General features: G+C 65.2%; 53 protein-coding genes and 1 pseudogene (2 of these 54 cut by a window edge). 25 read left to right on the top strand and 29 right to left on the bottom strand.

From position 1 onward, the window contains the following. The 5 genes in view from treS to treY are tightly spaced (at most 3 nt apart) and all read left to right on the top strand, a layout consistent with a single transcriptional unit that may run on beyond the window. Positions 1 to 2,492 carry the 3' portion of a maltose alpha-D-glucosyltransferase gene (treS, locus tag VGR99_RS32035; protein WP_326903934.1) on the top strand. The gene continues 799 nt to the left of window position 1, outside the view, so 2,492 of the gene's 3,291 nt are visible here — the last part of the coding sequence; its start codon lies beyond the left edge, outside the window; the stop codon is at positions 2,490 to 2,492. After that, positions 2,485 to 4,632: a 1,4-alpha-glucan branching protein GlgB gene (gene glgB, locus VGR99_RS32040; RefSeq protein WP_326903935.1), complete on the top strand. Its 2,148-nt coding sequence runs from the start codon at positions 2,485 to 2,487 to the stop codon at positions 4,630 to 4,632. Before treS ends, glgB begins: the two co-directional genes overlap by 8 nt. Positions 4,633 to 4,635: 3 nt before the next feature. Continuing rightward, entirely contained in the window at positions 4,636 to 6,714 is a 2,079-nt protein-coding gene (glgX, locus tag VGR99_RS32045; protein WP_326903936.1) for a glycogen debranching protein GlgX, read from the top strand. Continuing rightward, positions 6,711 to 8,465 (top strand): malto-oligosyltrehalose trehalohydrolase, encoded by a 1,755-nt coding sequence (gene treZ / locus VGR99_RS32050; RefSeq protein ID WP_326903937.1) that lies wholly within the window; start codon positions 6,711 to 6,713, stop codon positions 8,463 to 8,465. The genes glgX and treZ overlap by 4 nt, the downstream gene beginning before the upstream one ends. A gap of 1 nt (position 8,466) precedes the next feature. Then, the gene (treY, locus tag VGR99_RS32055) at positions 8,467 to 11,250 is read left to right on the top strand and encodes a malto-oligosyltrehalose synthase (RefSeq protein WP_326903938.1); all 2,784 of its coding nucleotides are present in this window, start codon (positions 8,467 to 8,469) and stop codon (positions 11,248 to 11,250) included. Positions 11,251 to 11,253: 3 nt separating this feature from the next. Here the strand turns inward: treY and VGR99_RS32060 are convergent, their stop codons facing one another. Beyond that, positions 11,254 to 11,571 carry a polyhydroxyalkanoic acid system family protein gene (locus VGR99_RS32060; protein WP_326903939.1) on the bottom strand — a complete coding sequence of 106 codons (318 nt, stop codon included), beginning with the start codon at positions 11,569 to 11,571 and terminating at the stop codon, positions 11,254 to 11,256. 183 nt (positions 11,572 to 11,754) lie between these two features. On the opposite strand from VGR99_RS32060, the gene VGR99_RS32065 reads away from it, so the two are divergent. Next, positions 11,755 to 11,919, top strand: a complete 165-nt coding sequence (locus VGR99_RS32065) for a DUF3309 family protein (protein ID WP_007595743.1) — start codon at positions 11,755 to 11,757, stop codon at positions 11,917 to 11,919. Positions 11,920 to 12,047: 128 nt separating this feature from the next. On the opposite strand, the gene ligD is transcribed toward VGR99_RS32065, so the two are convergent. Then, positions 12,048 to 14,720 carry a DNA ligase D gene (ligD, locus tag VGR99_RS32070; RefSeq protein ID WP_326903940.1) on the bottom strand — a complete coding sequence of 891 codons (2,673 nt, stop codon included), beginning with the start codon at positions 14,718 to 14,720 and terminating at the stop codon, positions 12,048 to 12,050. A gap of 118 nt (positions 14,721 to 14,838) precedes the next feature. On the opposite strand from ligD, the gene VGR99_RS32075 reads away from it, so the two are divergent. Beyond that, positions 14,839 to 15,723, top strand: coding sequence for a Ku protein (locus VGR99_RS32075; protein WP_326903941.1), 885 nt, complete (start codon positions 14,839 to 14,841; stop codon positions 15,721 to 15,723). 125 nt (positions 15,724 to 15,848) lie between these two features. Here the strand turns inward: VGR99_RS32075 and VGR99_RS32080 are convergent, their stop codons facing one another. The 7 genes from VGR99_RS32080 to VGR99_RS32110 form a co-directional block, all read right to left on the bottom strand. Then, on the bottom strand, positions 15,849 to 16,538 hold the full coding sequence (locus VGR99_RS32080; RefSeq protein ID WP_326903942.1) for a response regulator transcription factor: 690 nt from the start codon (positions 16,536 to 16,538) through the stop codon (positions 15,849 to 15,851). Further along, positions 16,535 to 19,258 carry a sensor histidine kinase KdpD gene (locus tag VGR99_RS32085; protein WP_326903943.1) on the bottom strand — a complete coding sequence of 908 codons (2,724 nt, stop codon included), beginning with the start codon at positions 19,256 to 19,258 and terminating at the stop codon, positions 16,535 to 16,537. The genes VGR99_RS32080 and VGR99_RS32085 overlap by 4 nt, the downstream gene beginning before the upstream one ends. A gap of 40 nt (positions 19,259 to 19,298) precedes the next feature. Continuing rightward, positions 19,299 to 19,904 (bottom strand): K(+)-transporting ATPase subunit C, encoded by a 606-nt coding sequence (locus VGR99_RS32090; protein WP_326903944.1) that lies wholly within the window; start codon positions 19,902 to 19,904, stop codon positions 19,299 to 19,301. Positions 19,905 to 20,015: 111 nt separating this feature from the next. Next, complete coding sequence (gene kdpB / locus VGR99_RS32095) at positions 20,016 to 22,130, bottom strand: potassium-transporting ATPase subunit KdpB (RefSeq protein ID WP_326903945.1); 2,115 nt, start codon at positions 22,128 to 22,130, stop codon at positions 20,016 to 20,018. A 46-nt stretch (positions 22,131 to 22,176) separates the two neighbouring features. Then, positions 22,177 to 23,880 (bottom strand): potassium-transporting ATPase subunit KdpA, encoded by a 1,704-nt coding sequence (gene kdpA / locus VGR99_RS32100; protein WP_326903946.1) that lies wholly within the window; start codon positions 23,878 to 23,880, stop codon positions 22,177 to 22,179. 112 nt (positions 23,881 to 23,992) lie between these two features. Further along, positions 23,993 to 24,082 carry a K(+)-transporting ATPase subunit F gene (locus VGR99_RS32105; RefSeq protein ID WP_326903947.1) on the bottom strand — a complete coding sequence of 30 codons (90 nt, stop codon included), beginning with the start codon at positions 24,080 to 24,082 and terminating at the stop codon, positions 23,993 to 23,995. 11 nt (positions 24,083 to 24,093) lie between these two features. Further along, positions 24,094 to 24,246, bottom strand: a complete 153-nt coding sequence (locus VGR99_RS32110; protein WP_326903948.1) for a hypothetical protein — start codon at positions 24,244 to 24,246, stop codon at positions 24,094 to 24,096. Between the two features lie 445 nt (positions 24,247 to 24,691). On the opposite strand from VGR99_RS32110, the gene VGR99_RS32115 reads away from it, so the two are divergent. The 10 genes from VGR99_RS32115 (at position 24,692) to VGR99_RS32160 (ending at position 30,590) form a co-directional block, all read left to right on the top strand. Next, complete coding sequence (locus tag VGR99_RS32115; RefSeq protein ID WP_326903949.1) at positions 24,692 to 25,159, top strand: hypothetical protein; 468 nt, start codon at positions 24,692 to 24,694, stop codon at positions 25,157 to 25,159. 22 nt (positions 25,160 to 25,181) lie between these two features. After that, positions 25,182 to 25,460: a hypothetical protein gene (locus VGR99_RS32120; protein WP_326903950.1), complete on the top strand. Its 279-nt coding sequence runs from the start codon at positions 25,182 to 25,184 to the stop codon at positions 25,458 to 25,460. A gap of 132 nt (positions 25,461 to 25,592) precedes the next feature. Beyond that, positions 25,593 to 25,847 (top strand): hypothetical protein, encoded by a 255-nt coding sequence (locus VGR99_RS32125; RefSeq protein WP_326903951.1) that lies wholly within the window; start codon positions 25,593 to 25,595, stop codon positions 25,845 to 25,847. Between the two features lie 24 nt (positions 25,848 to 25,871). Beyond that, entirely contained in the window at positions 25,872 to 26,789 is a 918-nt protein-coding gene (gene dapA, locus VGR99_RS32130; RefSeq protein ID WP_326903952.1) for a 4-hydroxy-tetrahydrodipicolinate synthase, read from the top strand. Between the two features lie 27 nt (positions 26,790 to 26,816). Next, entirely contained in the window at positions 26,817 to 27,212 is a 396-nt protein-coding gene (locus VGR99_RS32135; protein ID WP_326903953.1) for a hypothetical protein, read from the top strand. Positions 27,213 to 27,323: 111 nt separating this feature from the next. Then, positions 27,324 to 27,512, top strand: coding sequence for a hypothetical protein (locus tag VGR99_RS32140; RefSeq protein ID WP_326903954.1), 189 nt, complete (start codon positions 27,324 to 27,326; stop codon positions 27,510 to 27,512). Positions 27,513 to 27,529: 17 nt separating this feature from the next. Next, complete coding sequence (locus VGR99_RS32145; RefSeq protein WP_326903955.1) at positions 27,530 to 27,931, top strand: hypothetical protein; 402 nt, start codon at positions 27,530 to 27,532, stop codon at positions 27,929 to 27,931. Between the two features lie 90 nt (positions 27,932 to 28,021). Then, complete coding sequence (locus VGR99_RS32150) at positions 28,022 to 28,150, top strand: hypothetical protein (RefSeq protein ID WP_326903956.1); 129 nt, start codon at positions 28,022 to 28,024, stop codon at positions 28,148 to 28,150. A 202-nt stretch (positions 28,151 to 28,352) separates the two neighbouring features. Beyond that, positions 28,353 to 28,988 (top strand): uracil phosphoribosyltransferase, encoded by a 636-nt coding sequence (upp, locus tag VGR99_RS32155; protein ID WP_326903957.1) that lies wholly within the window; start codon positions 28,353 to 28,355, stop codon positions 28,986 to 28,988. A gap of 33 nt (positions 28,989 to 29,021) precedes the next feature. Further along, positions 29,022 to 30,590, top strand: coding sequence for an AMP-binding protein (locus VGR99_RS32160; RefSeq protein WP_326903958.1), 1,569 nt, complete (start codon positions 29,022 to 29,024; stop codon positions 30,588 to 30,590). Positions 30,591 to 30,597: 7 nt separating this feature from the next. Here the strand turns inward: VGR99_RS32160 and VGR99_RS32165 are convergent, their stop codons facing one another. The 9 genes from VGR99_RS32165 to fliD all read right to left on the bottom strand — a co-directional run bounded on the left by VGR99_RS32165 (position 30,598) and on the right by fliD (position 38,769). Beyond that, positions 30,598 to 31,509 (bottom strand): flagellin, encoded by a 912-nt coding sequence (locus tag VGR99_RS32165; RefSeq protein ID WP_326903959.1) that lies wholly within the window; start codon positions 31,507 to 31,509, stop codon positions 30,598 to 30,600. A 13-nt stretch (positions 31,510 to 31,522) separates the two neighbouring features. Continuing rightward, complete coding sequence (gene flgK / locus VGR99_RS32170) at positions 31,523 to 33,298, bottom strand: flagellar hook-associated protein FlgK (RefSeq protein ID WP_326903960.1); 1,776 nt, start codon at positions 33,296 to 33,298, stop codon at positions 31,523 to 31,525. 19 nt (positions 33,299 to 33,317) lie between these two features. Beyond that, complete coding sequence (locus VGR99_RS32175; protein WP_326903961.1) at positions 33,318 to 33,773, bottom strand: flagellar protein FlgN; 456 nt, start codon at positions 33,771 to 33,773, stop codon at positions 33,318 to 33,320. 15 nt (positions 33,774 to 33,788) lie between these two features. Next, positions 33,789 to 34,049, bottom strand: a complete 261-nt coding sequence (locus VGR99_RS32180) for a hypothetical protein (protein WP_326903962.1) — start codon at positions 34,047 to 34,049, stop codon at positions 33,789 to 33,791. 3 nt (positions 34,050 to 34,052) lie between these two features. Further along, a complete protein-coding gene (gene flgE / locus VGR99_RS32185) occupies positions 34,053 to 35,318 on the bottom strand; it encodes a flagellar hook protein FlgE (RefSeq protein WP_326903963.1) in 1,266 nt (421 codons plus the stop codon). 31 nt (positions 35,319 to 35,349) lie between these two features. Beyond that, on the bottom strand, positions 35,350 to 36,018 hold the full coding sequence (locus tag VGR99_RS32190; protein WP_326903964.1) for a flagellar hook assembly protein FlgD: 669 nt from the start codon (positions 36,016 to 36,018) through the stop codon (positions 35,350 to 35,352). A 256-nt stretch (positions 36,019 to 36,274) separates the two neighbouring features. Then, positions 36,275 to 36,547 carry a hypothetical protein gene (locus tag VGR99_RS32195; protein ID WP_326903965.1) on the bottom strand — a complete coding sequence of 91 codons (273 nt, stop codon included), beginning with the start codon at positions 36,545 to 36,547 and terminating at the stop codon, positions 36,275 to 36,277. Between the two features lie 159 nt (positions 36,548 to 36,706). Then, the gene (locus VGR99_RS32200; protein ID WP_326903966.1) at positions 36,707 to 37,135 is read right to left on the bottom strand and encodes a flagellar export chaperone FliS; all 429 of its coding nucleotides are present in this window, start codon (positions 37,133 to 37,135) and stop codon (positions 36,707 to 36,709) included. Further along, a complete protein-coding gene (gene fliD / locus VGR99_RS32205) occupies positions 37,135 to 38,769 on the bottom strand; it encodes a flagellar filament capping protein FliD (protein WP_326903967.1) in 1,635 nt (544 codons plus the stop codon). Before fliD ends, VGR99_RS32200 begins: the two co-directional genes overlap by 1 nt. Here fliD and VGR99_RS32210 point away from each other — a divergent pair. Next, positions 38,762 to 38,890 carry a hypothetical protein gene (locus VGR99_RS32210; protein ID WP_326903968.1) on the top strand — a complete coding sequence of 43 codons (129 nt, stop codon included), beginning with the start codon at positions 38,762 to 38,764 and terminating at the stop codon, positions 38,888 to 38,890. The two genes, fliD and VGR99_RS32210, sit on opposite strands and share 8 nt — an antisense overlap. Positions 38,891 to 38,911: 21 nt before the next feature. On the opposite strand, the gene VGR99_RS32215 is transcribed toward VGR99_RS32210, so the two are convergent. Then, positions 38,912 to 39,736 (bottom strand): flagellin, encoded by an 825-nt coding sequence (locus VGR99_RS32215; protein WP_326903969.1) that lies wholly within the window; start codon positions 39,734 to 39,736, stop codon positions 38,912 to 38,914. A 141-nt stretch (positions 39,737 to 39,877) separates the two neighbouring features. Then, complete coding sequence (locus VGR99_RS32220) at positions 39,878 to 40,576, bottom strand: RNA polymerase sigma factor (protein ID WP_326903970.1); 699 nt, start codon at positions 40,574 to 40,576, stop codon at positions 39,878 to 39,880. A gap of 513 nt (positions 40,577 to 41,089) precedes the next feature. Between VGR99_RS32220 and VGR99_RS32225 the strand changes: the two genes are divergently transcribed. From VGR99_RS32225 to VGR99_RS32235, 3 genes are all read left to right on the top strand, one after another. Continuing rightward, the gene (locus VGR99_RS32225) at positions 41,090 to 43,501 is read left to right on the top strand and encodes a hypothetical protein (RefSeq protein ID WP_326903971.1); all 2,412 of its coding nucleotides are present in this window, start codon (positions 41,090 to 41,092) and stop codon (positions 43,499 to 43,501) included. A gap of 61 nt (positions 43,502 to 43,562) precedes the next feature. Further along, positions 43,563 to 44,876: a hypothetical protein gene (locus tag VGR99_RS32230; protein WP_326903972.1), complete on the top strand. Its 1,314-nt coding sequence runs from the start codon at positions 43,563 to 43,565 to the stop codon at positions 44,874 to 44,876. Positions 44,877 to 44,889: 13 nt separating this feature from the next. Then, on the top strand, positions 44,890 to 45,426 hold the full coding sequence (locus VGR99_RS32235; protein ID WP_326903973.1) for a hypothetical protein: 537 nt from the start codon (positions 44,890 to 44,892) through the stop codon (positions 45,424 to 45,426). A gap of 9 nt (positions 45,427 to 45,435) precedes the next feature. On the opposite strand, the gene VGR99_RS32240 is transcribed toward VGR99_RS32235, so the two are convergent. Genes VGR99_RS32240 through dctP form a run of 6 tightly spaced genes read right to left on the bottom strand, consistent with a single transcriptional unit; the run spans position 45,436 to position 52,379 of the window. Further along, positions 45,436 to 46,677, bottom strand: coding sequence for an acetyl-CoA hydrolase/transferase family protein (locus VGR99_RS32240; protein WP_326903974.1), 1,242 nt, complete (start codon positions 46,675 to 46,677; stop codon positions 45,436 to 45,438). A gap of 7 nt (positions 46,678 to 46,684) precedes the next feature. Beyond that, positions 46,685 to 48,238, bottom strand: a complete 1,554-nt coding sequence (locus tag VGR99_RS32245; RefSeq protein ID WP_326903975.1) for an AMP-binding protein — start codon at positions 48,236 to 48,238, stop codon at positions 46,685 to 46,687. Positions 48,239 to 48,262: 24 nt separating this feature from the next. Next, positions 48,263 to 49,429 (bottom strand): acyl-CoA dehydrogenase family protein, encoded by a 1,167-nt coding sequence (locus tag VGR99_RS32250; protein WP_212026728.1) that lies wholly within the window; start codon positions 49,427 to 49,429, stop codon positions 48,263 to 48,265. A 38-nt stretch (positions 49,430 to 49,467) separates the two neighbouring features. Further along, positions 49,468 to 50,757, bottom strand: coding sequence for a TRAP transporter large permease (locus tag VGR99_RS32255; protein ID WP_326903976.1), 1,290 nt, complete (start codon positions 50,755 to 50,757; stop codon positions 49,468 to 49,470). 12 nt (positions 50,758 to 50,769) lie between these two features. Further along, complete coding sequence (locus tag VGR99_RS32260; protein ID WP_326903977.1) at positions 50,770 to 51,318, bottom strand: TRAP transporter small permease; 549 nt, start codon at positions 51,316 to 51,318, stop codon at positions 50,770 to 50,772. A 32-nt stretch (positions 51,319 to 51,350) separates the two neighbouring features. Next, complete coding sequence (gene dctP / locus VGR99_RS32265; protein ID WP_326903978.1) at positions 51,351 to 52,379, bottom strand: TRAP transporter substrate-binding protein DctP; 1,029 nt, start codon at positions 52,377 to 52,379, stop codon at positions 51,351 to 51,353. Between the two features lie 228 nt (positions 52,380 to 52,607). On the opposite strand from dctP, the gene VGR99_RS32270 reads away from it, so the two are divergent. The 4 genes and pseudogenes from VGR99_RS32270 to VGR99_RS32285 all read left to right on the top strand — a co-directional run bounded on the left by VGR99_RS32270 (position 52,608) and on the right by VGR99_RS32285 (position 55,920). Then, positions 52,608 to 53,810, top strand: a complete 1,203-nt coding sequence (locus VGR99_RS32270; RefSeq protein ID WP_326903979.1) for a CoA transferase — start codon at positions 52,608 to 52,610, stop codon at positions 53,808 to 53,810. A 29-nt stretch (positions 53,811 to 53,839) separates the two neighbouring features. Continuing rightward, positions 53,840 to 54,307: pseudogene (locus VGR99_RS32275) on the top strand (MaoC family dehydratase); the annotation flags it as partial. Beyond that, the gene (locus VGR99_RS32280; protein WP_326903980.1) at positions 54,307 to 55,158 is read left to right on the top strand and encodes a CoA ester lyase; all 852 of its coding nucleotides are present in this window, start codon (positions 54,307 to 54,309) and stop codon (positions 55,156 to 55,158) included. The pseudogene VGR99_RS32275 and the gene VGR99_RS32280, both read left to right, overlap by 1 nt. A 21-nt stretch (positions 55,159 to 55,179) precedes the next feature. Continuing rightward, positions 55,180 to 55,920 (top strand): IclR family transcriptional regulator, encoded by a 741-nt coding sequence (locus VGR99_RS32285; protein WP_326903981.1) that lies wholly within the window; start codon positions 55,180 to 55,182, stop codon positions 55,918 to 55,920. A gap of 2 nt (positions 55,921 to 55,922) precedes the next feature. Here VGR99_RS32285 and VGR99_RS32290 read toward each other — a convergent pair whose 3' ends face one another. The 3 genes from VGR99_RS32290 to VGR99_RS32300 all read right to left on the bottom strand — a co-directional run. Next, positions 55,923 to 56,339, bottom strand: a complete 417-nt coding sequence (locus VGR99_RS32290) for a hypothetical protein (protein WP_326903982.1) — start codon at positions 56,337 to 56,339, stop codon at positions 55,923 to 55,925. 125 nt (positions 56,340 to 56,464) lie between these two features. Beyond that, on the bottom strand, positions 56,465 to 57,256 hold the full coding sequence (locus VGR99_RS32295) for a transporter substrate-binding domain-containing protein (RefSeq protein WP_326903983.1): 792 nt from the start codon (positions 57,254 to 57,256) through the stop codon (positions 56,465 to 56,467). Positions 57,257 to 57,327: 71 nt separating this feature from the next. Continuing rightward, on the bottom strand, positions 57,328 to 57,380 hold the 3' end of the coding sequence (locus VGR99_RS32300) for a fumarylacetoacetate hydrolase family protein (RefSeq protein ID WP_326903984.1). 739 nt of this gene lie beyond the right edge of the window; only the last 53 of its 792 coding nucleotides appear in the window; its start codon lies off the right edge, out of view — the gene reads right to left on this strand; it ends in the stop codon at positions 57,328 to 57,330.

Here is a 57,380-nt window from a genome sequence, read left to right on the forward strand (position 1 = left end):
ACGTGCAGGAATATTTCGGCCGCGGCGACGAATGCCACATGGCCTATCACTTCCCGCTGATGCCGCGCATCTACATGGCGATCGCGCAGGAGGACCGCTTCCCGATCACCGACATTCTGCGCCAGACGCCGGATATCCCGGCGAGCTGCCAATGGGCACTGTTCCTGCGCAACCATGATGAATTGACGCTCGAAATGGTCACCGACGTCGAGCGCGATTATCTCTGGACCACCTACGCCAACGATCCCCGCGCCCGCATCAATGTCGGCATCCGCCGCCGCCTCGCGCCGCTGATGGACAATGACCGCCGCAAGATCGAGCTGATGAACTCGCTGCTGCTGTCCTTCCCGGGCACGCCGATCATCTATTACGGCGACGAGATCGGCATGGGCGACAACATCTATCTCGGCGACCGCAACGGCGTGCGCACGCCGATGCAGTGGAGCCCGGACCGCAACGGCGGGTTCTCACGCTGCGATCCGGCCCGGCTCTACGCGCCGCTGATCATGGATCCCGTCTACGGCTATGAATCCGTGAACGTGGAGGCGCAATCGCGCAGCCTGTCGTCGCTGCTCAACGCCACCAAGCGGCTGATCTCGGTGCGCAAGTCCACGCTCGCCTTCGGCCGCGGCACCATGACCTTCATCCGTCCGGCCAATCGCGCCGTGCTTGCCTATGTCCGGCAATACCACGACGAAGTGATCCTCTGCGTCGCCAACCTCTCGCGTGCAGCGCAGGCGACCGAGCTTGACCTGTCGCCTTGGAAGGACCGCATCCCGCAGGAGATGCTGGGGCGCACGCGCTTCCCGCCGATCGGCGAGCTGCCCTACATGATCACGCTGGGGCCCTACGGCTTCTACTGGTTCCAGCTCACCGAGCGCGACAAGTCCGAGCCGGTGACGCCGCGCGCGGTGCCGGAATTCGAGACGCTGGTGGTGCCGGTCAATTCGAACTGGGTGTCGCTGGCGCGCGAGCGCGGCGTGTTCGAGCGCGACGTGCTGCCGGGCTTCCTGTCGCGGACACGCTGGTATCCCGAGCATAATCCCAAGCACATCGAAGCCACGCTGACCTCGGCGGTCCCTTTCAGCGAGATCGGCGACAACAGGCCCTGGATCGCGTTCTTCGAGACCAAGCGGGACGACGTCACGACGCGCTACGTGCTGCCGATGCAGATCGAGTGGGTGCGCTTCGACCGCGAACGCTTCAACCCGAAGGCGCTCGCCGCCGTCCGCCAGGGCGCGCGCGAGGGCACGCTGCTGGACGTCGCAACCGAGCAGATCTTCATCGGCCTGTTCCTGCGGGGTCTGTCGCAAAACCTGGTGGTGGACGAGAACAATCTGCGGCTGGAGTTCAAGGCGACCAGCCGGTTCGCCGACTACATCATCAAGGAGCCCGAACGCATCCGCGCGATCGAGCAGACCAACAGCACCGCGCTGGTCGACAACCAGTATGTCGCCAAAATCCATCGCCGGCTCGAAAGCGGCATCAATCCCGAGATCGAGATGGGATGCTACCTCACCGAGGTCGCACGCTTCGCCAACACGCCGGCGCTGCTCGGCAGCGCAGAGCTGGTCGAAGGCGATCATCGTAGCGTAGTCGGCGTGCTGCACGCCTATGTCGAGAACCAGGGCGACGGCTGGGCTGTCACCAATGGCTATCTCGACCGCTATATCGACGAGCAGCGGCTGGCGCCGATAGGCGAAGCGCCCCGCGAGACCCAGGAGCAGGCGCCCTATCTGCATTTCGTCGCGCAGATCGGCCGTCGGTTGGCCGAGCTGCATGTGGCCCTCGCGGCGGCCAAGTCCGAAAATCTCGCGCCAGAGCCGATCGGCCCTGCGCACGTCAAGCGCTGGGCCTCCGACCTCAAGGCACGGGCCGAGCGCGTTTTCGAACGGCTCGCCGACGGCCGCGACGGCCTGCGGGAGGCCGACCGGCCGCTGATCGACCAGCTCGTCGCGGTCCGTGCGACCCTGCCCGACCATCTGAATGCGCTCTTGCCATCTACCATTGCCGGGTTGAACATCCGTCATCACGGCGACTTCCGCCTCGGGCAAACTCTGATCGTGAAAGACGATATCTTCATCATCGACTTCGATGGCGATCCGCATCTCGCGCTGGCCGACAAGCGACGCAAGCTGCCCGCCGCGCGTGACGTCGCCGGCCTGATCCGCTCGATTGATCTTTCGGTTAACGCCGCTTTCAGCCGCGCGCTCACGGGCGCCTCCGATGAGCACGACCGGCTCGCGGCCGCACTCGGCGAATGGCGCGAACGCGCCACCGCAACCTTCCTGGCCGCCTACCGCGAGGCCATGTCCGACCGCCGGCTGTGGCCGGCCAATCGCCAGGCTGCGGACGGCCTGTTAAGGTTTTTCCTGCTTGATCATGCCTTCGACGAAGTAGAGTACGAGCTGTCCCACCGGCCCGAGGGGCTCCATGCGCCGCTGACCGGACTGCTTCGCATTCTGTCCAATGAGAGCGAAGCCCATGCCTAAACTTCCAGCAGAAGCCTACGCGATCATCGAGGGGCGCCACTCCGACCCCTTCCACTATCTCGGACTGCATCCCGAGGGCGGCAAGAGCGTGGTGCGTGCGTTTCTGCCCGAGGCGACCAATGTCGAGGCGGTCGGCGAGCATGGCGAGGTCGCCCGGCTCGACCGTGTCCACGATTCCGGCCTGTTCATCGGCGCCCTGCCGAACGGCTCCAAGCACTACCAGCTCCGCGCCAGATTCGGCGACAACGTCGTCGAGTTCGAAGATGCCTACCGCTTCCCGCCGATCCTGACCGACTTCGATCTCTACCTGCTCGGCGAAGGCACCCATCAGCGCCTCTATGACAAGCTCGGGGCGCATCCGATGACGCTCGACGGCATCGACGGCATCGGCTTCGTCGTGCTGGCGCCGAACGCGCGGCGCGTGTCCGTGGTCGGCGATTTCAATTTATGGGACGGGCGGCGCCATCCCATGCGGGTGCGCGGTGCCGGCTATTGGGAATTGTTCATCCCGCATGCGAAGAACGGCGATCACTACAAGTTCGAGATGATCGGACCGCACGGCCACCTGCTCCCGCTGAAGTCCGATCCGCTGGCCTTTGCGAGCGAGGTCCGCCCGAAGACCGCATCCATCGTGTTCGACGAGGCGCATCTGCCGCGCCCGCGCCCGGCGCCCGACGGCATCAACGCGCTGTCGGCCCCGATGTCGATCTACGAGGTCCATCTCGGCTCATGGCGGCGCAAGGGCGACAATGAATGGCTGACCTATCGCGAACTCGCCGAGCAGCTGCCGGCCTACGCCCGCGACATGGGCTTCACCCATCTCGAATTCCTGCCCGTCAGCGAGCATCCGTTCGACGGCTCCTGGGGCTATCAGCCCACCGGCCTCTATGCGCCGACCAGCCGGTTCGGCTCGCCGGAGGATTTTGCGGCGCTGGTCGATGCCTGTCATCGCGAAGGCATCGGCGTGCTGCTCGACTGGGTGCCCGGCCACTTCCCCGACGATCCGCACGGGCTCGGCAGCTTCGACGGCACGGCGCTGTACGAGCACGCCAATCCCCTGCAGGGCCGTCATCTCGACTGGGGCACGCTGATATACAATTACGGCCGCACCGAAGTGACCAACTTCCTGGTGTCGAACGCGCTGTTCTGGCTGGAACGCTACGCGATCGACGGCCTGCGGGTCGATGCGGTCGCCTCCATGCTTTATCTCGACTACAGCCGCCCGCCCGGCGCCTGGATTCCGAACCAGTATGGCGGCCGCGAGAACATCGAGGCGATCAACTTCCTGCGCCGCTTCAACACCGAGCTGTTCGCGCGCTTCCCGCAGGCGACCACCGCCGCCGAAGAATCGACCGCATGGCCGCAGGTCTCGCGCCCGGTCGAGTTCGGCGGGCTCGGCTTCGGCTACAAGTGGAACATGGGCTGGATGCACGACACGCTGAACTACATCAGCAAGGATCCCGTCCACCGCAAGCATCACCACGGCGATATCCTGTTCGGCCTGCACTACGCCTTCTCGGAGAACTTCATCCTGCCGCTGTCGCATGACGAGGTCGTACACGGGAAGCGCTCGATCCTCGGCCGCATGCCCGGCGACGAATGGCAGCGCTTTGCCAATTTGCGCGCCTATTACAGCTTCATGTTCGGTCATCCCGGCAAGAAGCTGCTGTTCATGGGCGCGGAGATCGCGCAGAGCCGCGAATGGAATCACGACCAGTCGCTCGACTGGCACCTGCTCGAGTACAAATATCATTCGGGCATCCAGGCACTGATCCGCGACCTCAACCGGCTCTACCGCGCAGTGCCGGCGCTGCACCAGATGGATTGCGACCAGGCCGGCTTCGAATGGCTGATCACGGACGATGCCAACCGCAACGTGTTCGCCTGGCTGCGCAAGGGCTTTGACGAGCACGCGCGGTGTCTCGTCATCGCCAACTTCTCGCCAAACGTCTATCGCAACTACCGCGTCCCCGTGCCCATTGCCGGCAAGTGGAAAGAGGTGTTCAATTCGGACTCCGCCCATTATGGCGGCAGCAATGTCGGGAACATCGGCGAGGTCCGGACGGTTGACGGCAAGACGTCCGAGCTCCGCCTCACCATCCCGCCTCTCGCCGCGATCTTCCTCGTTCCGGAAAGCTGACCGATGCGCCTGACTGCTGGATCGCCCGCACGCCTCGGCGCAAGCTGGGACGGGCGCGGCACCAATTTCGCGCTGTTCTCGGCCAATGCGCAGAAGGTCGAGCTGTGCCTGTTCGACGCGCAAGGCCGGCGCGAGCTCGAACGCATCGAGCTCCCTGAAAGAACCGAGGACGTCTGGCACGGCTATCTCAACGACGTCTCGCCCGGCCAGCTCTACGGCTATCGCGTGCACGGCCCCTATGAGCCCGAGCACGGCCACCGCTTCAACGCCAACAAGCTGCTGCTCGACCCCTATGCCAAGCGGCTCTCGGGGCGGCTGGTCTGGAGCGATGCGCATTTCGCCTACCGCACCGGCTCGCCGCGCGAGGATCTGTCGTTCGACCGGCGCGACAATGCGCGCGGCATGCCCAAGGGCGTGGTGGTCGACGAGACCTTCAACTGGGGCCGGCGCGAGATCCGGCCCAACATTCCCTGGGAAGACACCATCATCTACGAGGCCCACGTCAAGGGCCTGACGCAGAAGCGCGACGACGTGCCGCCGAATCTGCGCGGCACCTATGGCGGGCTCTCGTCGCCCGCGATGATCGAGCATCTGAGGAAGCTCGGCGTCACCACGGTCGAACTGCTCCCGATCCATGCTTTCGTCGACGACCGCATCCTGGTGGAGAAGAAGCTCGCCAATTACTGGGGCTACAACACGCTGTCCTTCTTCGCGCCGGAGCAGCGCTACGCCCAGGACAATGCGCTGGATTCCTTCCGCACCACGGTGGCGCGGCTGCACGATGCCGGCATCGAGGTGATGCTCGACGTCGTCTACAATCACACCGCCGAAGGCAACCATCTCGGCCCGACGCTGTGCTATCGCGGCATCGACAATGCCTCCTATTACTGGCTGAACCGCGAGAACCCGCGCTATTACGACGACTTCACCGGCTGCGGCTCCTCGGTGAACCTCACTCATCCGCGCGTGCTGCAGATGGTGATGGATTCGCTGCGCTACTGGGTCGAGGTCTGCCACGTCGACGGCTTCCGCTTCGACCTCGCCACCACGCTCGCGCGCGGCCCCAACGGCTATGATCGCGGCATCTCGTTCCTCACCGCGATCCGGCAGGACCCGGTGCTGGCGAGCGTCAAGCTCGTCGCCGAGCCCTGGGACCTCGGCCTCGGCGGCTACCAGGTCGGCGCCTTCCCCTCGCAATGGTCGGAGTGGAACGACCGCTATCGCAGCGCCATGCGCCGCTACTGGAGCGGCGAAGGCAGCTTGATCGGCGACATCTCCAGCCGCATGACGGCCTCCTCCGACCTGTTCAACCACGATGGACGGCGGCCACGCGCCAGCATCAACCACATCACCGTCCATGACGGTTTCACGCTCGCCGACCTCTTCAGCTACAACGAGAAGCACAACGAGGCCAATGGCGAGGACAATCGCGACGGCTCCAACGACAACCACAGCAACAATTGCGGTGTCGAAGGCCCGACCGACGATCCCGCGATCCTCGCGCTGCGGCGGCAGCTGCGCAAGAACGTGCTGGCCTGCCTGATGCTGGCCCAGGGCATTCCGCTGCTGCTTGCCGGCGACGAGGTCGGCAATTCGCAATCCGGCAACAACAACGCCTATTGCCAGGACAACGAGGTCGGCTGGGTCGGCTGGGACAATCTCGGCAAGGACGGCGACGACATGGTCGATTTCGTCGCTGGTCTTGCCGACATCCGGCGGCGGTTCTCGCAATTGCGCAGCCATCGCTGGCTCGACGGTCGGCCCAAGGACGGCATCTCCTACGGCGCGCTATGGCTGACGCCCGAAGGCAACGAGATGACGGAGAGCGACTGGACGTTCCCCGATGGGCGGTTTCTCTCCTATGTGATGGGGCCGATGGAACCGGGCAGCGCCGCGATCTTTATCGTACTGAACGCCGCCCCCGAAGAAATCGCATTCAGATTGCCCAAAATGCCCGAATACAAAAGCTGGCAGCAGATCCTGAACACGACCGATGCCAAGCTGAACAGCGTTGATTTCCTGCCCGGAAGCGACAGCAAGGCGCCGCCGCGCTCCGTGCTCGCCTTCGCGGGGGCGCTATGAGGCCATCCTTCGGGGCGAAGCCAACGAAAGACGGCGTCTCGTTCCGCTTGTGGGCGCCCGGTGCGCGCCGTGTCGATCTCCTGCTCGACCGGCGGCACGCGATGCAGCGCCGGCAGGATGGCTGGTATGTCGCCGAGATTGCCGGCCTGCCCACCGGCAGCCCCTACAAGTTCAGGATCGACGACGAGATCGACGTGCCTGATCCCGCCTCCGCGTTCCAGCCCGACGACGTGTTCGGCCCGAGCGAGGTGATCGATCACGATTCCTTCGACTGGCGCACGAAGGATTGGCGCAGCCGCCCCTGGGAAGAGACGGTGCTGATCGAGACCCACGTCGGCACCTTCACGCGCGAAGGAACCTACCGCGCGATGATCGACAAGCTCGATCATCTCGTCGCCACCGGCATCACCGCGGTCGAACTGATGCCGCTCGCCGATTTCGCCGGCCGCCGGGGCTGGGGCTATGACGGCGTGCTGTGGTACGCGCCCGACAGCGCCTATGGCCGGCCCGAGGAGCTGAAGACGCTGATCGACGAAGCGCATCTGCGCGGGCTGATGGTCTTTCTCGACGTCGTCTACAATCACTTCGGCCCGGAAGGGAATTACCTCGGCCGCTATGCGCCGGCCTTCTTCACCGACGCGCACACGCCGTGGGGCAGCGCGATCGATTATCGCGTGCCGCAGGTGCGGGCGTTTGCGATCGAGAACGCGCTGTCATGGCTGACCGATTACCGCTTCGATGGACTGAGGCTGGATGCCGCCAACCACATCATGGCGATCCCCGGCGAGCAGTCGATGCTGCAGGATCTCAGCGTCGCGGCCGGCGAGCTTGCCAAGGCCACCGGACGCCACATCCATCTCGTGCTGGAGAACGGCGACAACCGCGCGACCCTGCTAGATGCCGCGCAGGATCCGCCGAACGGCAAATATCGCGCGCAGTGGAACGACGATTATCACCATGTCTGGCATGTGATGCTGACTGGCGAGCTTGCCGGCTACTACGCCGACTACCAGACGCCGCGGATGGACCTCGCGCGCGCGCTCGCCTCGGGCTTCGTCTACCAGGGCGAGATCTCGGAGTTCTGGGGCAAGAAGCCGCGCGGCGAGGCGAGCGGCGAGCTGCCGCCGGCGGCCTTCGTCAATTTCCTGCAGAACCACGACCAGATCGGCAACCGCCCGCTCGGCGACCGGCTCGAGAGCCTGGCATCGCCGCGGCAGATCGAAGCGGCGCTCGCGGTGACGCTGCTGGCGCCGATGGTGCCGATGCTGTTTCAGGGCGAGGAATGGGGCTCGACGGAGCCATTCCCGTTCTTCTGCGATTTCCAGGGCGGCCTTGCCGATGCCGTGCGCAAGGGCCGCAGGCAGGAATATGCCTGGGCCTACGAGAAATACGGCGACGACGTACCCGACCCGCTCGATCCCGCCACGCTGCAATCGGCGGTGCTGGACTGGACCGGCCACACGCCGGAGCAAGACAAGCGGCTTGCATTGGTGCGCGACCTGCTCGCGCTTCGCGGCAAGGAGATCGCGCCACGGCTGAAGGGGGCACGCTTCGGCGACGCCGAGGCGGCCGATAGCGGGCTGCTGACCGCGCATTGGCGGATGGCCGATGGCGCGACGCTGCGTCTCGTCGCCAATCTCTCGGACAAGGATATCGCACATTCGTTCGACGGTACGGGCACGCCGATCTGGGGCGATGCGGCCGGCGACCTGCTCCCACCATGGTCAGTGATCTGGCTCCTCGGAGGTTAGCATGCCTCCTGCCATTCCGCTTGCGACCTACCGGCTTCAGCTCACCGCGGATTTCGACTTCGACAAGGCCGCTGCGGTGGTGCCTTATCTCAAGTCGCTGGGGATCACACATCTCTACGCCTCGCCGGTGATGAAGGCGCGCAAGGGCTCGACCCATGGCTATGACACCGTCGATCACAGCCAGTTCAATCCCGAGCTCGGCGGCGAGGCCGGCTTTGCGCGGTTGAGCGAGGCGCTGAAACAGCACGATCTCGGCCTCATCATCGATTTCGTGCCGAACCATGTCGGCGTGCATTTTGCCGACAATCCCTGGTGGCTCGACGTGCTGGAATGGGGCCAGGCCTCGCCGCACGCGGTGTCCTTCGATATCGACTGGGATCAACTGGCTTTTCGCGCGCGCGGCGGCGTGCTGCTGCCGATCCTCGGCGCGTCCTACGGCGAGGCGCTGGAGCGCGGCGACATCGAGCTGCGCTATGACGCGGACGAAGGCAGCTTTTCAGCTTGGTACTTCGAGCATCGCTTGCCGATCGCGCCGGAGCGCTATGGCGAAGTGCTGCGCATGATCGTGAAGGAGGCCGACGCCGCCGAGATCGACGCCGGCAAGCGCCTGCTGTCGCTCGCGGCGCGCTACACGGGCCTGCGCCGGCCTAACCGCAAGGAAGCGCCCGTCTTCAAGGCGGAGCTGAAGGAGATCGCGGGCGCCGCGGATATCATCACGCGCGGGCTTGCCGCCTATCGCGCTGCCAAGGACCGCCCGGCCCCGACGCTGGCGCTGCATCACCTGCTGGAGCGCCAGCACTACAAGCTCGGACACTGGCGGCTCGCCTCCAGCGACATCAACTACCGCCGCTTCTTCGACGTCAACGGGCTCGCGGGCCTGCGCGTCGAGGACCCCGGCACGTTCGCCGCGACGCACCGCCTGGTGAAGCAGCTCGTTGCCGACGGCAAGCTGCACGGCATCCGTCTCGACCACATCGACGGCCTGCGCGATCCCGCGCAATATTGCCAGCGACTGCGCCGGCTGGTGCGCGACGCGCAGGGCAAAACAAAACCGTTCTATACCGCGATCGAAAAGATCCTGTGCGAGCATGAGAAGCTGCCGCACTTCGCCGGCGTGCAGGGCACCACCGGCTATGAGTGGATGAATGTCATCACGCAGGTGCTGGTCGATGCCAAGGGGCTCGAGGCACTGGACGAGACCTGGCGGCAGATCAGCAACCGGCCGCCGCGGCTCGCGCCTTACGTCAAGGACGCCAAACGGCGCGTGCTGGAGACGCTGCTGACCAGCGAATTCACCGTGCTGACGCGCCTGCTCGCGCGCATCGCCAACGGCCACTACTCGACCCGCGACTTCTCCGCCGACAGCTTGCGGCAGGCGCTCGAACTCTACGTGCTCCACTTCCCGGTCTATCGCACCTATCTGACGCATAGCGGCCCGACCGCGCTCGATCGAAAACTGATCGACGACACCATCGCGCGCGCCCGCGCCGAGTGGTTCGCCGCGGATGATGGCATTTTCGACTTCCTGCGCGATGCGCTGACCATGGACCTTCTCAAGCGCGGCCGCCCCCCGCACAGCGCCCCCCGCGTGCGCCGCTTCGCGCTGAAGGTGCAGCAGTTCACCGGGCCGATGATGGCGAAATCGCTGGAGGATACCGCGTTCTATCAATTCCACCGGCTGCTTGCGCTCAACGAGGTCGGCGGCGATCCCGCGAGCCATGGCCTCACCATTCCCGCCTTCCATGAGGCGATGCGAGCGCGCGCCAGGGAATGGCCGCTGGGAATGACGGCGACCGCGACCCACGACACCAAGCGCGGCGAGGATGCCCGCGCGCGGATCGCGGCGCTGAGCGAGATTCCCGGTGAATGGACCAGCGCAGTAGCGCGCTGGAAGGTGCTCAACGCGCCCCACATCGTCCTCAACGGCAATCTGCGCGCGCCGTCGGCGACATTCGAGTACATGCTGTACCAGACCCTGCTCGGCGCATTGCCGCTTCAAGAGCCGGACGCCGATTTCGTCGAACGCATCCAGGCCTATGCGCTGAAGGCCGCGCGCGAGGGCAAGGAGGAGACGAGCTGGCTCAATCCGCACGAAGCGTATGAGAACGGCGTCAAGAGCTTCATCGAAAAAATTCTCGACCCCGCGCTGTCGAGTGAGTTCATCGAGGCGCTGCAGACCCTGGCCCGCCGCCTCGCGCTGCTCGGTGCGCTGAACTCGCTGAGCCAGCTCACACTCAAGGCGACGCTGCCGGGCGTGCCCGATTTCTACCAGGGCACCGAAGACTGGGACCTGTCGCTGGTCGATCCCGACAACCGCCGCCCCGTGGATTTTGCCGCGCGCAATACGGCGCTGACGTCGCTGGACACGCCGGACTGGGGCGGACTGACCAAAAGCTGGCCCGACGGCCAGCTCAAGCTGGCCTGGACGCGGCACCTGCTCAAGCTGCGCAACGTGCTCGCCGATGTCTTTGCGCAAGGCGACTATCAGCCGTTGGAGGTCCGCGGTACGCACGCCGACCATGTCATCGCCTTTGCCCGCCGCCATGGCCGGGTCGCGGTGATTGTCGTGGTCGGGCGGCAGTTTGCCCCCTTCACGCAGGCGGGCCGGGAATGGCCCGTGCTCGAAGGCTTCGACGCGACGGTCGATATCACCGGCTACAGCGCGCCGGGCCTTGCGAGCAACGCGCTTCCTGTCGCGCAAGCCTTCCGTGATTTTCCCGCGGCGGTCATCGAGGCCCGCGCGGCGAGCGCCATCAGGCCTCCGCGGCGACGTGTCAGCGCCTGACCGCTACTTTTTCTCGTCCTTCGTGAGCAGCAATTGCCCGCGCTTGCGGATGGTCGCCTGCGCCATCTCGGCGAAGCGCTGCAGCAGCCACGGCAGCGTCACCTCGACCTTGACGTGGTCGTCGGCGACATCGACCTGGCCGCTCGCGATTTGCCCGAGCGCGCGGATGCGGAAGTTCATGGTGTCGCCGCTCCAGCGCTCCTCCTCGACCTGAATCACGGGAATGCTCGCTGCGGCGCGGCCGAGGCCGGTCTTGAGCCGGCGCACCGCTTCCTCGCGGCCGAGACGATGCGGAATGGAAACGACAAGCGGTGCTGACATGGCCCTGCCTCGTGGTGACTGATCCTCACATAATCATGCCGGCTGAAGCTGCAAAGGTTCCATGCAAGTTGGGACCTGTCGCCCCGTTTCAAATCCGGAACTTTAAAACATGCGGCAAGTTGCCCTCGCACCACGGGACAGGTGCAAACGACCCTTTCAACAAAGGGCTGGAGGAGACTTAGCATGTCTATCGGTACGATCATTCTGATCATTCTGGTCATCGCGCTGCTGGGCGGCTTCAGCGGCATCGGCGGCGGGCCGTTCTACGGCACCGGCTATTACGGCGGCGGCGGCCTCGGGCTCGTCATCGTCATTCTGCTGATCCTGCTGTTGCTGGGGCGAATCTAGCGATCAAGCAAATATCTCGTAAGGTGGGTTAGCCGAAGGTGTAACCCACCTCTTTTGTCTCCGCAGAAACAGAAGTGGTGGGTTACGCCGAGCAGACGCGCTTTACGCATCTGCAGGGCTAACCCACCCTACTTCTTTACTGCAAGCTTCTTCGCTGCCGCCTTGATCGACGCCGCCGCATCGTCGTAGCCATCCCAGGCCTTCGATCGCGCCAGCAAGCCCGGCACCGTCCGCACCGTATATCGCTTCGGATCGAGATCGCCCTTCACCTGCGCCCAGGCGACCGGCATCGACACCGTCGCGCCATCGCGCGCACGGGGCGACAACGGCGCGACCGCCGTGGACAGGCGATCGTTGCGCAAATAGTCGAGAAAGATTTTCCCGTTGCGCAGCTTCTTCGACATGTTGAGCAGATAGCGCTCGGGATCGTCATCGGCCATCCACTGGCAGACACCTTGCGCGAACGCCTTGGCCTCCTTCCAGCTCACCTTGTCGCGGGCGCCGTGGAGCAGCGGTACCACGACGTGCAGGCCCTTGCCGCCGGTGGTCTTGCAGAAACTCTCCATGCCGACATCGGTGAGCCGCTGCCGCATCTCCTTGGCCGCTTCGACGACATCGGCGAAATTCACGTCCGGTGCGGGGTCGAGATCGAACACCAGGCGGCCCGGCGTATCGTAAGCATCCGGCGCGCAATTCCAGGGATGCAGCTCGACGCCGCCGATCTGCGCGACCGCGGCAAGGCCCTCGACGCGATCGATCTGCAAATACGGCTTGCGATCGCCTGACACCTTGGCCAGTTCGAGCAGGTTCGAGGTGCCCTGCATGGCATGCCGCTGGAAGAACTTTTCGCCGCCGATGCCGTCGGGCGCACGCAGGATCGAGCACGGGCGCCCCTTGATGTGCGCGATCATCCAGTTGCCGATCGCCTCAAAATAACGTGCGAGATCGAGCTTCGTGACGCCCTCGCCGTCGCCGCCATCCGGCCACAGCTCCTTGTCCGGCTTGGAGATGACGACGCCCATTACCTCGGCCGTGCCTGCGTCCTTCTTGCCTGTTTTCGGCACGGCACGCTTCCTCGCTGAGGGCTTTGCGAGCTCGGTATCGGCGGGCGTTTCGGCCTCGACCTCCTCGGCCGGCTTATCCTGCCGCAGGCCCTTGAAGGCGGCCTGGCGGATATTGCCGTCGGCGGTGAAACCTGCGAACTCGATCTCGGCAACCAGCTCCGGCCTGAGCCAGTGCACGTCGCGCGTCTTCTTCGGAGCGTTCTTGCCGCCGAACGGGCTTTCGCCCGCCGCCGCCTCCTTCAGGAGCGGCATGATGCGCTTGACCTTGTCGGCGCCAAAGCCGGTGCCGACGATGCCGACATAGGCGAGATGATCGCCGCGATAGACGCCGGCCATCAGCGAGCGGAATTTCCCTGCCGTCGTCTTCCAGCCGCCAATCACGACTTCATGGCCGGCGCGGCACTTTGCCTTGGTCCAGCTCTCGGTACGGCCCGATCGATAGGGCGCGTCGAGCTTCTTCGAGACGATACCCTCAAGCTCGAGCTTGCAGGCCGATTGCAGCACCGCATCGCCACCGCTTACGAAGTGCTCGACATAGCGGATCTGGCTCGCTTTCGTCTTGCGCGCTTCCAGCAGCGCCTTGAGGCGCTCCTTGCGCTCGCCGAGCGGCAGGCGGCGGTAATCGAGGCCCTCGGCGAACAAGAGGTCGAAGGCAAAGAAGATCAGGTCTTCGGTTTTTCCGTCGGACAGCGCGGCCTGGAGCGAGGAAAAATTCGGCGCGCCGTTGTGGTCGAGCGCGACGATCTCGCCGTCGATCAGCGCATCTGGCAACGAACCAGCTTCCTTCGCGATCGCCGCGAACTTGTCGGTCCAGTCGAGGCCCTTGCGCGTCTTCAGCATTGCCTCGCCGTCCGCGACGCGGAGCTGGACGCGGTAGCCGTCGAACTTGATCTCGTGACACCAGCCGTCGGCCGCGGGCGGCCGCTCGACCGGCGTGCAGAGCTGCGGCGCGACGAAGTCCGGCATCTCCGAGACCTTGCTGGCATTCGTCGCCGTCGTGGCCTTCTTTTTCGAGGTCTTGGTTTTTGTAGTCGTGCCGCTCCTCAAGGCCGCGCGCGGCGCCGGCTTGACGGTCCGCCCCTTCGTCTCCTCAGCGCGGTTCGACTGCCAGACCGCATCGGCCTTGTTCTTGCTCTTCGCCAACATGAACGGCTTTGGCGCGCGGCCCTTGCCGCCGGCGATCTGCTCCATCGCGCGGCCGGAGGCGACCGACTTGTCCTGCGCGAGGATATCCTCGTCCTCGCTGGCATATTCGTCGCGGTGCTTGATCAAGAGCCAGTTGGTGCGCTTGCCGCCGCTGCGGTCGTGCCGCATACGGACCAGCACCCAGCTTCCATGCAGCTTCTCGCCGTGAAGGGTGAACTTGAGGTCCCCCTTCTTGAAGCCAGCTTCGGGATCGTCGGATTCCCAGGTGCCGCGGTCCCACAGCATCACCGTGCCGCCGCCATACTGCCCCTCGGGAATCGTCCCTTCGAAATCGCCATAGTCGAGCGGATGGTCCTCGACCTCAACAGCCAGCCGCTTGTCGTGCGGATCGAGCGACGGCCCCTTCGTCACCGCCCAGGACTTGAACACGCCGTCGAATTCGAGCCGGAAGTCGTAATGCAGCCGGGTCGCATCGTGCTTCTGGATCACGAAACGCCGATGTTTGGACGGCGCGACAGCGGTCTCGCCTGACGGCTCCGGCGTCTTCTCGAAATCGCGTTTCTGTCGGTAGGTGGAGAGTTTTCGCAGCACGACCGGTCCCGCATTCTCTAATCGCGATGAAGCCTATCACGGCAAAAGTCCCGCCCGGAACCAAAACCCGATCGGGAGGTTGGGGTTCCAAAACACCTTGAAATCACTGGAGAATGGAATGGCCCCGCGCGCCTATTGGAAGGGAACGTTGAAGCTCTCGCTGGTCAGCTGCCCGGTCGCACTCTATCCGGCGACCACGGCGGCCGAGAAGACGCGGTTTCACATGATCAACCGCGAAACCGGCAACCGGCTCAAGCAGCAGATGGTCGATTCCGAGACCGGCGACGTCGTCGAGAGCGACCAGAAGGGTCGCGGCTACGAGCTGCGCAAGGGCAAATATGTCGAGATCGAGCCGGGGGAGCTCGAGGCTGTGCAGATCGAGAGCAACCACACCATCGACATCGAAAGCTTCGTGCCGAGCGAGGAGATCGACCAACGCTATCTCAACCATCCCTATTACATCGCGCCCGAGGGAAAGGCCGCGACCGACGCCTTTGCGGTGATCCGCGACGCCATGAAGGACCAGGACCGCGTCGCGCTCGCAAAGATCGTGCTCACCAACCGCGAGCACATCATTGCGATCGAGCCGCTCGGCAAGGGCCTGCTCGGCACCACGCTGCGCTACCCTTACGAGCTGCGTGACGAAGACCAGTTCTTCGACGACATCAAGAGCCCGAAGATCACCAAGGACATGATCGAGCTCGCCGGCCACATCCTGCACACCAAGGCCGCGCATTTCGACCCGAAGAAATTCAAGGACGACTACGAGACCGCGCTGAAGGCGCTGGTCAAGCGCAAGGCGAGCGGCAAGAAGATCGAATTGCCCGAGCCCGAGGAGCGGCCGAGCAACGTCGTCAGCCTGATGGACGCGTTGAAGCAGAGCCTGAAGGGACGCGGCGGGAAGAAGACGGCGGCGAAGTCGCACGCGCGGCGTGCGACAGGGCGGCAGCGGGCCGCGAAGAAGGCGCACCGCTCGACGGCGCGGCATCGGAAGGCGGGCTGATTTGCTCCGCTATTGATGTGAGCATCGTAGGATGGGTAGAGCGAAGCGAAACCCATCGCACGTCAGCGGGCGCAAAGGGATGATGGGTTTCGCTTCGCTCTACCCATCCTACGTATCCGCGGGGATCAATCCCCCGCCTTCAGCCGGTACCCGATCCCCGTCTCCGTCAGCACATATTGCGGCCGTTCCGGATCGGCCTCGATCTTCTGGCGGAGCTGGCGGACATAGACGCGGAGATATTGCGCATCGGTCAGCTCGTCCCAGAGCTCCTTGAGCAGGAAGCGGTGGGTGAGCACCTTGCCGGCGTGCTGCACCAGCACGCGGAGCAGGTCGTATTCTTTCGGCGACAGTTTGACGTCCCGCTCGCCGACCTTGACGATGCGACGGACGAGATCGACCGAGAGATCGCCAGTGCGGAACACCGGACGTTCGCCCTGCACCTGAAGCTGGTGGCGCAACGCGGCGCGCAGGCGCGCCAGCAGCTCGTCCATGCCGAACGGCTTTGTCAGGTAATCGTCGGCGCCGAGATCGAGCGCCTGCACCTTGCCGGCCTCGTCGCCGCGGCTCGACAGCACCACGATCGGCACCGCCTCGTTGCGGGCGCGGATGGTGCGCAGCAGCTCATGGCCCTGGATATCGGGCAGGCCGAGATCGAGGATGATCAAGGCGGGTCCCTCGGCGAGCTTCTCCAGCGCGATCTTGCCGTTCGACGCCTCCAGGATTTCATAACCCTGTGTCGTCAGCCCCATCCGCAGCAATTTGCGGATCGGCGGCTCGTCGTCGATGACAAGAACCTTGATCGGGGCAGCACTCATGCGGCGGTATCCAATGCGTGGGTCTGTGCCGGAACCGGCAGACGGATGGTGAGGACGGCGCCGCTCCGGTCGCTGCGGTTGGCGGCTGAGATCGTGCCGCGCATGGCCTCGACGAAGCCACGCGAGATGGCAAGCCCAAGCCCGGTGCCGGGACGGACATGGTCGCCCTTCTGGACGCGATAGAACTTGTCGAACACACTCTCGAGCTCGCCGGGCGGAATGCCGGCGCCTTCGTCGGCGATATCAAGCACCACCTGATCCCGCTCGCGCCGGCTCCTGATCGCGATCGTGGTGTCGGGCGGCGAATATTTGGCGGCGTTGTCGAGCAAATTGAACAGCACCTGCTCGAACAGCACGGCATCGAGCTCGAGCATCGGAAGGTCGGCGGCCAGCACCAGCTCCACCTTGTGGGCGGTCAGGATCTTGCTCGCGCGCCGCAGCGCGCTGCCGACGATCTCGCCGAGGTCGTGCAGCGCCGTATTCGGCACGATGGCGCCGGATTCGAGCTTGGTCATGTCGAGCAGATTGGCGATGAAGCGGTTGAGCCGCTCGGACTCGTCGATCACGGTCGCGAGCAGATCGCGCTTCTCGCTGTCCGACAGCGCGCCGGCGAGATCGCGCATGGTCGAGGCGGCACCGAGCACCGAGGCAAGCGGCGTCTTCAGGTCATGCGAGATCGAGGTCAGCAGCGCCGAGCGCAAGCGCTCGGACTCGACGGTGCGCTTGACCCGGTCCATGTCCTCGACCAGCAGCACGCGTTCGATCGCGAGCGCCCCCTGATCGACCAGCGCATCGAGCAGCCGGCGCTGGTCCGGCGTCAGCAGCGGACCGGTGCGATCATTGTCGATGCCGATGACGCCGATCGGGCCGCGCCCCGTGCGCATCGGCAGGAACAGCCGCTTGGCGCCCGGCAGCGTGTCCGAGCCGCGGCCGGCGGAACGGTCATTGCTCCAGGCCCAGTTGGCGGCGGCTAGATCAGCCTGGTCGAGCTGGTCTTCCGGCGGATAGCCGGATTTCACCGTGAGCAGGCCGTCTTCCGGCAGCAGCAGCACGACGCGCACCTTCAGCATCAGCGCGATCTGATAGGCGCTCGCCCACAACACGTCGTCGAGCGTCGCGGTGCCCGCGAGCTTCCGGCTGAACGCATAGAGCTGTTCGGTCGTCCTGATGCGGCCGATTGCGGTGTCGGCCTGGGTGCGCACCCGCCCGGCAACGTTCGACACCACGAAGGCGATCAGCATGAAGAAGAAGAACGCCGCGACGTTGGTGGGATCGGTGATGGTGAATGTGTAGACCGGCGGCAGGAAGAAGAAGTTGTAGGCCAGTGACGCCGCGACACTCGCGAGCAGCGACGGCCACAGCCCGTAGCGCACCGCAACCGTCACCACGGCCGTCAGGAACATCAGGTCGACGTTCTCGATGCCGAAATACGGCTTGATGGCCACGGCGGCCGCAAGGCCGAGCGCCGTGATCCCGAGCGCCTTCAGATAGGGCCGGGCATCGAACGGATCGGACCGCGCCGCCGTCTGCACCGCCGTCTTGGGCACGGCCTCTTCAGGCAGCTCGTCGCCGGGAATGACGTGAACGCTGATATTGCCGGCGCGGCGAACGAGATCATGCACGACCGAGCCGCGCGTCATCTCGAACCAGCGTGAGCGCGTCGACTTGCCGATCACGATCTGGGTGACGTTGTTGCCTTGCGCGAAGTTGATGACGTCGTCGGCGATGCGGCGCCCGACGGCCGGAATGGTCAGTGCCTCGCCGCCCAGCGATTCCGCGAGCCGCAGCGTATCGGCGAGGCGGTCGCGCTCCTCGTCGGACAATTGCAGGGATCGCCGCGTCTCGATCGAGATCGCGGTGAAGGGGGCATGCAGCCGGTCGGCCAGGCGCTTGGTGTAGCGGACGAGGCCGGCGGCGCGCGGATCCTCGCTGACGCAGACCAGGATGCGCTCGCCCGCGGCCCAGGGGCCGGCGATCGCGTTGGCCTGCATGTGGGTGAGAAGCTGCTCGTCGACCCGTTCCGCCGTGCGGCGCAGCGCCAGCTCGCGCAGCGCGGTCAGGTTGCCGGGCGAGAAATAGTGCTCCAGCGCCCGCTCGGCCTGCTTGGAGACGTAGACCTTGCCCTCCTTCAGCCGCTGGATCAGATCGTCGGGCGTAAGGTCGATCAGCTCGATCGCGTCGGCACGATCGAAGATCGAATCCGGCACGGTCTCGCGCACCCGCACATGGGTGATCTGCGCGACGACGTCGTTCAGGCTCTCGATGTGCTGGATGTTGACGGCGGTGTAGACATCGATGCCGTGGGAGAGCAGCTCCTCGACGTCGAGGTAGCGCTTGGGATGACGGCTGCCCACGGCATTGGTGTGGGCGAGCTCGTCGACCAGCGCGATTGTCGGCCGCCGCGCGATCACGGCGTCGAGGTCCATTTCCTCGACGGTTTGCCCGCGATAATCGAGCCGCTTGCGCGGGACCACTTCCAGCCCCCGCACCAGCGCCTCGGTCTCGGCGCGGCCATGGGTCTCGACGAAGCCGACCACGACATCGATGCCGGCCTTGCGCCTGGCATGGGCGCTTTGCAGCATCTCGTAGGTCTTGCCGACGCCCGGGGCGGCGCCGACGAAGATCTTCAGCTTGCCGCTCGCGCTCTCCTCCCGGCGCGCGGCGTCCAGCAGCGCCTCGGGAGACGGACGTTGTTCGGGATCGCGGCGCTCTCGGACCATGTGGCCAATATAATCATCGGAGCGCCACGAGCCTAGACCGCTACTTCGCGGCGGCGCGATCGAGCGCGAGGTTCAATGCCAATACGTTAACGCGGGGTTCGCCGAGCAGGCCGAGCAGGCGGCCTTCGGTATTGGAAGCCACGAGCTGCTTCACCGCGTCTTCCGGCAGATTCCGGGCCTTGGCGACGCGCGGAATCTGGAATTGCGCGGCTTCCGGCGAGATGTCCGGGTCGAGGCCGCTGGCCGAGGTGGTGACCAGGTCCACCGGCACGGCAGCACCGGGATTTTCCGCCTTCAGCTTGTCCACATCCTCCTTCAACCGGTCGGCCAGCGCCTTGCTGGTCGGGCCGAGATTGGAGCCGCCGGAATTGGCGGCATTGTAGGGTGCCGAAACGGTCTTGGTCGAATCATTCGGGTCCGGCGCAAGCGTGGCGGACAGGCGGCCGTGGAAATATTTGTCCTCCTTGAACTCCTGCCCGATCAGGGCGGAGCCGACAACCTTGCCGTCCCGTTCGATCAGGCTGCCTTGCGCCTTGGCGGGAAAGATCGCGCCGGCAATGCCGGTCATCGCGAGCGGATAGGCCAGGCCCGTGATGGCGGTCAGCACCAGCAGCAGGACGATGGCGGGGCGGATTTCTCTGAGCATTTTCGGTCTCCAATTTCTTTCGTCATTGCGAGGAGCGAAGCGACGAAGCAATCCAGGCTGTCAGCCGTTGAGACATTTCTGGATTGCTTCGCTTCGCTCGCAATGACGGGGTTAAGCCAGGTGCAGGGCAACGACCGCGAGATCGATCGCCTTGATGCCGATGAAGGGAATGACGATGCCGCCGAGGCCGTAGATCAGGAGGTTCCGGCGGAGCAGCGCACCGGCACCGACCGCACGGTAGGCGACGCCCTTCAGCGCCAGCGGAATCAGCCCGATGATGATCAGCGCGTTGAAGATGATCGCCGACAGGATGGCGCTCTGCGGGCTCGACAGGTTCATGATGTTGAGCACGTTGAGCTGCGGGTAGAACGCCAGGAACATCGCCGGGATGATCGCGAAATACTTGGCGACGTCGTTGGCGATCGAGAAGGTCGTCAGCGCACCGCGCGTCATCAGAAGCTGCTTGCCGATCTCGACCACCTCGATCAGCTTGGTCGGGTTGGAGTCGAGGTCGACCATGTTGCCGGCCTCGCGGGCGGCCTGGGTGCCGGTGTTCATGGCGACACCGACATCGGCCTGCGCGAGCGCCGGGGCGTCGTTGGTGCCGTCGCCGCACATGGCCACCAGCTTGCCCTTGGCCTGCTCGTCGCGGATCAGCTTGAGCTTGTCCTCGGGCGTTGCCTGGGCGAGGAAATCATCGACGCCCGCCTCTGCCGCGATCGCGGCCGCCGTCATCGGGTTGTCGCCGGTGATCATGACGGTGCGGATGCCCATGCGGCGCAGCTCGGCAAAGCGTTCGCGGATACCGCCCTTGACGATGTCCTTGAGCTGGATGACGCCGAGCAGCTTGCCGTCCTTGGCGACCGCCAGCGGCGTGCCGCCAGCTTTCGAGATCTCGTCGGCAATGGCCTGGATCTCGCGGCCGGTCTCCGATAGCCCGGCGGGCTGGATGGCGCGGGCCGTATTGCCGGAAGCAACGGCCAGCGGTGCGCCGCCGCCGACATAGTTGAGCATCGCGTCCACCGCGCCCTTGCGCACCGACGAGCCGCCGGCATCGACGCCGCTCATGCGGGTCTGCGCCGTGAACGGAATGAAGGTGGCGCCGAGCTCGGCCATGTCGCGGCCGCGGATGCCGTATTTCTCCTTCGCCAGCACGACGATGGAGCGGCCCTCCGGGGTCTCGTCGGCGAGCGAGGCGAGCTGGGCCGCGTCCGCCAACTCCTGCTCGGTCACGCCGCGCACGGGGCGGAAGGCGGTCGCCTGCCGGTTGCCCAGCGTGATGGTGCCGGTCTTGTCCAGCAACAACGTGTCGACGTCGCCCGCAGCCTCGACCGCGCGGCCGGACATCGCCAGCACGTTGAAGCGCACCAGGCGGTCCATACCGGCGATGCCGATCGCCGACAGCAGCGCACCGATCGTGGTCGGGATCAGCGTCACGAACAAGGCGACCAGCACGATCACCGAGATCGAACCGCCGGCATAGGCCGCATAGCTCGGAATGGTGACGGTGGCGAACACGAAGATGATGGTGAGACCGGCAAGCAGGATGTTGAGCGCAATCTCGTTCGGGGTCTTCGCCCGCTCGGCACCCTCGACCAGCTTGATCATGCGGTCGATGAAGGTCGAGCCCTGCGCCGCGGTGATGCGGACGCGGATCCAGTCGGACAGCACCTGCGTGCCGCCGGTCACCGCGGAACGGTCGCCGCCGGACTCGCGGATCACGGGCGCGGATTCACCGGTGATGGCGGCTTCGTTGACGGAGGCGACGCCCTCGATGACCTCGCCGTCGGAGGGAATGGTATCCCCCGCCTCGACCAGCACGATGTCGCCGACCTTCAGGCTCGTGCCCGGCACCAGCTTGAAATCCGGGCCTGCGCCGGCGAGGAGCTTGGCCTGGCTCTCGGTGCGGGTCTTGCGCAGCGATTCCGCCTGCGCCTTGCCGCGGCCTTCGGCGACCGCTTCGGCGAAGTTGGCGAACAATACGGTGAACCAGAGCCAGAGGATGATCTGGAAGGTGAAGCCGAGATTTGCGCCGCCGGTGACGAGGTCGCGCAGGAAGATCACGGTGGTGAGCGCGGCCACGATCTCGACCACGAACATCACGGGGTTCTTCACCATCAGCCGCGGATCGAGCTTGGTGAAGGACGCCCGGATCGCGGGGAGCACGATCTTGGGATCGAGCATCGCCGACATCGGGGCACGTTTTTGCAGTTTCATCGTATCCATGGAGGTCACTCCAAACCAATCAGAAGTCGATCAGAACACTTGTTGATCAGAACACTTGGCCGGCGTTCATCGCGAGATGCTCGACGATGGGACCGAGCGCGAGCGCCGGGAAGAAGGTCAGGCCGCCGATGATCAGGATCACGCCGACGACGAGACCGACGAACAGCCCGCCCGTGGTCGGGAACGTGCCCGCCGACGGCGGGATCGATTTCTTGGCGGCCAGCGAGCCCGCAATCGCCATCGCCGGGACGATCATGAAGAAGCGGCCGACGAACATCGCGCTGGCGAGCGTGAGGTTGTAGAACAGGGTGTTGCCGGTGAGGCCGGCGAAGGCCGACCCGTTGTTGCCGGTCGCCGAGGTGAAGGCGTAGAGCACCTCGGTGAAGCCGTGCGGGCCGGCATTCGCCATCGAGGCAACCGCCGCCGGATAGACCACGCCGACCGCAGTCCAGCCGAGATACATCAGCGGCAGCACCAGGATCGCGAGCATCGCCATCTTGACCTCGCGCGCCTCGATCTTCTTGCCGACATATTCCGGCGTGCGGCCGACCATCAGGCCCGCCACGAAGATCGCGAGCACGACGAACAGCAGCATGCCGTAGAGGCCGGCACCGACGCCGCCGACGATGATCTCGCCGAGTTGCATGTTGATCAGCGGGATCATGCCGCCAAGCGCGGTGAAGCTGTCATGCATGGCGTTGACCGCGCCGCAGGAGGCCGCCGTCGTGATCACGGCGAACAGCGAGGACGCAACGATGCCGAAGCGAACCTCCTTGCCTTCCATGTTGCCGCCGGTCAGGCCGAGTGCGTGCATGGTCGAAGTGCCGTTGGCCTCCGCCCAATAGGTGATGGCAACGCCCGAAACGAACAGCACGCCCATCACGGCGAGGATTGCCCAGCCCTGACGCTGGTTGCCGACCATGCGGCCGAACACGTTGGTCAGCGACGCGCCCAGCGCGAAGATCGACAGCATCTGCACGAAGTTCGACAACGCAGTCGGATTCTCGAAGGGGTGCGCCGCGTTGGCGTTGAAGAAGCCGCCGCCGTTGGTGCCGAGCATCTTGATCGCGACCTGGGACGCGACCGGGCCGACCGCGATGGTCTGCTTGGCGCCCTCGAGCGTGGTCGCCTCGACATAGTCGCCGAGCGTCTGCGGCATACCCTGCGAGACCAGGAACAACGCATAAACGACGCAGATCGGCAGCAGGACGTAGAGCGTGCAGCGGGTGACGTCGACCCAGAAATTACCGATCGTGCGCACCGAGGCGCGCGAGAAGCCGCGGATCAGTGCGACCGCGAGCGCGATACCGGTTGCCGCCGACAAGAAGTTCTGGTGCGTCAGGCCAAGCATCTGCACGAGATAGGAGATCGTGCTCTCACCGCCGTAATTCTGCCAGTTGGTGTTGGTGATAAAGGAGATCGCGGTGTTGAAGGAAAGATCCTCGGCAACCGCGCCCTGCCCGGCCGGATTGAACGGCAGCACGGCCTGGAGCCGCATCACGCCGTAGATGATGAGGAAGCCGCCGACGTGGAACAGCAGCATCGAGACCGTGTAGGTCAGCCAATGCTGCTCGCGTCTCTCGTTAACGCCGGAGATCCAGTAGATGCCGGCCTCGATCGGCCGCAGCACCGGCGAAAGAAACGTCCGTTCGCCATTGAACACGCGCGTCATGTACCAGCCGAGCGGCTTGGTCAGCGCGACGATGATGGCGCAGTAAAGAATGATCTGGAGCCAACCGATCATGGTCATGATATTAACCCTTCAGACTTTGTGTCCGGCGCAGGAGCGGAAGAAGCAGAGCAAGCAGGCCGGCGACGAGCACAGCGTCGGCCAGCAGCAATTCGAGAATCAGCAGCACGGCTCAGAACCGCTCGGGTCGCAGCAGCGCGTAGGTGAGATAGATCAGGAGGCCGAACGAGACGGCGCTGGCGAGCGCATAATCGAAGATCATGGTTCGCTCCCTCACAGCCGTTCGCAGGCATAGGTGTAGCCGACCGCGAGGGCGAAGAAGGCGAAGCCCAGCGCCAGCATCAGAATGTCCATCATGGAGTTCTCCTCGTTGCGCGACGATATCCGGCCTGTCTCCAGATCCCGGCCGGCTCCGCGCCAATGCAATGCATATCTCCGGCAATCGGCCGGAACTTTCACCGCACTGAGGTGCCATCCCGCGCATAGGTTTTCGAGATGAGCCCTATGGCGACCTTATAGGAATCCCATAAAGACCGGCCCGTGGTTGAGGGCGGCCGAATGGCACCGGCAAGGCACTCCAGCTGCTGGTCCGAGAGGGGCAATCGGCGATGCCGATCCGGCATCGCCTTCGTGACCGATAGTTACGGCGGACCGGCGCCGGGTCTTCCAAAAATGCCTGCTTCGATCAGCGACGGCATTTGGCGAAACGACCGTCGAAAATGCGCGTTCCCCGCATCTCCTATCGGATAGCGTCCGTGCCTTTATGAAATCCCTATATCTCTCGCCCCCTCCTCATCTCGTTTTCAAATGACGTTCCAGCCATCTTGGAGAGGCCGGCCGACTGACCGACACCCATTCCAGGAGGCCCGACATGACCGCCGCTCTCCGCCATTACGACCCGCCTTCGCTCGCCAGGCGCTTGAGCGATGCGCAGACAATGACGCGTCCGTTGATGCTCGACATCATCGAGAACGCCTGCCGCCGCTTCACCTCGCCCGCACAGACCGAGCGTCGCGCACGCATCATGCGTCTTGTCGACGCGCAGGCCTGGACCGATGCGGCATTGGCGCTGATGGAGCTGGAGCTGCCGCTCTGGCAGGTTCGCCGCATCGCCTATGATGAAGGTGAATGGCACTGCGCGCTGTCGCGCGAACGTGAATTGCCGGACTGGCTGGATGCCGCGGTCGAGGCGCACCATGGCGATCTCGCGCTCGCGCTGCTGTCGGCCTTCATCGAGGTGCAGGCGCTCGCCGTCGAGGCATCGCGGCCAAGCGTTCCCACGGTGCGACCCGCCATAGACTCGCTCTACGAGCCGGTCGGTTGCGAGAACTTCAGCTGAGTCATCCGGACGGATTCGCACCTTGGCGCAACCTTCGGACAAGTCGCGCGCGCTAGGCTCGGGCCGGGTCATTGCGCGCTTTGCCGTGCGCGTCGTCCTCCTCGCCGCTTTTGCCGCATTCGGCAGCATCGGCTTCGGACGGAGCCTCGCCGCCCTGCTCTGGATGTCGATCGTCCTCTGCGCCACCGTCGCGCTTCTGCGCCGCGAGCAGCTGTTCGGCGCCGTCCTCAATCATTGGGACGAATGCGCTGCATTCGGCGCGCTGTTCGCGCTGGTTCACCTCGCGAGCGAGCCGGGCTGAACACGCGCTCTTATAAGCTTCCTATGCGATCGCCGCAGCGCCTCACTCGAAATCATATTCGCTTGAACAGATATTGATCGGACGGTTGCGGGTTCGCGTCCGCCACCTCTGTCAATTGGAAGGACTAAGTCAATGAAGCTCGTCGAACCGCCCTCGTGCAGCTCTCCCTCGACCATCGTCTTCGTCGGCCGCAACCACAGGGGACAATGGGTCGCGCAGGAGCAGAACGGCCTGTATGGCGGCCTGTTCGTCAGCCGCGCCCAGGCCGTCAAATATGCGCTGTTCGAGAACGGACAGCATCCGGAAACCATCGTCGAGCTGCCGCGCGAGATCGAGCTCGACATGGGCAAGAGCCCCAACACCATCGTCTCGCAGCGCGCCGCCTGAGCCGGCGCCATCCCGCGGGAAATCATGTTCATTCCACCCTCTGCCTGGTTCACCGGCTTCATTCCGGACCTGCCGACGCCGTTCGACGCCGCGGACGCTGTCGACATCGCGGCGTTCGCCGCGCTCTGCGAGCGCCAGATCGCGGCTGGCGTCCCCGCGATCGTGGTCTGCGAGACGGCCGGCGAAGCACCGACGCTCTCGCCGGCCGAGCAGGAGCTCGTCATTCGCACCGCGGTTGATGTCGCCCACGGCCGCACGCGGATCATCGCCGGCGCGCTATCGAACGCCACCAGCCAGGTCATCGAGCTTGCGCGGCGCGCGGAAGCGGCCGGCGCCGATGCCGTCATGGCGGCGGTGCCCGCCTACAACAAGCCGATGCAGGAGGGCATGCTCGCGCACTTCAGGGCCATCGCCGGCGCGACCGGCCTGCCGGTGATCGTGCACGACATTCCCTCCCGCACCCTGCGTCCCCTTGCCGACGAGACGCTTTTGCGCCTCGTCGAATCCCGCCAGTTCGTCGGCCTGCGCGATGCGAGCTGCGACGTTACCCGCCCGATGCGACTCGCCCGGCTGCTGCCGGCCGGCTTCCGCCTGCTCTCCGGCGATGACGTCACCGCCTTCGGCTATATCGCGAGCGGCGGCGATGGCGCGATCTCGGAAGTCTCCAATATCGCCCCTGATCTCTGCCGCACGATCTTCTCGCAGGTCAGGCAGGGGCGCCTGCAGTCCGCCCGCTATCTGCACAAGCGCCTCGTCCCGCTCATCGCCTGCCTCGCCAAGGACAGCCCGGCCGCGCTCAAGAGCGCCCTCAACGTATTGGGCCTGATGTCGCCGGCCACGCGGCTGCCGATCGTGCCGCTGGATGCCGCCGCGCAGAGGGAGGTGGTCCGCGCCTTTGCCGCGATCGCCGACGAGGATCTGATCGACAGCGTCGGCGCCTGATGCCTCGCGCCGCGTTGCGGAATTCACATGCAGCCATCCGTCGAAGACCATCACAGGCTGCTCTGCGCCTGGCAGCTTGCGGTGCTGCGCTTTGCCGTGATGCGGAGCGATTCCGACAGGCTCAATGTTGCTGCGCTCGCAGCCGAGCTCGATCGTCTCGGCGGCCGGCGCGGCGGCGAGGACTCGCTGCGCTTCTTCCGGCGCACCAGCTCCCATCTCTGCGCGGCGATCGAGGGCCAGCGGCAGGACGCGGAGGCGACTTTGGACTGCTTCTGCAAGCAGATCGACGAGCCGCGATTGCGCCTTGCCTTCGCCGCCGCCGTCGGGCTGGCGCCTTCGAAGCCGGCGCCGTCCAAGCCGCGACCGAAGCGCCACCACAACCTCTTCAGAGGACTGCCGTCGCGGCCACCGGCGCCTTTATGACTTTCCTATACAGGCGCCCCGGCGCTCATCTCGCAATCCTACGCAGCGATGGCCATCATGGAAGGCATGATCGGAGCGGCCGTCTTGCCGCCCCAGATAAGGACTTCCAACATGTCGATCCTCACACATCACCTTGACCGGCCCTTCGCCTCCGAGCGTCCGGCGCGCATCTCCGAGGCGCGCAAGGCGAAGCTCAAGGACCTCGCCCTCGGCGCGCTGACCTTGCTCTCGATGGGCAGCGTGCTTACGGCACTCATCGCGCTGAAGACCGCGATCCATGTCTGGCACATGCACGCCTGAGCAGCAGGGAGGTCGTCGTGACCTTGCAAATGTGTGAAGAAGCGGCCATGGCCGCGATTGCCCTTCAGGCGTCCCGTCGGCAGACCGGCACCAGGCAAGCCTCGGCGCTCAAGCCGCTCGATCCGGATGTCGTCAGCGCCGCCATCCCCGCCTTCTTCATTGGACGCAACAGCGCCGGCCTCTGGGTGGCGCGCGAAGCGAATGGACGCGTCGGCGGCCTGTTCCTGTTCAAGAGCTCGGCGGTGGATTTCGCCAACCGTCAGAGCGCGCCGGCCCGCTGCGCCCTGGTGTTCCCCACCGAGACCTTCGAGCTCGATGTCGAGAACCGCGGCAATGTCCTGATCGTGCTGGCAGAAGGCGCGAGGCAGCTTGTCGCCCGCGTGCTGGCAAGGCTGAAGGCAGGAAGGCCGCAGGCATGATCGAGCTCAAAATCGCCATCCTCGTCGCGTTGCTGGGTGCATTGCTGTTCGGCTTGCGCACCGGCGCTGCGCCCGCCTCGGACAAATAGCGTGCAGCTCCTCAAGGGAAATCTCGAGCACGCGGTGACCACGACGATCCTGACCATGACGCTGAGCCTGATCTGGGGCGCGGTCCTGACGATCGTCATCACGCTCGTTGCGCGCGGGCTCGGCGTCTAGCCGTCAGCTCCTAGTTTCCGCCTCGATCGGCCAGCCATGGACGCCATGAGCGCGGCGATCGACCGTGAATTGACCATGGCTGCCTATGCGGCAAGCAGCCGGGCGCGAAGCGCGGTGACGATGCCCGCCTGAGGCCGCCTATCCCTGCGGAAAAGGCCTGCCCGATCTGGCGAAATCTCACGGAACCGTGTAGAGCGGTTGCATGAGCAGCAGCAACGTCAACGTCGTCGCCCACCCCCTGGTCCAGCACAAGCTCTCCCTGATGCGGGAGAAGGACCGCTCGACCAAGAGCTTTCGCGAGATCCTGAACGAGATCGGGATGCTGCTCGGCTACGAGGTGACACGCGACCTGCCGCTGGAGCTGGTTGAGATCGAGACGCCGATCGCGGCGATGCAGGCGCCGAAGATCGCCGGCAAGAAGCTCACGCTGGCGCCGATCCTGCGCGCCGGCGTCGGCTTCCTCGACGGCATGCTGGCGCTGATGCCGTCGGCGCGCATCGCCCATATCGGGCTCTACCGCGACCCCGAGACATTGCAGGCCGTGGAATATTACTTCAAGGCGCCGCAGGATCTGTCCGACCGCACCGTGATCCTGATGGACCCGATGCTGGCGACCGGCAATTCGGCCTGCGCCGGCGCCTCCCTGCTCAAGGACCGCGGCGCCCGCGACATCCGCTTCGTCTGCCTTCTGGCCGCGCCCGAAGGTATCGCGCAGTTCCAGAGCGAGCATCCTGACGTGCCGGTCTGGACCGCCGCGATCGATGAGCGGCTCAACGACCACGGCTACATCGTGCCGGGCCTGGGCGATGCCGGCGACCGGATGTTCGGCACCAAGTAGACAGGTCTGCGCGATCGGGCTACTCCGGTTGCCATGAGCGCCAACGACTTTTCGCTGCAATCGCTGATCCGCACCGAAGCTGCCGACCCGGCCTTCGTGTTCGACGGCACGCCGGTCTCGCGCGCGGAATTTTCAACGAAGGTCGATCAGGCCGCGGCCTGGCTTGCCGCGCAGGGCATCGGCAAGGGCGACATCGTCGCGGTCTGGCTGGTCAACCGGGTCGAATGGATCGCATTGCTGTTCGCCGCCGCCCGGCGTGGAGCCATCGTCGCTGCCGTCAATACGCGCTACCGCAGCGCGGAAGTCGCCCACCTGCTCAAGGTCTCCGGCGCGAAGCTGATGGTGGTCGAGGCCGCGTTCCGCTCGATCGACTTTGCCGCGATCCTCGCCGACATCTCCAAGGCCGAGGTGCCCGCGCTGCAAGAGCTCGCGGTCGTCGGCGCGGACGCGATCCCCGCCCAATGGCCGTGCGTACGCTTCGATGCCTTCGAGAGGGCCTATCCGCTGGCACCGCCCGCACAGGGCGACATCGACCTGCCGGTGCTGCTCTACACGACGTCGGGCACGACCAAGGGACCAAAGCTCGTCGCGCATTCGCAGCGGACACTGGCGAGCCACGCCGTCTCTGTCGCCAGCGCGCTCAAGCTCGATCCGCAGCGTCATTCGCTGCTGGCCATGCTGCCGTTCTGCGGCACCTTCGGCATGACGAGCCTGCTCGGCTTCATCGCGGCGGGCGCGACCATCCACGTGCTCGACGCATTCGAAGCGACACCGGCGCACAAGATCCTCAGCGAGCACCGCATCACGCACTCCTTCGGCTCGGATGAGATGTTTCGCCGCATCCTCGCGCTGACCGATGCGCCGCGGCCGTTTCCGCATCTCGAAATCTGCGGCTTCGCCGCGTTCCAGCCCGGCTGGCGCGAGCTTGCCGCGGAGGCCGAGGCGCGCGGCCTGCCGCTGTTCGGCCTCTACGGCTCAAGTGAGGTGCAGGCCCTGTTCTCGATCGCCCGCGCCGGTGACGCCTTCGCCGATCGCATCGAAGGCGGCGGCTGGCCGATGTCACCCGACGCCAAAGTGCGCGTCCGCGACACCGAGACCGGCGAGCTTGCGGCCGAAGGCGTCTCCGGCGAGATCGAGATCAGCGCGCCGTCGCGCTTCCTCGGCTATTTCAACAATCCCGAGGCGACCCGCGAGGCGATCCATGCCGACGGCTTCTTCCGGACCGGCGACATCGGGCGTCTGCGCGGCGGCGCCTTCGTCTACGAGACCCGGGCGGGCGATGCGATGCGGCTCGGCGGCTTCCTGGTCGCACCCGGCGAGATCGAGGACGAGCTCAAATCCTGCGCGGGCGTTGCCGACGCCCAGGTCGTCGCGGTCGATCTCAAGGGCCAGGCGCGCTGCGTCGCCTTCGTGATCCCGACCGAGGTGCCGCCGCAGCAGGAGACACTGGTCGCGCGTCTGCGCGAGCGGCTCGCCGGCTACAAGGTGCCGGCGCGGATCTATGTCATCGACGCCTTCCCCGTCACCGACAGCGCCAACGGCGTGAAGATCCAGCGCGCAAAACTTCGCGCCATGGTCATGGAACGCATCGCTGCTGAATAGCCCTCGGCTATTTCAGATAGCTCGCGAGATTGAGGCTCAGGATCTTCGCGAGCGCCGAATAAGACGCGGTGAGCTGCGCCTGGTAGGTCGAGAGCTGCGCCGTGATGGCGGCGACGTCGACGCCGGTCAGGTCGTTCGACAGGGTCTCGGCATAGCTCTTGTAATCGGTCTGGCGCGAGCTCGCCGTCTCGATCGAGGCCGCGTTGTTCGACAGCTTGGCCTGCACCGCCGCGGTGTCGTCGAGCGCCGTGCCGGCCAGATCGAGCGCGCTGGAGATGTCCGAGGACGACAGCGAGGTGCTGTTGGCCACGAATTTGAGAACGCGCATCACCTCCTCGAATGCCGAATTGTCGGCGGTGACGCCGTAAGAGACGGTCTCGTCCGAGGCGACCCGCACCGAGGCGATCTCGTCGTCGCCCTTGTAGTAGCTGGTATCCGTCGTGGTCAGGGAGCCGGTCCCGGACGAGAAGCTGGTGAGATCGACCGGCGCCGTGTCGGTCTTGCCGCCGGCGAATACGTACTGGCCGTCATATTGGGTGTTCATCAGCGACCCCATCTCCTCCAGCATCTGCTGGGCCGTGGTGATCACCGAATTCGACTCGGTCGAGCTGCCGGTCGAGGCGGCGCTGAGCTGGGAGCGGAGCTGGGTGAGGATGTCGGTCATCGAGCCGACCGCCGAATACATCACCTGCACCTTGCTGTCGGCGAGCGTGGCGGCATCGATATAGGATTGCGCGCGCGTCACCGAGACCTGGAGGTTGACGACATGCTGCGCGTCCGAGCCATAGCCGCCGAAATCGGTCGAGATGACACCAGTCGATTCCTGGATCTGCTTGTTGGCCATGACCGTCTCGACGCGCATCGCGTCGGAGATCATCTTGTTCGACTGCGCGAAGGTCGCAATCCGCATTGCAACCATGATCGCTCCCTCCTTACGTGGACTGCACAGCGGTGAGCAGCGCCGAGTACATCGAGTTGATGGCCTGGATCAGCGCCGAGGCCGCCGAATATTTGTTCTGGAGCGTGCTGAGCTTGGCGGACTCCTCATCGAGGTTGACGCCCGACTGCGAGGACAGCGAACTCGCATAGGTCGATTGCGTGGTCTCCTTGGCGGTGTAAGTCGTCGAGGCCTGCGATGCCTTGCTCGCGACGTCGGACACGATGGCCGAGGCATAGTCGGCAAGCGAGCCGGTGGTTGCGGCAAGCCCGCCGGTGGAGGCGAATGTGCGCGAGTCCGTCAGCGCGTCGTAGAAGGCGTTGACCACGGTCGCCGAGCCCGACGACAACACGGTGCTGCCGACCGTCAGGCTTGACGAGGAATCCAGGGTTGCGAGCTGGAGCTCGTTGGTGCCTGACAGGATCTTGCTGTTGACCGCGATATCCGCCGCGCTGGTTCCGGTCACGAGGTCGTTGAGGCCGAAATACTCCGAAAACCCCTCGCCGGAGCTTCCGACCGAGCTGGTCATCTCGTTGATGGCGACGCCGTTGCCCGAGCCGGTCGCAGTGATCGAGAGATGACCGTCGGAATCGACCGACGCGGACAAGCCGGAAATGCCGTTGATGGCGGTGACGAGATCGCCGACCGTGGCATAGGACGACAGGTCGAGATCGCCATAGGAGACCAGATTGCCGCTCTGGTCGGTGACGGCAAGGCGCACCGTTCCGGTCGCGGACAGTGCCGTGCTGCTGGTGACGCTGGTCGTGCCGGTGAGGCTCGTCGCCGCCGGCACCGCGGACGCGCTGTTCGAGACACTGTTCATCGCCGATGCCAACTGCTGGGCGAGCTGGTCGAGCTGCGACTGCGCCGCCGGCAGGGTCTTGTCGCGCAGCGTGATGAGCGAGCCGATGTCGCCGCCGGTGATCTGGGAGGTGATGTCGACGCCGTTCACCGTGATGGCGCTGAAGCCGCTCGACGACGAGCCCGCGGTGTAGGTCGTTGCCGCCGTCACATTGGCCGCGGCGGTATAGCTGATCGTGTGCGCGGAACTGTCGACCAGCGCCTGGCCGGACGTCGTGTAGATCTGCAGATCGCCGTTCGACGCCGTGAAGTAGCTGATGTTCATCTTCGAGGCAAGGTCCTGCAGCGCGGTGTTGCGCTGGTCCTCAAGATCCGCGGTCGACTGCCCCGCGGCCGCCGTCTGCTTGATCTGGGCGTTGAGGTCGGCGATCTGCTGCAAGTCCGTGTTGACGTCGTCGATCGAGGACGCGATGTCCTTGTCGGCGTCGGACCGCAGCTTCTGGATACCGCTCGACGTTTCCCGCAACTGGCTTGCGACATCGTCCAGCGCGCTGACGACGTTGGATTGCAGCGAGGCGCTGCTCGGCGTGCTCGCCAGCGACGACAGCGCCGATTCCAGCGAGGCGATGGTGTTGGCGAGCGAGGTGCCGGTCGACGAATCGTCGGTGCTGCTGGTCGAGCCGTAGAGCTTCTCCAGCGAGGTCAGATAGGTGTTGGTGGTATCGGCCGCGCCGAGATCGGAGGTCGCCGAGATCAGCGACTTCAGCAGCAGCTTGTCCACCGTCGAGGTGATCCCCGTCACCGTGACGCCGGTGCCGACGCCGTTGGTGACGCTGCTCGACTGGTTCGCCGTCTTGGTCGTGTAGCCCGTCGTGTCGGCGTTCGAGATGTTCGACGACGTCACGCTGATCTGCACCGACGTGGCCGACAGGCCGCTGAAGGCGATCGATCGTGCGATATCGAGTGACACGGCGGGCCCCTTCCAACCGTCAGGCGCTGCGGCTGGTGCCGCTGGAGACGGTGCGGGCGGCGACGCGGCCGGAGGCGCCATAGGGCGACACCGCCGCGATCTGCTCGCGGATCGCCTGCATGACAGCCTCGATCCGGCGGTTGCTGGCCTCGATCGCCGCGCGCAGGCGCACCAGATTCTCGTCCATCGCCATGCGCAGCTTCAGGATCTTGTCCATCAGCTGCTCGCGCAGGATCCTGTCGCGGACGTGCAGGCTGGTGGTGCCGGCCGCACATTCGGCGACGATCCGCTCGAACGTCTCCGCCAGCCGGTTCTTCTCGTCGACCTGCTTGAGGCGCGAGGCCGGCAGGCCCCGGGCGAGCTCGGCGTTCTCCTCCGCGACCAGCGCGGTGAGCGTGTCGATCAGCGCGATCAGCGAGTTGATCCGGGCGTCGCCATTTGCGGCGGTCGTCATCTTGGCTTGGGCTACACTCATGGTCGTCGCCTTCTTCTAGCTATGCCGTTTGCCGCGTTGGACTTGCGAGTTGCGCAAATACGCGCCGATCGCGGTCGCCCTGACGGTTGCCTGCCTCATCTCGCCCTCGATCGCCGCGCATTCCCGCAGGAGACCAGTTCGGGCCGTCTCGATATCGTCGAGCAGCGCGAGGAGCTGCTTGCGATCGCTGCCTTTGACGGATGCGGCCCGCGCCACCAGCCGTCGCAGCCGGCGCAGCAGCGCCTCTCCGGCCGCGCTCGCTTTCTCACCTGGCATCGCTCACCTCATCGCCGAGATCAGGGTGTCGTACATCTTGTTGACGGTGGAGATGACCTGCGACGCGGCCGAATAGGCCTGCTGCGCCGAGATCATGCTCGAGAACTGGCTGGAGGTGTCCGTGGTCGAGGATTCCAGCTCGCTGCCGTAGATGGTGCCGGCGCCGTTCTCGCCGGAGGCCTGCAGCGCGGCGTTGCCCGACGCCACGGTCGCCGAATAGAGGCCGTCGCTGGAAGCGGAAAGCCCGTTGGGATCGGCGAAGGTCGCCACCGCGATCTTGTAGATCGCGATCGTCTCGCCGTTGGAATAGGTGGCGTCGACCACGCCGTTCTTGCCGATCGAGATGCTCGACAGCTTGCCGTAGGACAAGCCGTCCGAGTCGATGCTGGTGACGTTGACCGCGGGCGTGGTTTCGCCGGACGCATATTGCGTCAGGCCGTCCGTCCCGCCGGCGGTGCCGAGCGCCATGGTGACCGTGCTGTCGGCCGCACCGTCGGTCCAGCCCGTGATCGAGACCGTCGCCGGGTCGGGACTGGTGCTGGCGAGCGAACCATCGCTGTTGAAGGTGATGTCGATGGTGCCGGAGGCCGTGCCGGTCGCGGTCGTCGTGTCGGACGCCGAGGTCGGATTGGCAAAGCTCGCGCTCCAGGCGTTGGTGCCGGTCTTGGTCCAGGTGATCTGCATCGTATTCGCCGCACCGAGCGAATCGTAGACTGTCATCGAGCTGGTATAGGTGTCGCCGGTGGCGGCGTCCGACGGCAGATTGGCCGCGATCGTGGTCTTGGTGGTGGCGCTGCCGCTGGTCGAGGCGATCTGGGTGTTGATCGCCGAGAGGTTGCTGGCCGATTCACTGCCGACGACGTTGCCGTCCGCGTCGGTGCGCCATCCTTCCAGATAGCTTCCGTTGTTTTCGAGGTAGCCGGCATTGTCGATCGTGAAGGCGCCGTTGCGGGTGTAGGACGTGGTGCCGCCCGACGTGGCGCTGGTCACCACGAAGAAGCCAGTGCCCTGGATCGCGACGTCGGTGGCGTTGGAGGTCGCGGCCAGCAGCCCCTGCTGGGTGATGTTGGCGCGGCCCGAGACGGTGACGCCGCCAGAGGCATAGGATGTCGTGTTGCTCGATGCGGTGACCAGCGCGTCGAACATCGCCGACGTCGTCTTGTAACCGGTCGTGTCGGAGTTGGCGATGTTGTCGCTGATCATCGAGAGAGATTGGCTCTGGGCGCTGAGCGCCGAGATCGCCGAGGACAATGCACCGGTGAGACTCATGGTGAAACTCCGAGAAAATCAGGACGAAGGATCAGGACGTGACGCCGAGGATGTTGGCGGCGCTGACAGCGACACTGTTCACCGTGAGCGTAGGCGTGGACGTCGAGGTATCGATGCCGGTCACCGTGCCGGTGACGGTCGTGTAGTTGAGGACCGAGTTTCCGGCGGAGTCCGTCGCGGTCACCGCGATGGTGTACTTGCCGCCGTCTGACAGCTGGTTGCCGCTGGAATCCTTGCCGTCCCAGGTGAAGCTGTTGGAGCCGGAATTGCCGGTGCCGGTCCCGGTGTAGACGACGTTGCCGGAGGAATCGGAGATGCTGATCGAGACGTTCGAGGCGGCCGAAGACAGCGAGTAGCCGAACGTCGCCGAGCCGTTGCTCAAGGTCGACGTGTCGGTCTTCGCCTCGACGGTGTGGCCGATATAGTTCACCGAGTTGAGCGTCACGAGGCTCGAGAACGAGCTCGCCAGCGACGACATGTTCGAGTTGATCGACTGCTGCTGGGTGAAGTTGGCGTAGGAGGTGAGCTGGTTGATGAAGTCGGTGGTCGAGGTCGCGTTCAGCGGATCCTGGTTCTGAAGCTCGCTGACGAGCAGGCTCAGGAAATCGCTGGAGGTGAGCGACGAACTCGACGACGTGCTCGATGACGATGCCGTCGTCGTGGTCGCTGTCGTCGCAGAACTCGTGGCGGAAACGGTCATCAGAAACTCCGGCTTTCCTGCGCTGCCGGTGACGGGCTGTCGCTCGGCGGCACGTGAAATCTGTGTGCTGATGAAACGCGTGGCCGAGCGGATTCAGGCGAGGATTCACGCGCGCGAAAATGGCTTTCGACACGGCAAAATCTGCCGCGTGGGCGAGCTAGTTTGCGCGATGATTATGCGGCGGCATCGCTGCGCTCCCCGTCCCGCAAGCGGGGCGAGGTGAAGACGCCAACGTCGGATGTCAGAGAGAGAGGCTTCAGCTCCCCGCCGTCTCGCCTTCGGTACGCGGCTCGGCGGTGTCGTCTTTCATTTTCGCAGCAGCGGCGACGATGCGGTCGGCGAGGCCTTTCGGCGCGCGGATCGCGGGGGCGGCGAGCGCCTGGCGCAAGATACGTGCCTCGTCCAGCAAGGCCTGCGCGGCGGACGATTGCGCCAGCAGCGCCTCGGCGGGCAAACGACGATCGTCGGGCCAGCGGGAGAGATCCTCGCCCAGCCGATCGATCAGTTCCTCAAACTCGGTGACGTCCATCGCCTGCCGGTCCCGCCTCGGTCAGGCTCCTCATAGAGCATTGCAGGCGCGGCGGAAACCGGATTTCGGCGGCTTCAGGCGCCAAATCCGCCCGCAGCACCGCGGAAAGCGGGCAAAACCGCAAGCCGCCCTTCCCTTCGCGTCGCCCGCGGGGCGTCGTCAGCCCTTGCGGGTCGAATCGGCCGCCGCGGCCTTGCCGCCGCGCACGGTGGCGTCGACATGCTCCCAGGCTTCGCGCAGTTCCGTCAGCGCAGCGACGATGCGGCTGAAGCTCTCGCGGGCATACGGCCGGCCGAAGGCCTTGTGGCTCGCCACGATGAGGCGGTTGTAGGTTTGGAACAGCCGCTCGGCCAACGCGCCGCCCTTGGTGAAATCCAGATTGTGGCTCAGCCCGCGCAGGATCGCGGTCGCCTTCATCAGATATTCGTGCCCCTCCTCGAAGCGCCGCGCTTCCTGCGCGGCCAGCGACTTCTGGAGGAAGGTGATCGCGCCGCCGAGCAGCATCGAAATCGCCTTGAGCGGCGGCACGCTGGTCGCGGCTCCCCGATAGGCCTGGTTGGCCATGTACGCCATCGGATTATGCATCATCAATTACTCGAGCTGGAGTTGAGCAAGGCCTTGAGATAGGTGAGCGTGTTGTTGGCGCTCTCGATCGCGGCCTGGTAGCTTGCGTATTGGGTCTGGAGCTGCGTCTGGTAGGCGGAAGCGGCGCTCTCGATGTCGTCCACCTTCTGCTGCAGCTCGTCGTCACGGTCGGTCAGGTTCGTGATCAACGTCTGCAGCGCGCCGGAGCTCGACGAGTAGTTCTTGGAGATCTGGTAGAGCTGGGTCGCGATGCCGGAGGTCGAGGTCACCGTGATCGACTGCGACGTCGAGCCCGAATAGGTGAAGGCCATGCCGGCATAGGCCGTCCCCGCGACGCCGATGATCGTGGTGCCACTGACCGTGAACATCGAGGAGTCGCCGCCGATCGAGGCCGAGGAGAGCTTGCCGTCGGAATCCACCGTGAGGTCGAGCGTGAAGGATTGCGGCGAGGTGCCGGTGTTGACGACGGTGAGCTGGCTCGACGAGGTCTTGGTCTGCGCCGACAGCAGCGTCGTGACGCCGCTCAAATTGGTGCTGAGGATCTCGGACAAGGTCGAGGTGTCGAGCTCGAGCTCGTTCTTCTCGTTGAAGGACAGGCCGAGGTCGGCCATGGTGAGGCCGCCGACGGTACTGTTGAGCGCGTTCTGGAGCGCGTCCATGATGTCGCGCATGGTGCCGTCGCCGAACAGCACCGCGCTCGAATCCGCCGTGCCGTCAGTGCCGGTCGCCTGCTGCGCGACCACCGCGTCGCGAAAGGTGTTGTAGTTGGTGACGAAGGTCTCGACCGCCGATTCGATCTGGCTGGTGTCGGGCTCGATGCTGATGTTCACCGTCGCGCCGTCAGGCGTCGCCTGGAGCAGGTTGAACGTCACGCCCGTGAGCACGTCGGTGATGTCGTTGGTGTCGCGCGTCATCGAGATGCCGTCGAGGGCGAACTCGGCGGCCTGCGAGGTCTGGAGCACGTCGGCGAAGGCGCCGGTGCTGTCGGTCACCCCGAGCTTGTTCAGGATGTCGTCGCCGGACGTGCTGGAATAGCTGATGTCGGCGGCGTCCTCGGTGCCGGTCAGCACCATTTCATAGGACCCGCTGGACACCTGGACGATCGACGCCTGCACATTGGTGGTCGAGGTCTGGGCGTTGATGCTGTCGACGATGTCCTGGAGCGACATCGTGCTGTCGACGGTGATGTCGGACGTCGTGCCGCCCTCGAGGCCGATCGAGAAGGTGCCGGAATAGCCGAGCTCGTCGGTCTGGCTCGATTGCGAGGTGCCGACCACCTTCTGCGCGGTCGCGACCTGGCTGATCGTCAGCGTATGGTCGCCCGTCGCGGCACCATTGCTGACCGACATGGACAGCGCCGAGGACGCGCTGACGTCGCCGGTCGAGCTGATGGTCGCCGCGCGGGTGGCGAAGACGTTGGTCGCCAGCGAATTGACGATGGAGGTCGCCAGCGACGACAGCCCGCTCGACAGCGTGGACAGGTCGGTCTGCAGCGTCTGGTAGGCGGAGATCTTGGCTTCGTTGTTGGTGATCGTGGTCGAGATCGTGGTCGCCTGGGCGAGCTTGGCGTTCACCGCCGCGGTGATCAGCGCGCTCCAGTCGACGCTGGTCGACGTGCTGGTTCCGGTCGTGGTCACCGAGGACGCGCTCGATGAGCTTGTGGTCGACGTGCTGCTGGTGCTCGAACTGACGCTGGTCACTGTGGTGGCCGCTCCATCCCCGGGAGAACCGGGCCGGCATCAAGCCGGCCCGGCGTAACGGTCGTCTGCGTCTCGCGCCTTAGCCGAGGAGCTTGAGCAGATATTGCGGCATCTGGTTCGCCGCGGATTCCGCCGACACCGCGGCCTGGGTCTTCACCTCGGCCGACGACAGCTTGGCCTGCTCGGAGGCGATGTCGACGTCCTTGATCGCCGAGTTCGCGGACTGCAGGTTCTGGGTCTGGGTCGAGATCGAGTCCGACGAGAAGTTGAACCGCGATTCCTGCGCACCGATGCTGGCGCGGGCGGCCGAGACCGTGTCGATCGCGGTATCGAGCGCGGTCAGCGCCGAGGTCGCATCCGACAGCGTGCTGACGTCGAGCGAGGACACGCCGAGCGAGGAGGCCTTGAGGCTGGTCAGCGTGATGGTGATGGTGTCCGAGCCGGAGGAGCCGACCAGGACCGAGACGCCCGAGGCGAACACGCTGGAGCCGTCGAGCAGGCTCTGGCTGGAATAACGCGTGCCGGTCGCGATCGAATCGATTTCGCTCGTGAGCTGCGAGAATTCCGAGTTGATGTAGGCGCGGCTGGAATCGGTCGTGGTGCCCGAGGCGGATTCGGAGGCCAGCGACTTCATGCGCGCCAGGATGTCGGAGATGTTCGAGGCGCCGCCGTCAGCGGTCTGGAGGATCGCGGTCGCCTGCGAGGCGTTGGTCGCGGCCTGCTGCAGGGTGGTGACGTCCGAGGAGATGCGGGTCGAGATCGCGAGGCCCGCGGCGTCGTCGGAGGCCGAGGTGATGCGCGAGCCGCTCGACAGCTTGGCGAGCGAGCTGCTCTCCTGCGCGGAATTGATGTTGAGGTAGCGGACCGCGGAGTTCGCGGCGGTGTTCGTGTTGATTGCAGGCATTGGAACCTCCTGTGCTGATGGGCATGGCGTGCCGCATCGTTGAAGACGATTGACGACGCAGACCGCAGCCCCGTCCGTTCGCTCAAACGGCGGAGCGCAGAGAGATCAGGCGCGAAAGTTTTCGCGAGGGAGATTTTATGGTTAGCAGTCGGTAAACGCGGTGCGGATGTCGCGTTCGTGCTTGCGCAGCAACTGGCGCAGTTGCTGGCGGCCGCGCTTGAGCAGCGACTCGACCGCAGCCACCGTGGTGTCCATCACCTGCGCGATCTCGCCGTTGCTCATGTTCTCGTGGTACGAGAAGATCACCGCGATGCGCTGCTGCTCGGGCAGGCGCTGCATGGCGAGCTCTAGCATGTCGTTCAACTCGTTGCGCTCGATGATCTCCACCGCGCCGGGCTGACCGTCGGCGACCTCGGGCACGGTCTCGACGTTCTCGTTGCGCGGCTTGCGGCGCAGGTCGATGCAGCGGTTGGAGATGACGCGGTAGAGCCAGGTCGAGAACTTGGCGCGGCCATGCTGCCAGCGTCCGCGATGGCTCCAGATCTTGAGCATGGTATCCTGCACCACGTCTTCGGCGTCCGCTGCATTGCCGACGATGCGTAGCGCGATGGCATAAGCGCGATCGATGTGGCGCTCGACCAGCATGCGGAACGCCGCCTCGTCGTCTGCAGCAAGCCTGTCGAGAAGTTCACTGTCTTCATCGAAGACGACGTCGTCGGCGACCGGCGCGCTGTCAGGCGCGAGCGGCGCCGACGGCATCACCGGCACGGCCATGTCGGCCGGCACCGTCGTCGCAATCTCGGCCTCGGCGGGAGCCATGACATCAGCAGCGTAACTCATCCCGCAACCTCCAACCCGCAATGCCGGCGGCGCACATGCCACACGGCTTCCAGGCGTTGAACGCGGCACCAAAACAATCCAGGCGGAGAATTTTTGTTATTGTTCAAGATGTTATCCGGTCATTTTTGCCGAGTATCGGGCAATAATTGCCGACTGCGCGATCATCTCGCGCCTCACACCTGCAATCATCACATCGTCTCGCGCCATGGCGGATCATCCATCCTGAACAGATGCACTGAAGAGAAAACGCTGACATTACGCGGCACTAGGTGATCGCGCGCGACGCGCATGATGCGCGCGAAGTTGTGATTGTTTCCGAGTGTGAATGAACGCGAGACGGCTTCCGCACCCGGCAATTTTTTCCGAATCACCTTTTTCGAACCTAGCGATTTTTTTGAATCTGTCAGTCGCGACGCGCGCGTTTTTGAAGCGCGCGTGAATTTTTTTCGCTTCAGCGGCGCCTGACCTCGCGCGTGCGCACGTTAATCGTTCTGATTGGCGGGGATTTGACGCATGACGATCGCAACGGCGGACGCAAAGCGTCGCACGAGATTTGTTTCTGCTTGGTCGTTCGATGTTTTCGATACATTTCTGCTTCGTGCCTGCACGACGCCAGATGGCGTATTTGAAAGGACTTACGAGCTATCGGGCATTTCAAGAACTTGTCCGAATGTTTCCGCGAGTTTCGTTCAGCATCGCATCCAGGCCGAAGCGCGCGCGCGCAGGGCCGCGAAGGAGAAGCACGGCGGAAGCGAAGTTCGCATCGAGGAAATCTATTCGTTCTTTCCATTCAACCTGTTCGGCCTCAAGCGCAGCGACCTGAACGGCCTCGTCGAATCGGAGTTTTCGGCAGAGCTCGCGCTGTGCCGCGCCAATCCGGACATGCTTCGGCAATATCTCGACATGAAGCGTGCCGGCCACCGCGTTGGATTCATCTCTGATACCTATTGGGATTCCGACCGGCTGGCGCGATTGCTGCGCGCTTGCCGCCCCGGCCTGACATGGGACTTTCTCTACGCCTCCTGCGACCACGGCAGCGGCAAGAGCGAGGCGCTTTTCGCGAAGTATCTGACCGAGCAGGGCGTCGATGCCGGTGCCTCCTTCCATGTCGGCGACAACGAGCACGCGGACATCAAGGGCGCACGGCGTCACGGCATTCGGCCGCGCTACTATCCCCAGGCTTCGCGGGAGTTGGCCTCGAAGCTGCAGCGTGAGACCTCGCTGTTCGAGTTGCTGTGCCCGGGGGCGCCGTCGCGGCTCGATCACGGGTTGCGCACGTTGCGGCGAATGATGGCCGCGCGCAGCGCCGAGAGATCTCCGGCCTTCCACCTCGGCACGACGGTGCTCGGCCCTGTCATGACTGCCTTCGACGCCTTCATCGCCAGGCGCTGCGAGCAGGTTGCGGGTCCCGGCCGGCATGTCGTTCTCGGCTTTCTCGGCCGCGACGGATTCCTGTCGCACTGGATCTGGGAAGAGCTGCACGGGACGACGCCCTATCTCGAGATCAACCGCCGCGTCAGCCTGATTGCCTCGGCCGACACGCTGCAGCCGCTGATCGACTTCCTTCCCAAGATCGCGAAGTTCGACGCGCCGACCTTTCGCGACATGGTCAAGGTGCTGCCGCCGAAAGTCGCGGCGTTCTTCGCCAAGGCACCCGACGGTACCGTGACCGGCCGCGAGCTCGCCGAGGTGTTACCCGCCTTGATGGAGACCAGCGACATTCTCGAGCTCGCTGCGATCCTGCGCGCACGGCTGCTCGCTTACATGCGCCACGCGATACCGGATTTCGACGCCTGTACCGATCTCGTTCTTGCCGATCTCGGCTATTCAGGCAGCGTGCAGAAAGCCCTGCGGCGGGTCTTCGACCTCGAAGGCATCAAGATCCGCCTCCACGGTGCTTATCTCCTCTCGATCGACGATGCCTTCGACGATCTCGCCGAAGAGGACAGCGCGACCGGCTTCATCTCCGATCTCGTGGTCACGCCTCACGTCAAGCGCATGCTGGTGCGGAATGTCGCGCTGCTGGAGCAGGCTTGCAGCTCCGCCGAGGGCTCGGTGCGCGACTATGACGGCAACGAGGTCCTGCGCGAGACCAACCCGCACTCCGCCGGCCAGATCGCGCTGGCCGCCGAAATCCAGTCCGGTGCCATCGCCTTCGCGGCAAACGCCGGCGACGTTGCGCTCGACTTTTGTCTGAGCCCTTACAGCGAGCCCGACGTCTCGGCACGCTGGAGCATGGCAACCCTGGCGCGCCTGCTGCTGCTCCCCGATGACGACGAGCTGGCGCTGCTCGGCGGCCTGCAGCACGACGTCAATCTCGGCACGCAGGCGCTGGCGCCGATGCTGGACTGCGATTTCGTCCGCAACCAGATCACGGCCCGCGGCCTCTCTGCCGCCTGCACGTCGGCCGGACCGCCGATGTGGCTAGCGGGCAGCTTCGCACGCCTGTCCCCTTCCCACGCCTATCTCTATACGCTGTTCGGCGCCAACCGCCTGCCCGCCGACGTCTTCGAAGAAAGCCCCTGCGGTGCGGTTCAGGTCGGATTGTTCCGCGCCAAAGGCGAGGCAACGCTGGAATCGGTCGCGGTCCACCGCACCGGCCTCGGGGAGCTGCGCGTGCGCATTCCGGTCTCTCGCACCATGGGTATCGCCATGTTGGCGCTTCCGCTGCCGAAGTTCGCGCCCGAAGGCCTCCTGCACGGCGTGACGATGCAATCCGCCGACGAGATCCGCGAGGCCGCGGCAAGTCAGGACGTCATCAGGGTCCCCGCCGAGAGCCTGGTCTATGCCGGCGTGCAACGGAACCGTGAGCACTATCGCGCCGAGACCGACGAAAGTTGCCTGCTGATCCCGGTCGCCCCGATGATTCGGGACATCACGGTCTATTCCGTCGCGATCACCCCGCTCGGGTCCAGCGTCAAATAGTGCGCCTGATCGCGCCGCCCCGGCCGTTGAAGTGCAGGGGCCGGCACGAGGGGGCACGGAATTGACGGACAAGACGCACGAGAACCTTGATCGGCTACTGCAAACCGGCGGCGTCAAGCTCGGCCGGCCCCAGTGCGATCGGCTGGGCTGGCTGGTCGGCCAGTACGGTGCGCCGACCCTCGATCTCAGCGAGAGCCCGCGGGCTGGCGTCATCATCCTCAGGGAACCGCTCAGCGGCGCGGCGGCCGAGCTGTTCTACCGGTCGCTCACGCCCGGCTGCACCGTCGTCATTCCCGCTAGCGAGAATCCCGGCTTCGACTTCCTCAAGTCCAAGCTGACCGAGTTCGGCACCGTCGGCCCCTCCGGCGCGGACGGCCCGCACGAGATGTGGTGGGGCGGCATCGGCTGGTCGAAATTCCTTACCGCAGCCGACGCATCCACCGTCCGGCCGCGGATCGTCTCCTGCTATCCACGCGGCGACGCGACCGCAGCCTTCGCGCTCCGGCACTCGCTCGAGCGTTTTGATCTCCCCTGCCATATCGAGCCGATCGATACCCAGCTCGACGACCGCGTTCTCTGCTTCGAGAAGGCCGAGTTCATGCTGCGGATGTGGAGCAAGTACCGCGAGCCGCTGCTGTTCGTCGAGACCGATGCGACCTTCCGCGAAGCGCCCCTGCTGCCGTCCTTCCTCGGCTGCGACGTCGCCCTCCACAAATGGAATCGCTGGGAGATGTCGGCGCGCACGCTCTATCTCGGCCGCACCGAGCGCGCCGAAATGCTGCTCCGCACCTGGCAGCGGCTTGCGGCGTCCTACCCCGCGATCTGGGAAGGCTATCTGCTCGACCAGGCCTGGAGCCTGACCTCCTCACAGGTGCCGCTCGATACCGTGTGGCTGCCGCGGTCCTATCACGCGCTGAAGGGCGATCTCGGCGCGATGCGTGCCACCATCCTGCACAGCGAACAGACCACGACGCTGGATCTCGGACCCGATCCCGGCTTCGCAGGCATTGCACGCGCGGCGCGCCGCGCCGGACGCACCGGTCCCCGCGACGCCTTCATGATCATGACCTCGAAGGCCGAGAACGGTACCGGCATCGCCGTGATCCTGCGCGATGTCTCCGCCAGCGATGCCGGCGCGGTCGCCGCCACCGTGGAAGCCGTGACCGGCGCCTATGCCGCCGACTGCGGCGGGTACGGCCGGCTCGAGCTGACGCTCTGCGCCTGGCAGGACGACGTCGGCGCCGCGCGTGAAGCCGCAGCCCATGCCCGCTACCGCATCCTGGAGATCGCGCCGGGGCAGCGCATCGCCAACGATTTCTTCGTCGCCCACGCGTCCGACGATGCGGTCATGACCGCGCGCCATCTCTTCCCTTGAGGGACACCACACGATGCTCAAGACCATCATCCTGCTCACCGACACCGTGCAACAGCAACAGCCGCTCGCCAATCTGCTCCGCGAGCACAATCGCGAACTCGCCTTCTGCTCGGCGCTGCGCGCCCAGGACCTCAGCGCCATCACCCCCGACGTTCTGAACGAGGCGCGCCTCGTATCCTTCGCCGCCGACGTCGCCGTCCCCGAAAAGTTCCTGCTCAGGCTCGGCTACGGTGCGTACAAGTTCTACGCCGCGCCGACCCAATATCCGGGCCTGCCGCAGGCGCCCGACGAGAGCGACGAGGATCCGCGCTGCTATTCCGTGATCGCGCAGTCGATGACGATCTGGCCCGATTTCAAGAAGGTGGTTGGCCTCGAGACCGTGACGATCCCGGACGGCACCGTTCCTGTCGAGCGCGAGCGGCTGGTGTTCTCCCGCCTGGCGCATTTGTTCTGGGGCATGTCGCACATGATCGCCGGTGAGGCGACCGACCTTCCTGCCATCATCGGGTCCGGCGAAAGCCAGCGTCCGGCGCTCGCCATGATGAACTGAGCTCTTGCGCTAGACTTTGAGCTGCGCCGACAGGGCATCGCGGTGCTCGGGCGCAGCGATCGCGATCATCCGGCGCGCACGCTCGGCAAGCCCGCAGCCGCGCAGCTCGGCAATCCCCCATTCGGTGACGATGGCATCGACATCGGCGCGCGGCGTCGTCACCGTCTCGACATGGACGACGATACGGCTGGTTCCGTCGGACGCCGTCGCCGGCAGGGCGATGATCGCCCTTCCCCCAGGAGAGGCGTTGGCGCCGCGGACGAAATCGAGCTGCCCGCCGATCGCGCCGATTGCGACGCCATGCAGCGTCTCGGAATTGACGCTGCCGTCGAGCCCGACCTGAAGCGCCGAGTTGATCGCGACAAGGCGGTTGATCCGGGCCAGCACGCCCTGGCCATGCGTGTAGGACGTCGGCCGCACCGCGACCGCCTTGTTCTCGTGCACGAAGCGATAGAGCCGCTGCGTGCCGATCACCTGATTGGTGACTGTTAGCCCGGGGTCGATCCGCTTCTCCGCATTCGTCACCGCGCCGCGCTCGATCAGGTCGACGACCGCGTCGTTGATCAGGCCGGAATGAATGCCGAGGTTGCGGGCGTGGGACAGCGAGGAGAGGATCGCGTCCGGAATCCGCCCGACGCCGAACTGGAGCGTGCTGCCGTCGCCAATCAGGCCTGCCGCGTGGGACGCGATGCGCCGCGAGACATCGTCGAGCGGGGGCGAGGCCAGCTCGACCGGCGGACGGCGGGCCATCACGCGGTGATGGATCGGCACATCCCCGGGCCATTCCGCACCGAACGTAAAGGGCGCATGGGGATTGATCTCGGCGATGACGAGGCGCGCACCACGCGCGGCATCGGTGACATAGTCGTTGGAGAGGCTGGCGCTCAGCCGCCCGTCGCTCCCTTCGGCGAGTTGCACCAGAACGACATCGGCCTTGTGGCGGCGTGTGGCGAAGTCGGCACAGAAGGCGCTGTAGTTGCTCGGGAGTACGTCGAGCCGCCCGGCCTTGGCCAGTCGCCGCGTATTGCCGATCACGCCATAGCTCTGGAACGAGACGTTGGACGCAGGGCCTGCTGAGAACGTGTCAGAGAACACCGGCCCGACCATCATGCGAAACGACGGAAGCAGTTCAGCCTGCACCATCAGCGCTTCGGTCAGGGTGACCGGCTCCGCCGTCGCCTGTCCGCACACGACGAGATCGCCCTCGCGGATCAGGCCGGAGTAGTCGATCGGCGGCGCGTCCCCGGACATCGCCGCCTCAGCCCATCAGGGTGAGACGCGCGGAGGACTCCGCCAGCAGCGTGCGCAGCTCCGTCTTCACGATCTTGCCGTAGCTGTTCTTCGGCAGCTCGCCGGTGAGGTAATAATGTTTCGGCCGCTTGAAGCGCGCGATCCAGGCATTGCACATCTGGTCGAGCTCGTCGCGCGTGACCGCCCTGCCCTCGGCAGCAACCACGATGGCCACCACCTCCTCGCCCCATTCCGGATGCGGCCGGCCGATCACCGAGACCTCGGCGACGGCGTCATGCCGCAGCAGCACTTCCTCGACCTCGCGCGGATAGATGTTGGTGCCGCCGGAGATGATGACGTCCTTGGAGCGGTCCTTCAGCGTGAGGAAGCCGTCGGCGTCGAAGGCGCCCATGTCGCCGGTATAGAGCCAGCCGTCGCGCAGCGTGTTCGCGGTTGCCTCCGGATTCTGCCAGTAGCCGGACATCACGGTGTCGCCACGCACGATGATCTCGCCGACCTCATCAGGCGCAACGTCCCGGCCCGCCTCGTCCACGGTCCGCACCTGCACCACACCCTGCGCGATGCCGACCGAGGCGAGGCGCTCCTCGTGGCGCGGATGACCGGCGTCGACATGCATGGATTTCGGCAAATAGGTGATGGTCATCGGCGTCTCGCCCTGACCGTAGATCTGCGCAAGCTTTGGCCCGAACACCGCGAGCGCGGCCTTGCAATCGGCGACATACATGGGGCCGCCGCCATAGATGATGGTCTTCAGCCCCGGCGCGGCTGCGCCCGCCGCTTCCGCCGCAACCGTCAGGCGCCGCACCATGGTCGGTGCCGCGAAGAAAGAGATGTTATCCCGCTTGGCGGTCAGCGCCAAAATCTCGTCCGGCTCGAAGCGGCCGCTCTCTGGAATGATCTGCGCGCCCATGCCGAGAACATGCGGCACCATGTAGAGGCCGGAGCCGTGCGACATCGGGGCCGCGTGCAGCAGGGCCTCGCCGGGCACGACCGGATTGATCTCGGCGAGATAGTTCAGCGACATCGCGAGCAGATTGCGATGGCTGAGCACCGCGCCCTTCGGCCGCCCGGTGGTGCCGCTGGTGTAGAAGATCCAGGCGGGATCGGTGATTGCGACATCCGCGATGGCAATGCCCTCGGTCCTCTCCAGCGCGCGATGCTCGGCCGAGCCGATCTCGATGATATCAGGCTTGGCCGTGCCGAGCGCCAGCGCGTCCGACGCGACACCGGCCATGTCCTCGGTCACGAACATGACCGCAGCGCCCGAATTGTCGAGGATGAACGCGACCTCGCGCGGATGCAGCTTTGCGTTGATGGGAACGGCGGCCAGGCCCGCATGCCAGCAGGCATAGAGGCAGGCGACATAATCCGGCACGTTCTTCATCAGCAGCGCGACGCGGTCGCCCCTGCTGAGGCCAAAGCTTTGCTGCAGCGACGCGGCCAGCGCGGAAACAGTCGTCGCGAGCCGGCCGTAATCGGCGACCGGCGTCAGGCCCTTGAGAAGAGCCGGCGCGGATGCGTCGGCCTTGGCTGCACGCAGGAGATGATGGGCGAGATTCACTGCGATCCTCCCCGAACCCTCGGCCTAGTACGACTTGGCGAGGCCGAGCACCTTTTCCGCGATAAAGCTGAGCGCGAGCTGCGGGCTGACCGGCGCGATGCGCGGGATCAGGACTTCGCGCAAGTAACGCTCGACGTGGAATTCCTTGGCGTAACCAAAGCCGCCATGGGTCATCACCGCCTGCTCGCAGGCATGGTATCCGGCTTCGCCTGCGAAATACTTCGCCGCATTGGCGCCCGCGCCGCAGGGCAAGCCCTTGTCGTACTGCCATGCCGCCTGCATCACCATCAGCCAGGCTGCCTCGAGCTCGACCCAGTTCACCGCGAGCGGATGCTGAATGCCCTGGTTCTTGCCGATCGGCCGATTGAAGACGACGCGCGTCTTGGCGTATTCGGTCGCGCGCGACAGCGCCAGCTTGCCCAGCCCAACGGCTTCCGCCGCGATCAGGATGCGCTCGGGGTTCATGCCTTCGAGGATGTACTGGAAGCCCTTGCCCTCTTCGCCGATGCGGTCCTCCATCGGGATCTCGAAATCCTCGAAGAACAGTTCGTTGGAATCGACGATCTTGCGGCCCATCTTCTCGATCTCGTGGACCTTGATCTTCTTGCGATCGAAATCGGTGTAGAACAGGCTGAGGCCGTGGGTCGGCGAGCGCACCTCTTCCAGCGGCGTGGTGCGCGCCAGCAGCAGGATCTTGTGCGCGACCTGCGCGGTCGATATCCAGACCTTCTGGCCGTTGACGATGTAGCGGTCGTTCTTGGCGACAGCGCGGGTCTTGAGCTGGGTGGTGTTGAGGCCGGTGTTGGGCTCGGTGACGGCGAAGCATGCCTTCTCGCGGCCCTCGACCATCGGCGGCAGCATCCGCTTGCGCTGCTCCTCGGTGCCGAACACGACGACAGGGTTGAGACCGAACACGTTGATGTGCACCGCGGAGGCGCCCGACATGCCGGCGCCGGACTCCGCGATGGTGCGCATCATGATCGCAGCTTCGGTGATACCGAGCCCGGAGCCGCCATATTCTTCCGGCACGCAGATGCCGAGCCAGCCGGCGTCAGCCAGCGCCTTGTGGAAGTCATGCGGGAAGCCGCCGTCGTGGTCCTTCTTCAGCCAATAGGCGTCGGGAAAGCCTTCGCAGATCTTTGCGATGGCGTCGCGAATGGCTTCCTGCTGATCGGTGAGCGCGAAATCCATGTTCTTGATCTCCTTCTTGGGAGCCGCGAGCTCCGATCTTAGCGCCCCATCTGCGAGGGCAGCCAGAGGATGATGGACGGAAACGCCACCAAAATCGCGATCGCGATCAGGTGCGCGATGAAGTGCGGGAAGGTGCCGTGGAAGACTTCCGCCACCGGCCGCTTGGCATAGCGGGCGACGATGAAGCAGTTCAGCCCGACCGGCGGCGTGATCATGCCGACCTCGGCAGTGACGATCTTGATGACGCCGAACCAGATCGGATCGAAGCCGAGCGTCTTGATCAGCGGCAGAACGATCGGCACGGTCAGCACCAGGATCGCGATCTGGTCCATGAACGAGCCCAGCACGATGTAGCCGAACAGGATCAGCGCGATGATCACCCAGCGTGAAGTCGGCAAGGAGCCGACCCAGGCGACGAGATCCTGCGTAACATGGGTGAGCGTGAAGAAGTACCCGAAGATCGAGGCGCCGACCAGGATCGTCACGATCATGCAAGTGCCGTGGCAGGCACTGAGCAGCGCCCGGTAGAGCGTGGCCGGGGTCACCCTGCGCTTGGCAACGGCCAGCAGCAACGCCCCCGCCGCGCCCAACGCTGAGGCCTCCGTCGGCGTCGCGATGCCGAGATAGATGGTGCCGGTGACCAACGAGAATAGCAGAACCATCGGGCCGACCTGCCAGAGCAGCGAAAATTTCTCGCGCCATGAGACCGGCTCGACACGTGGAGCCCGCGAAGGATCCTGCCAGACCAGGAAGTAGATCGTCGCCATGATCGTTGCGGTCACGAGCACCGCTGGAAGGATGCCGCCGATCAGCAATTGCCCGATGTTGACTTCGGCGAGCAGACCGAAAATCACCAGCGCCACGCTGGGCGGAATCAGCATCGCCAGCGTGCCCGAGATGGCGACCACGCCTGCCGCCATCTTGGGCTCGTAGCCCTGCTTGATCATCGCAGGCAGACTCGTGGAGGAAAGCGTCGCCGCTGATGCGGTCGAGGTGCCGCAGATCGCGCCGAAGCCGGCGCCAGCCAGCGCGGTCGCCATGCCGAGGCCGCCGGGAACGCGGCCGATCCAGGCCGATGCCGTTTTGAACATGTCGTCGGCGACGCCGGACAAAAGGACGAGGTCCGCCATCAGCAGGAACATCGGGATCGTGATCAGCTCGTAGGACGAGACCGTCGAGAGTGGCGCCGTCTGCAGAATGCCGAACAGCGTCCCCGTGCCGCCAACCATCAGGAGGCCGACCGAGCCGGCAAATCCCATGGCGAAACCAACGGGCGTTCCAATCGCGAGCAGCAGGAAGAGCAGGCCGAGTACGAGGATAACGGTCATGTCGGGCTGCTCTTATTCGAAGCTGCGGGATTCGTCGGTCAAAGCCGGCAATGGAAACAGATCACGCCCGGACGCGAGACTGAGTACGTTGCCGACGAGTTGCAGCGCCAGCCGCAGCACGAGCACGCAGCAGCCGAACGGCACGAGCGCCGCCGAAATCCACGTCGGCCACGGAATGGCGCCAGCGAGCACGTCGTGCTGCTCGTAATTCTCCAGCGCGCGCTCAAACCCGACCTTCGAGATCAGGATGAACACGAACAGCCCCGTGATCGCGGTGACGATTTCCGACAGGCGTCGCCCCGCCGGCGGCGCGCGCGACAACAGGACGTCCACGCCGACATGCGCATGGACACGCAAGGTATCCGACAGCGTCAAGAAGAACACGCCGGCCATAAGATACAGCCCGATCAGGTCGTAGGTGAACGAGAGCGGGCTGTTCAGGACGTAGCGCATGAAGACGTCGGCCACCACCAGCGCCATGATCGCGAACAGCGAGATCGCCGCGATCACCGTGAGCGCGCGCTCGAGCACGCCAAGAACATCTAATGCCCGCTTGATCACCTCTGACGCCCCCCTTGTCGTATCGTTCAGGGTTACTTGGCGCCGCCGACGGCGAGCAAGTCTTCGAACTCCTTCAGCGCGGCGGAGGCCTGCTTGCCGCGGCTGTCGAGCCCGCTTGCCCATTCCTTGCCGACGCCCTTGAGCTTGTCCTTCATCTCGGCGCGCGTCGCCTCCGGCAGCGGATCGAAGCTGACGCCTTCGTCCTGCATGTGCTTCTTGGTGACTTCGCCTTCCTTGTCGACGTCGGCGCAGGCCTTCGGCGTGATCGACTCGGAGGCCTCGTTCATCGCCTTCTTGACGTCGTCGGGCAGCTTGTCCCAGACCGACTGGTTGATGGAATAGGCGACGATGAAGCTGCCGAAGCTGACGCCTTCGGTGGCGTGCTTCACCAGCTTGTCGAGGCCGTAGGACACGACGCTGTCCAGCGGGAACAGCAGGCCGTCCATGGTGCCGCGCGACAGCGACTCATAGGCATCGGGCGCGGCCATGCGCACCGGCACGGCGTTCAGCGCGCGCAGCGTCAAATCCTGCGCGCCGCCGGTGGTGCGCAGCTTCAGGCCCTGCATGTCCTTGGTGGTTTCGACCTTCGACTTGACGGTCCACACCTGGTAGGGCGGCAGCACTACGGCCATCAGCAGCTTGATCTTGTTCGGCGCGTATTCCTGCTTGGCCAGGATGCCTTCGCGCGCGGTCTTCCAGTAGGCGAGCGTGCCCTGGCAGCTGGTCGCGAACGCGCCCGGCAATTGCGCGACTTCCGACAGCGGCATCTTGTCGGAGACGTAGGACGGCCCGATGTAGCCGATGTCGACCACGCCGGACTGCGTCAGCCGCAGCATGTCCGCCGCCTTGCCGATCTGCTGGTTCGGGTAATAGGTGAAAGTCACCGCGCCATTGGTGCGCTTGGTGACGTCGTCCATCCAGGGCTTGAGCATCAGGCGGACGAGATAGTGACCGGCGGGGAAGCTGTCGGCGATCTTCAGCTCGAGCGCCTGCGCCTGAAACGTCGAGACCGGCAGCGTGAGAGCGAGCGCGGCTGCGGCCCAGACCCAATTCTTCTTCATTTCGTTCTCCTTGACGCCATCCCACGCCGAAGGCGGCAGCGAAGCGCTGCAGCACCATCCGGTCCTCACTCCAATTCTTGCTTGAGGAAAATGTACATATATGTGAATTTATCTGTCAAGTATATGAACTATGCATGAAGCTATGCGCGTGGAGACGGTGACGTCGAATTGACACCATCATTTTATGAACTCTAACTCCACGTATATGAATTTATCCCACGAGGCCCCATGGGACCGCTCGCCGGCTTCACCATTCTCGACCTGACCTCGGTACTGATGGGCCCCTACGGCACCCAGGTGCTGGCGGACATGGGCGCTGACGTCGTCAAGGTCGAAAGCCCCGAAGGCGACATCGTTCGCCAGATCGGTCCCGGCCGCACGCCCGGCATGGGCGGGATGTTCCACAACGCCAATCGCGGCAAGCGCAGCATCGTGCTCGATCTCAAGAAGCCCGAGGGGCGCGACACGCTGTTGCGCCTGGCGAAGAGCGCCAACGCGCTCGTCTACAATGTGCGCCCGCAGGCGATGGCGCGGCTCGGCCTCGACTACGAGACGCTGGCCGCGATCAATCCCTCGCTGGTCTATGTCGGCGCATTCGGCTACGGCCAATCGGGCCCCTATGCAGCAAAGCCCGCCTATGACGATCTGATCCAGGGCGCGGCAACGATCCCTACACTTCTCGCCGCGGCGGGCGACGGCACGCCGCGCTACGTGCCCGTCACCATCGCCGACCGCATTGTCGGCCTGATGATGGTCAACGCGATCATGGGCGGGCTGATGCACCAGCAGCGCACCGGCGTCGGCCAGCGCATCGACGTGCCGATGTTCGAATCGATGACGGAGTTCGTGCTGGTCGATCACCTCGGCGGCCTCACCTACGATCCGCCGCTCGACCACGGCGGCTATGCCCGCTTGCTCTCGCGCTATCGCCGCCCCTACAAGACCAGCGACGGCTATCTCTGCGTCCTCATCTACAACGACAAGCACTGGCGCAGCTTCTTCGAGGCGATCGGGCAGCCGCATTTCCTCGATCAGCCGCGCTTCGCCAACCACGCGGCGCGCACGAAACATATCGACGAGATCTACGAGGAGATCGGCCAGATTTTCGCAACGCGCACCTCCGCAGAGTGGCGCGAGCTGCTGGAGCGCGCCGACATTCCGGTGATGCCGATGCATACGCTGGAGACGATTTTGGACGATCCGCATCTCAATGCGATCGACTTCTTCAAGGCTGTCGATCACCCCGTGGAAGGCCGCATCCGCCAGATGCGCGTGCCCTCCACCTGGAGCGTGACCCAGCCCGAGGCCAAGGGCCCCGCACCGACGCTCGGCCAGCATGGCCGCGACATTTTGCGCGAGGCCGGCTTCTCGACCGAAGAGATCGAGCAGCTCGCAGAACAAAAAGCAGTTCATCTGGCCGCGCCGCCGTAACGGCAGCGCGGGCCAAATCGCAACGATACAGGGAGGAAACCGCGATGGCCGGACTTTATTTCGAGGACTTTTCCGTAGGCCAGGAGTTCAGGCATCCGCTGACCCGGACCGTCACGGAAATGGACAACACCATGTTCAGCCTGCTGACGCTCAACCCGCAGCCGCTGCATATCGACGCGCATTTCGCCGAAAAGACCGAATTCGGCCAGCGCATTTTCAACAGCCTTTACACCCTCGGCATCATGATCGGCATGACGGTCTATGATACGACCATGGGCACCACCGTCGCCAATCTCGGCATGACCGACGTCACCTTTCCGAAACCGGTCTTCCATGGCGACACGTTGCGGGCGACGACAAAGGTGCTCTCGGTGCGGGAATCCAAATCGCGGCCCAAGGCCGGCATCGTCGAGTTCGAGCACCATGCTCTGAACCAGAATGACGAGATCGTCGGCAAATGCCGCCGCATGGCGATGATGCACAAGAGGCCGGTCTGATGCGTTCGATGCTGTTCGTGCCGGGCGATTCCCCGCGCAAATTCGAGAAGGCGAGCGAAGGCAATGCCGACGCGCTGATCATCGATCTCGAAGATTCCGTCGTCACCGAGAAGAAGCCGGAGGCACGCGGGCTCACGCTGGCGATGCTGAAGAGCCGTCCCGGCCCGCACCAGCTCTATGTCCGCGTCAACGCGCTCGACACCGGCATGACGCTGGCCGATCTCGCCGCGGTGATGCCGGGCAAGCCCGACGGCATCGTGCTGCCGAAATCGCAAGGCGGCGACGACGTGCGCCAGGTCGCGACCTGGCTCGAAGCCCTGGAAGCGGCGTCCGGCATCACGGTCGGCGCGACCCGCATCGTCTGCGTTGCGACCGAGACCGCCAGCTCGATCTTCGGGCTCGGCAGCTACAAGGGCTGCTCCCCTCGCCTTGCCGGCCTGATGTGGGGCGCGGAAGACCTTTCCGCTTCGCTCGGCGCGACCGAGAAAGCGAGCGGTGGCGTGTTCCACAGCCCCTACCGCCTCGCGCGCGATCTCTGCCTGATGGCGGCGGCGGCAGCGGAAGTTGCACCGATCGACACCGTCTACACCGACATCGACAATCTGGTGGGCCTCGAACAGGAAACGCGCGCGGCGCGCCGCGACGGATTTTCGGCGAAGGCGCTGATCCATCCGAAGCATGTCGACGTCGTCAACGCGGCGTTCGAGCCGACCGATGCGGAGCGCACATGGGCGGAGAAGGTGATCGCAGCCTTCGCGAGCAACCCGAACTCCGGCACGCTGCGGCTCGACGGCCAGATGATCGACAAGCCGCATCTTCGCGCCGCGAAGAAAATCCTCGGCCAGCCCTAGAGCAGGACACAAAGCCCCGCCATGATCGTTCGCCAAGCCGCAAACGTCCTGGAGATCATGGAATTCTTCGCGCAAACGAGGAAGCCGGCGACGCTTGCCGAGATCGCCGATCATTTCGGCTGGCCGCGCTCGTCGACCTTCAATCTGCTCGCGACGCTCTCGGAGAAGGGTTATCTCTACGAACCGCGGCCGCGCGCCGGATTCTATCCGACGCCGCGGTGGCTGGCGATGGCCCGGATGATCTCCGAGGTCGAGCCGCTGCCGCCATGGACGCATACGCTGATCGCCGATCTCTCGGCGGAGACCGGCGAGACCGCGTCCATCGTGGCGCCGGCGGGCGTGATGGCCGTCTTCATCGACGTCGTCGAGTCCCAGGCGGCGATCCGCTATTTCGCGACCATCGGCCACCGTGTGCCGATCCACGCCACCGCGAGCGGCCGCGCGCTGCTGCTGCAATATTCGCAGGAAGAGCGCGACTCCGTCTATCGCAAGATCGAATTCAAGCAGTACGGCCCGTCGACGCCGATCAGTATCGAGGCGGTCGAGACCGAGCTGCGCAACTCGATCGAACGCGGCTATTGCCAGAGTTTTGCGGATTACAGCCGCGACCTCGCCGGCGCGGCGATCCCGCTGCCGATCGGCGATCGCCGTCTTTCCGTGGTCGTTGCGGGGCCGGAGTTCCGGATTGGCCCGAAGGTCGCTGAAGTCGCCGCGTTGATCGCGCGGACGGTGGACCGGCTACGGCCGAAGACGGCTGTCTAGCTTCAGTCAAATCCCTGGATAGGCGGCGCCGTGGTCTCCACCGGAGCCGCAGGCGCAGCTTGAACCGGCTGCACCACGGGGGCGGCCTGGACCGGCGGGTTGCTCGCAGCTCTCATCTGACCGCTCGCCTCCATCGCCTGGCGCGTGCGCGCCGGAGCGGTAGTCGCAGCGACGCGGGACGCATCACGACGTGACGGCTGCCGATGTCTGGCTGACTGCGAACCTCTCACGCCCCATGACCGCGCGATCGAAGGTCCGGCGGTATAGCCGATCACCGCGCCCGCGACGGCTCCGACCGGACCGAGCACGACGGCACCGGACACGGCGCCTATTGCCGCAGAGCTGGCGCGCTCCTGCGCAGCGGCGCTTGCCGGCACGCCGGCCAGCAGCACGATGGCAGTGATCAGAGCCTTGTTCATCGGAGCGCCTCCTGCACGGAGATCACTTCTTACTCAAATATGGCCGCACCGGGTTTGTTCGTGGCCCAACACGGGGCAATCGCGAATGGAACTCCGGCAATTCAAAGGCCTGCGCCGCGGCCGCGCTACGGCGCGACCTTGTCGCCGGTAAAGCCGTTACCATCGAGCGCGCGACGGACCGTGCCATCCGCCTTGGCGCCGTCCATGAAATGCGCGGCCCAGACTTTTGCTGCAGCCTTGCCCTTGGGAACAACAACGACAACACCGGTCGACTGGATCACCTCGTCCAACACCTTCGTTCCCGGCAGTTTTCGCGAGAGGTCGTCCAACGCGCCCATGCCCATCGCGAGCGCATCGAGCTCGCCTTTGCCGATCAGTGCAGCCGCCTCATCCGGCTTGACGAACTTGGTCAGCTTCGCCTGCTTCAGTGACTTCTCGACCGTACGTGATGTCGACGTCCCCTCGATGCAGCCGACCCGCATGCCGGCGCGATCGACATCCGCGACGGAGCGGATGTCCGAGCCGGCGCGCACGAGATAGCCGCTCATATAGGCGACGTAGGCAGGGCCCTGGTCCACGAACACCTCGCGCTTGACGTCGGCCGGCATGAAGGAGAGGTCCCAGGCGTCCTTGCCGCCGGCGGCGGCGATCTCGTCGGAGCTCTGGTATTCGACGAGTTGCAGCGGAACGTGCAGCTTGTCGGCGGCCGCTTTTGCCAGCTCGACGGTGACGCCGCGCGGCTTGCCGGTGGAGGGATCACGCGTCGTCCAGAACGCCGACGCGGCGGGGCCGACGGCCACCGCCACGCGCAGCGTTCCCGTGGGTGCGATGTCGCTCGGCCCCTCGGCTTTCGCGACGGAAATGCCGGTCATCGCGAAGACAAAGGTCAATGCAGCGATCAAGCCATGTCGCAGCATCTTGCGCCTCCAAGATTCGACGATGCGATGCGACCTCTCCCCGCACGCGGGGGGAGGCGAAGAAGAAGCCGCTACACGATCTTGATCGACATATCCGGCAAGCCATCGAGCTTGCACAGGAGCA

The sequence above is a fragment of the Bradyrhizobium sp. genome, assembly GCF_035935975.1.
GTDB lineage: Bacteria > Pseudomonadota > Alphaproteobacteria > Rhizobiales > Xanthobacteraceae > Bradyrhizobium.

Coding starts and splice junctions, on each gene's coding strand:
- VGR99_RS32090 (WP_326903944.1), bottom strand. CDS start 19,904: ATGCTCAGAGAAATCCGCCCCGCCATCGTCCTGCTGCTGGTGCTGACC.
- VGR99_RS32295 (WP_326903983.1), bottom strand. CDS start 57,256: ATGCTGCGACATGGCTTGATCGCTGCATTGACCTTTGTCTTCGCGATG.
- VGR99_RS32255 (WP_326903976.1), bottom strand. CDS start 50,757: ATGACCGTTATCCTCGTACTCGGCCTGCTCTTCCTGCTGCTCGCGATT.
- VGR99_RS32115 (WP_326903949.1), top strand. CDS start 24,692: ATGACCGCCGCTCTCCGCCATTACGACCCGCCTTCGCTCGCCAGGCGC.
- VGR99_RS32175 (WP_326903961.1), bottom strand. CDS start 33,773: ATGAGTGTAGCCCAAGCCAAGATGACGACCGCCGCAAATGGCGACGCC.
- VGR99_RS32285 (WP_326903981.1), top strand. CDS start 55,180: ATGATCGTTCGCCAAGCCGCAAACGTCCTGGAGATCATGGAATTCTTC.
- VGR99_RS32075 (WP_326903941.1), top strand. CDS start 14,839: ATGGCCCCGCGCGCCTATTGGAAGGGAACGTTGAAGCTCTCGCTGGTC.
- kdpB (WP_326903945.1), bottom strand. CDS start 22,130: ATGGATACGATGAAACTGCAAAAACGTGCCCCGATGTCGGCGATGCTC.
- VGR99_RS32200 (WP_326903966.1), bottom strand. CDS start 37,135: ATGATGCATAATCCGATGGCGTACATGGCCAACCAGGCCTATCGGGGA.
- VGR99_RS32195 (WP_326903965.1), bottom strand. CDS start 36,547: ATGGACGTCACCGAGTTTGAGGAACTGATCGATCGGCTGGGCGAGGAT.
- VGR99_RS32280 (WP_326903980.1), top strand. CDS start 54,307: ATGCGTTCGATGCTGTTCGTGCCGGGCGATTCCCCGCGCAAATTCGAG.
- flgE (WP_326903963.1), bottom strand. CDS start 35,318: ATGAGTCTCACCGGTGCATTGTCCTCGGCGATCTCGGCGCTCAGCGCC.
- dapA (WP_326903952.1), top strand. CDS start 25,872: ATGTTCATTCCACCCTCTGCCTGGTTCACCGGCTTCATTCCGGACCTG.
- treZ (WP_326903937.1), top strand. CDS start 6,711: ATGAGGCCATCCTTCGGGGCGAAGCCAACGAAAGACGGCGTCTCGTTC.
- VGR99_RS32135 (WP_326903953.1), top strand. CDS start 26,817: ATGCAGCCATCCGTCGAAGACCATCACAGGCTGCTCTGCGCCTGGCAG.
- VGR99_RS32060 (WP_326903939.1), bottom strand. CDS start 11,571: ATGTCAGCACCGCTTGTCGTTTCCATTCCGCATCGTCTCGGCCGCGAG.
- VGR99_RS32290 (WP_326903982.1), bottom strand. CDS start 56,339: ATGAACAAGGCTCTGATCACTGCCATCGTGCTGCTGGCCGGCGTGCCG.
- dctP (WP_326903978.1), bottom strand. CDS start 52,379: ATGAAGAAGAATTGGGTCTGGGCCGCAGCCGCGCTCGCTCTCACGCTG.
- kdpA (WP_326903946.1), bottom strand. CDS start 23,880: ATGACCATGATCGGTTGGCTCCAGATCATTCTTTACTGCGCCATCATC.
- VGR99_RS32125 (WP_326903951.1), top strand. CDS start 25,593: ATGAAGCTCGTCGAACCGCCCTCGTGCAGCTCTCCCTCGACCATCGTC.
- VGR99_RS32190 (WP_326903964.1), bottom strand. CDS start 36,018: ATGACCGTTTCCGCCACGAGTTCTGCGACGACAGCGACCACGACGACG.
- treY (WP_326903938.1), top strand. CDS start 8,467: ATGCCTCCTGCCATTCCGCTTGCGACCTACCGGCTTCAGCTCACCGCG.
- VGR99_RS32085 (WP_326903943.1), bottom strand. CDS start 19,258: ATGGTCCGAGAGCGCCGCGATCCCGAACAACGTCCGTCTCCCGAGGCG.
- VGR99_RS32215 (WP_326903969.1), bottom strand. CDS start 39,736: ATGCCTGCAATCAACACGAACACCGCCGCGAACTCCGCGGTCCGCTAC.
- VGR99_RS32180 (WP_326903962.1), bottom strand. CDS start 34,049: ATGCCAGGTGAGAAAGCGAGCGCGGCCGGAGAGGCGCTGCTGCGCCGG.
- VGR99_RS32235 (WP_326903973.1), top strand. CDS start 44,890: ATGCTCAAGACCATCATCCTGCTCACCGACACCGTGCAACAGCAACAG.
- glgB (WP_326903935.1), top strand. CDS start 2,485: ATGCCTAAACTTCCAGCAGAAGCCTACGCGATCATCGAGGGGCGCCAC.
- VGR99_RS32065 (WP_007595743.1), top strand. CDS start 11,755: ATGTCTATCGGTACGATCATTCTGATCATTCTGGTCATCGCGCTGCTG.
- VGR99_RS32105 (WP_326903947.1), bottom strand. CDS start 24,082: ATGATCTTCGATTATGCGCTCGCCAGCGCCGTCTCGTTCGGCCTCCTG.
- VGR99_RS32225 (WP_326903971.1), top strand. CDS start 41,090: ATGACGATCGCAACGGCGGACGCAAAGCGTCGCACGAGATTTGTTTCT.
- VGR99_RS32240 (WP_326903974.1), bottom strand. CDS start 46,677: ATGTCCGGGGACGCGCCGCCGATCGACTACTCCGGCCTGATCCGCGAG.
- VGR99_RS32270 (WP_326903979.1), top strand. CDS start 52,608: ATGGGACCGCTCGCCGGCTTCACCATTCTCGACCTGACCTCGGTACTG.
- VGR99_RS32140 (WP_326903954.1), top strand. CDS start 27,324: ATGTCGATCCTCACACATCACCTTGACCGGCCCTTCGCCTCCGAGCGT.
- glgX (WP_326903936.1), top strand. CDS start 4,636: ATGCGCCTGACTGCTGGATCGCCCGCACGCCTCGGCGCAAGCTGGGAC.
- VGR99_RS32250 (WP_212026728.1), bottom strand. CDS start 49,429: ATGGATTTCGCGCTCACCGATCAGCAGGAAGCCATTCGCGACGCCATC.
- VGR99_RS32165 (WP_326903959.1), bottom strand. CDS start 31,509: ATGGTTGCAATGCGGATTGCGACCTTCGCGCAGTCGAACAAGATGATC.
- VGR99_RS32160 (WP_326903958.1), top strand. CDS start 29,022: ATGAGCGCCAACGACTTTTCGCTGCAATCGCTGATCCGCACCGAAGCT.
- VGR99_RS32080 (WP_326903942.1), bottom strand. CDS start 16,538: ATGAGTGCTGCCCCGATCAAGGTTCTTGTCATCGACGACGAGCCGCCG.
- upp (WP_326903957.1), top strand. CDS start 28,353: ATGAGCAGCAGCAACGTCAACGTCGTCGCCCACCCCCTGGTCCAGCAC.
- VGR99_RS32220 (WP_326903970.1), bottom strand. CDS start 40,576: ATGAGTTACGCTGCTGATGTCATGGCTCCCGCCGAGGCCGAGATTGCG.